This is a genomic window from Pantoea sp. App145, from assembly GCF_047947045.1.
In the GTDB taxonomy this organism is placed as follows: domain Bacteria; phylum Pseudomonadota; class Gammaproteobacteria; order Enterobacterales; family Enterobacteriaceae; genus Pantoea.
The window spans coordinates 2,074,195-2,131,865 of sequence record NZ_CP133290.1 but is presented as its reverse complement, the minus strand read 5'-3'; the positions used below and the strand labels follow the sequence as shown (position 1 = coordinate 2,131,865).

Annotated in this window: 49 protein-coding genes and 1 other annotated feature (2 of these 50 only partly in view); of the genes, 28 read left to right on the top strand and 21 right to left on the bottom strand. The window is 55.9% G+C overall.

The genetic code is table 11. The features are described 5' to 3' along the window. Window positions 1-753 carry the 3' portion of a 2-hydroxyacid dehydrogenase gene (locus RCF31_RS09780; protein WP_299457581.1) on the top strand. It extends 195 nt beyond the left edge of the window, so 753 of the gene's 948 nt are visible here — the last part of the coding sequence; the start codon falls outside the window, past its left edge; the stop codon is at window positions 751-753. Here RCF31_RS09780 and deoR read toward each other — a convergent pair. The 9 genes from deoR to atzF form a co-directional block, all read right to left on the bottom strand. Beyond that, window positions 750-1,514 carry a DNA-binding transcriptional repressor DeoR gene (gene deoR / locus RCF31_RS09775; RefSeq protein ID WP_299457579.1) on the bottom strand — a complete coding sequence of 255 codons (765 nt, stop codon included), beginning with the start codon at window positions 1,512-1,514 and terminating at the stop codon, window positions 750-752. The two genes, RCF31_RS09780 and deoR, sit on opposite strands and share 4 nt — an antisense overlap. A gap of 50 nt (window positions 1,515-1,564) precedes the next feature. Beyond that, the gene (gene urtE, locus RCF31_RS09770) at window positions 1,565-2,263 is read right to left on the bottom strand and encodes an urea ABC transporter ATP-binding subunit UrtE (protein WP_416413174.1); all 699 of its coding nucleotides are present in this window, start codon (window positions 2,261-2,263) and stop codon (window positions 1,565-1,567) included. Between the two features lies 1 nt (window position 2,264). Beyond that, the gene (urtD, locus tag RCF31_RS09765) at window positions 2,265-3,056 is read right to left on the bottom strand and encodes an urea ABC transporter ATP-binding protein UrtD (RefSeq protein WP_299457575.1); all 792 of its coding nucleotides are present in this window, start codon (window positions 3,054-3,056) and stop codon (window positions 2,265-2,267) included. After that, the gene (gene urtC, locus RCF31_RS09760) at window positions 3,049-4,125 is read right to left on the bottom strand and encodes an urea ABC transporter permease subunit UrtC (RefSeq protein ID WP_208713939.1); all 1,077 of its coding nucleotides are present in this window, start codon (window positions 4,123-4,125) and stop codon (window positions 3,049-3,051) included. The genes urtD and urtC overlap by 8 nt, the downstream gene beginning before the upstream one ends. Then, complete coding sequence (urtB, locus tag RCF31_RS09755; protein ID WP_416413172.1) at window positions 4,125-5,690, bottom strand: urea ABC transporter permease subunit UrtB; 1,566 nt, start codon at window positions 5,688-5,690, stop codon at window positions 4,125-4,127. Before urtB ends, urtC begins: the two co-directional genes overlap by 1 nt. A gap of 61 nt (window positions 5,691-5,751) precedes the next feature. Continuing rightward, window positions 5,752-7,020 (bottom strand): urea ABC transporter substrate-binding protein, encoded by a 1,269-nt coding sequence (gene urtA, locus RCF31_RS09750; protein ID WP_299457570.1) that lies wholly within the window; start codon window positions 7,018-7,020, stop codon window positions 5,752-5,754. A 30-nt stretch (window positions 7,021-7,050) separates the two neighbouring features. Further along, window positions 7,051-7,752, bottom strand: a complete 702-nt coding sequence (locus tag RCF31_RS09745; RefSeq protein ID WP_416413171.1) for a GntR family transcriptional regulator — start codon at window positions 7,750-7,752, stop codon at window positions 7,051-7,053. A 9-nt stretch (window positions 7,753-7,761) separates the two neighbouring features. Then, window positions 7,762-11,382: an urea carboxylase gene (gene uca, locus RCF31_RS09740; RefSeq protein ID WP_416413169.1), complete on the bottom strand. Its 3,621-nt coding sequence runs from the start codon at window positions 11,380-11,382 to the stop codon at window positions 7,762-7,764. Between the two features lie 2 nt (window positions 11,383-11,384). Beyond that, window positions 11,385-13,181, bottom strand: coding sequence for an allophanate hydrolase (gene atzF / locus RCF31_RS09735; RefSeq protein ID WP_416413167.1), 1,797 nt, complete (start codon window positions 13,179-13,181; stop codon window positions 11,385-11,387). A gap of 258 nt (window positions 13,182-13,439) precedes the next feature. Between atzF and sltY the strand changes: the two genes are divergently transcribed. Both sltY and trpR read left to right on the top strand, forming a co-directional pair. Continuing rightward, window positions 13,440-15,359 carry a murein transglycosylase gene (sltY, locus tag RCF31_RS09730; protein WP_416413166.1) on the top strand — a complete coding sequence of 640 codons (1,920 nt, stop codon included), beginning with the start codon at window positions 13,440-13,442 and terminating at the stop codon, window positions 15,357-15,359. Between the two features lie 44 nt (window positions 15,360-15,403). Next, window positions 15,404-15,727, top strand: coding sequence for a trp operon repressor (trpR, locus tag RCF31_RS09725; RefSeq protein WP_084872518.1), 324 nt, complete (start codon window positions 15,404-15,406; stop codon window positions 15,725-15,727). On the opposite strand, the gene yjjX is transcribed toward trpR, so the two are convergent. Further along, a complete protein-coding gene (yjjX, locus tag RCF31_RS09720) occupies window positions 15,728-16,246 on the bottom strand; it encodes an inosine/xanthosine triphosphatase (protein ID WP_313683815.1) in 519 nt (172 codons plus the stop codon). It abuts the gene before it with no gap. A gap of 51 nt (window positions 16,247-16,297) precedes the next feature. On the opposite strand from yjjX, the gene gpmB reads away from it, so the two are divergent. Further along, on the top strand, window positions 16,298-16,945 hold the full coding sequence (gene gpmB, locus RCF31_RS09715) for a 2,3-diphosphoglycerate-dependent phosphoglycerate mutase GpmB (RefSeq protein WP_084872523.1): 648 nt from the start codon (window positions 16,298-16,300) through the stop codon (window positions 16,943-16,945). 42 nt (window positions 16,946-16,987) lie between these two features. On the opposite strand, the gene robA is transcribed toward gpmB, so the two are convergent. Continuing rightward, window positions 16,988-17,869 (bottom strand): MDR efflux pump AcrAB transcriptional activator RobA, encoded by an 882-nt coding sequence (gene robA, locus RCF31_RS09710; RefSeq protein ID WP_416413164.1) that lies wholly within the window; start codon window positions 17,867-17,869, stop codon window positions 16,988-16,990. A 195-nt stretch (window positions 17,870-18,064) separates the two neighbouring features. Between robA and creA the strand changes: the two genes are divergently transcribed. Then, window positions 18,065-18,538 (top strand): protein CreA, encoded by a 474-nt coding sequence (gene creA, locus RCF31_RS09705; RefSeq protein ID WP_084872528.1) that lies wholly within the window; start codon window positions 18,065-18,067, stop codon window positions 18,536-18,538. Between the two features lie 48 nt (window positions 18,539-18,586). Here creA and arcA read toward each other — a convergent pair whose 3' ends face one another. Beyond that, the gene (gene arcA / locus RCF31_RS09700) at window positions 18,587-19,303 is read right to left on the bottom strand and encodes a two-component system response regulator ArcA (protein ID WP_208713949.1); all 717 of its coding nucleotides are present in this window, start codon (window positions 19,301-19,303) and stop codon (window positions 18,587-18,589) included. Window positions 19,304-19,912: 609 nt separating this feature from the next. On the opposite strand from arcA, the gene RCF31_RS09695 reads away from it, so the two are divergent. From RCF31_RS09695 to thrC, 5 genes are all read left to right on the top strand, one after another. Beyond that, the gene (locus RCF31_RS09695) at window positions 19,913-20,617 is read left to right on the top strand and encodes a tRNA/rRNA methyltransferase (RefSeq protein ID WP_416413163.1); all 705 of its coding nucleotides are present in this window, start codon (window positions 19,913-19,915) and stop codon (window positions 20,615-20,617) included. A 185-nt stretch (window positions 20,618-20,802) separates the two neighbouring features. Next, complete coding sequence (gene thrL / locus RCF31_RS09690) at window positions 20,803-20,874, top strand: thr operon leader peptide (protein WP_084878310.1); 72 nt, start codon at window positions 20,803-20,805, stop codon at window positions 20,872-20,874. After that, window positions 20,810-20,932, top strand: a sequence feature (Thr leader region). Its footprint overlaps the gene before it by 65 nt. A gap of 26 nt (window positions 20,933-20,958) precedes the next feature. After that, window positions 20,959-23,421, top strand: coding sequence for a bifunctional aspartate kinase/homoserine dehydrogenase I (gene thrA / locus RCF31_RS09685; RefSeq protein WP_416413162.1), 2,463 nt, complete (start codon window positions 20,959-20,961; stop codon window positions 23,419-23,421). A 2-nt stretch (window positions 23,422-23,423) separates the two neighbouring features. Continuing rightward, complete coding sequence (thrB, locus tag RCF31_RS09680) at window positions 23,424-24,353, top strand: homoserine kinase (RefSeq protein ID WP_299458316.1); 930 nt, start codon at window positions 23,424-23,426, stop codon at window positions 24,351-24,353. Between the two features lie 3 nt (window positions 24,354-24,356). Next, a complete protein-coding gene (gene thrC, locus RCF31_RS09675; protein WP_416413160.1) occupies window positions 24,357-25,640 on the top strand; it encodes a threonine synthase in 1,284 nt (427 codons plus the stop codon). 56 nt (window positions 25,641-25,696) lie between these two features. Here the strand turns inward: thrC and yaaA are convergent, their stop codons facing one another. Next, window positions 25,697-26,473 carry a peroxide stress protein YaaA gene (yaaA, locus tag RCF31_RS09670; protein WP_416413159.1) on the bottom strand — a complete coding sequence of 259 codons (777 nt, stop codon included), beginning with the start codon at window positions 26,471-26,473 and terminating at the stop codon, window positions 25,697-25,699. Window positions 26,474-26,687: 214 nt separating this feature from the next. Here yaaA and tal point away from each other — a divergent pair, with 214 nt between their 5' ends. From tal to RCF31_RS09655, 3 genes are all read left to right on the top strand, one after another. Continuing rightward, window positions 26,688-27,641: a transaldolase gene (gene tal / locus RCF31_RS09665; protein ID WP_299457535.1), complete on the top strand. Its 954-nt coding sequence runs from the start codon at window positions 26,688-26,690 to the stop codon at window positions 27,639-27,641. A gap of 136 nt (window positions 27,642-27,777) precedes the next feature. Beyond that, window positions 27,778-28,365, top strand: coding sequence for a molybdopterin adenylyltransferase (mog, locus tag RCF31_RS09660; protein WP_084872546.1), 588 nt, complete (start codon window positions 27,778-27,780; stop codon window positions 28,363-28,365). Window positions 28,366-28,478: 113 nt separating this feature from the next. After that, on the top strand, window positions 28,479-29,789 hold the full coding sequence (locus RCF31_RS09655; RefSeq protein WP_416413157.1) for an MFS transporter: 1,311 nt from the start codon (window positions 28,479-28,481) through the stop codon (window positions 29,787-29,789). A 35-nt stretch (window positions 29,790-29,824) separates the two neighbouring features. Here the strand turns inward: RCF31_RS09655 and satP are convergent, their stop codons facing one another. Continuing rightward, entirely contained in the window at window positions 29,825-30,391 is a 567-nt protein-coding gene (gene satP / locus RCF31_RS09650; RefSeq protein WP_208713956.1) for an acetate uptake transporter, read from the bottom strand. A gap of 276 nt (window positions 30,392-30,667) precedes the next feature. Here satP and dnaK point away from each other — a divergent pair, with 276 nt between their 5' ends. The 4 genes from dnaK (at window position 30,668) to nhaR (ending at window position 36,089) form a co-directional block, all read left to right on the top strand. Further along, a complete protein-coding gene (dnaK, locus tag RCF31_RS09645) occupies window positions 30,668-32,578 on the top strand; it encodes a molecular chaperone DnaK (RefSeq protein WP_299457525.1) in 1,911 nt (636 codons plus the stop codon). 100 nt (window positions 32,579-32,678) lie between these two features. Further along, on the top strand, window positions 32,679-33,824 hold the full coding sequence (gene dnaJ / locus RCF31_RS09640) for a molecular chaperone DnaJ (protein WP_084872557.1): 1,146 nt from the start codon (window positions 32,679-32,681) through the stop codon (window positions 33,822-33,824). Between the two features lie 177 nt (window positions 33,825-34,001). Next, window positions 34,002-35,174 carry a Na+/H+ antiporter NhaA gene (gene nhaA, locus RCF31_RS09635; RefSeq protein WP_299457522.1) on the top strand — a complete coding sequence of 391 codons (1,173 nt, stop codon included), beginning with the start codon at window positions 34,002-34,004 and terminating at the stop codon, window positions 35,172-35,174. Between the two features lie 21 nt (window positions 35,175-35,195). Then, entirely contained in the window at window positions 35,196-36,089 is an 894-nt protein-coding gene (gene nhaR / locus RCF31_RS09630) for a transcriptional activator NhaR (RefSeq protein WP_084872563.1), read from the top strand. Window positions 36,090-36,149: 60 nt separating this feature from the next. Here the strand turns inward: nhaR and rpsT are convergent, their stop codons facing one another. Continuing rightward, a complete protein-coding gene (gene rpsT / locus RCF31_RS09625; RefSeq protein WP_208713961.1) occupies window positions 36,150-36,413 on the bottom strand; it encodes a 30S ribosomal protein S20 in 264 nt (87 codons plus the stop codon). Window positions 36,414-36,731: 318 nt separating this feature from the next. Here rpsT and ribF point away from each other — a divergent pair, with 318 nt between their 5' ends. The 10 genes from ribF (at window position 36,732) to folA (ending at window position 50,491) form a co-directional block, all read left to right on the top strand. After that, window positions 36,732-37,673, top strand: a complete 942-nt coding sequence (gene ribF, locus RCF31_RS09620; protein ID WP_299457516.1) for a bifunctional riboflavin kinase/FAD synthetase — start codon at window positions 36,732-36,734, stop codon at window positions 37,671-37,673. Window positions 37,674-37,730: 57 nt separating this feature from the next. Continuing rightward, on the top strand, window positions 37,731-40,550 hold the full coding sequence (ileS, locus tag RCF31_RS09615; RefSeq protein WP_416413156.1) for an isoleucine--tRNA ligase: 2,820 nt from the start codon (window positions 37,731-37,733) through the stop codon (window positions 40,548-40,550). Next, a complete protein-coding gene (gene lspA / locus RCF31_RS09610; protein ID WP_416413155.1) occupies window positions 40,550-41,050 on the top strand; it encodes a signal peptidase II in 501 nt (166 codons plus the stop codon). The genes ileS and lspA overlap by 1 nt, the downstream gene beginning before the upstream one ends. 9 nt (window positions 41,051-41,059) lie before the next feature. Further along, the gene (gene fkpB, locus RCF31_RS09605) at window positions 41,060-41,530 is read left to right on the top strand and encodes an FKBP-type peptidyl-prolyl cis-trans isomerase (protein ID WP_084872576.1); all 471 of its coding nucleotides are present in this window, start codon (window positions 41,060-41,062) and stop codon (window positions 41,528-41,530) included. Beyond that, on the top strand, window positions 41,511-42,464 hold the full coding sequence (ispH, locus tag RCF31_RS09600) for a 4-hydroxy-3-methylbut-2-enyl diphosphate reductase (protein ID WP_416413154.1): 954 nt from the start codon (window positions 41,511-41,513) through the stop codon (window positions 42,462-42,464). The genes fkpB and ispH overlap by 20 nt, the downstream gene beginning before the upstream one ends. 205 nt (window positions 42,465-42,669) lie before the next feature. Then, window positions 42,670-43,485, top strand: a complete 816-nt coding sequence (gene dapB, locus RCF31_RS09595; protein ID WP_299457508.1) for a 4-hydroxy-tetrahydrodipicolinate reductase — start codon at window positions 42,670-42,672, stop codon at window positions 43,483-43,485. A gap of 469 nt (window positions 43,486-43,954) precedes the next feature. After that, window positions 43,955-45,103 carry a glutamine-hydrolyzing carbamoyl-phosphate synthase small subunit gene (gene carA, locus RCF31_RS09590; RefSeq protein WP_416413153.1) on the top strand — a complete coding sequence of 383 codons (1,149 nt, stop codon included), beginning with the start codon at window positions 43,955-43,957 and terminating at the stop codon, window positions 45,101-45,103. A 13-nt stretch (window positions 45,104-45,116) separates the two neighbouring features. Continuing rightward, the gene (gene carB, locus RCF31_RS09585) at window positions 45,117-48,341 is read left to right on the top strand and encodes a carbamoyl-phosphate synthase large subunit (protein ID WP_299457504.1); all 3,225 of its coding nucleotides are present in this window, start codon (window positions 45,117-45,119) and stop codon (window positions 48,339-48,341) included. A 236-nt stretch (window positions 48,342-48,577) separates the two neighbouring features. Beyond that, on the top strand, window positions 48,578-49,720 hold the full coding sequence (locus tag RCF31_RS09580; RefSeq protein ID WP_416413152.1) for a porin: 1,143 nt from the start codon (window positions 48,578-48,580) through the stop codon (window positions 49,718-49,720). Window positions 49,721-50,008: 288 nt separating this feature from the next. Then, window positions 50,009-50,491, top strand: a complete 483-nt coding sequence (folA, locus tag RCF31_RS09575) for a type 3 dihydrofolate reductase (protein ID WP_299457502.1) — start codon at window positions 50,009-50,011, stop codon at window positions 50,489-50,491. Between the two features lie 57 nt (window positions 50,492-50,548). Here folA and apaH read toward each other — a convergent pair whose 3' ends face one another. From apaH to lptD, 6 genes are read right to left on the bottom strand one after another with little or no spacing between them, the layout of a single operon-like run. Beyond that, a complete protein-coding gene (gene apaH / locus RCF31_RS09570; RefSeq protein WP_299457501.1) occupies window positions 50,549-51,400 on the bottom strand; it encodes a bis(5'-nucleosyl)-tetraphosphatase (symmetrical) ApaH in 852 nt (283 codons plus the stop codon). Window positions 51,401-51,451: 51 nt separating this feature from the next. After that, on the bottom strand, window positions 51,452-51,829 hold the full coding sequence (gene apaG / locus RCF31_RS09565) for a Co2+/Mg2+ efflux protein ApaG (protein ID WP_084872598.1): 378 nt from the start codon (window positions 51,827-51,829) through the stop codon (window positions 51,452-51,454). 4 nt (window positions 51,830-51,833) lie between these two features. After that, a complete protein-coding gene (rsmA, locus tag RCF31_RS09560) occupies window positions 51,834-52,658 on the bottom strand; it encodes a 16S rRNA (adenine(1518)-N(6)/adenine(1519)-N(6))-dimethyltransferase RsmA (protein WP_084872600.1) in 825 nt (274 codons plus the stop codon). After that, window positions 52,651-53,643, bottom strand: coding sequence for a 4-hydroxythreonine-4-phosphate dehydrogenase PdxA (gene pdxA / locus RCF31_RS09555; RefSeq protein ID WP_299457497.1), 993 nt, complete (start codon window positions 53,641-53,643; stop codon window positions 52,651-52,653). Before pdxA ends, rsmA begins: the two co-directional genes overlap by 8 nt. Beyond that, complete coding sequence (surA, locus tag RCF31_RS09550) at window positions 53,633-54,928, bottom strand: peptidylprolyl isomerase SurA (protein WP_299457494.1); 1,296 nt, start codon at window positions 54,926-54,928, stop codon at window positions 53,633-53,635. Before surA ends, pdxA begins: the two co-directional genes overlap by 11 nt. 54 nt (window positions 54,929-54,982) lie before the next feature. Next, the gene (gene lptD / locus RCF31_RS09545; protein ID WP_416413151.1) at window positions 54,983-57,358 is read right to left on the bottom strand and encodes an LPS assembly protein LptD; all 2,376 of its coding nucleotides are present in this window, start codon (window positions 57,356-57,358) and stop codon (window positions 54,983-54,985) included. Window positions 57,359-57,540: 182 nt separating this feature from the next. Between lptD and djlA the strand changes: the two genes are divergently transcribed. Further along, a protein-coding gene (gene djlA, locus RCF31_RS09540; protein ID WP_084872607.1) for a co-chaperone DjlA crosses the window boundary here: on the top strand, window positions 57,541-57,671 show its 5' end (the start). The gene runs 685 nt beyond the window's last position; only the first 131 of its 816 coding nucleotides appear in the window; its start codon is at window positions 57,541-57,543; its stop codon lies off the right edge, out of view.

Sequence of the window (57,671 nt, the reverse complement as noted above, 5' to 3'; positions counted from 1 at the left end):
ATCCAGCAGGCGGGTGTCGGGCTGGAAGGCGTCGATATCGATGCGGCAAAGAAGGCTGGCATTATGGTGGCGAACGTCCCCTCCGACCATTCCGGCAATGCTGATTCAGTGGCGGAGCTGGGCATCTGGATGATGATTGGTCTGGCGCGTCGCCAGCAGGAAATCGCCCAGTGTCTGGCACAGCAGCGCCTTGGACAACCGATTGGCATGGGGCTGATGGGCAAAACCGTGGGGCTGGTGGGCCTGGGCGGCATCGGTAAAGCGCTGGCGAAGCGTCTCGCGCCCTTTGGTATGCGTATGATTGGCGTGAAACGTGAAGCCGATGAGGCCTTTGCGCGTCAGCATCAGCTCGACTGGGCGGGCGGTATCGGCCAGTTGCCGCAGCTGCTGGCAGAGTCCGATTTTGTGGTGCTGAGTCTGCCGGATAGCGCCGAGACGCACCACATCATCGACGCCGCCGCGTTGGCGCAGATGAAGCCAGACAGCTTCCTGGTAAACCTTGGACGTGGCGGCCTGATCGACAAAGCGGCGTTTCTGGCGGCGCTGGAAAATAAAACCCTGGCCGGTGCCGGATTAGATGTGTTCTGGCAGGAGCCGCCGGACCCGAATGATGCGGTGTTCCGTCATAACGTGATTGCCACGCCACATATCGGTGGCGTCACCGATATCTCACTGGCGGGCAATATCAAAGGGGTGTGCGATAACCTGCGTCGTCTGCGCGATGGCGAAGCGGTAGTCGATCGCTGGGCCTAACCACAACACAGCTTCACCTCTGCCGCCTGCATCACTTTCAGTAACGCGGGCGGCGGCGGGCTGTCGCTCACCAGAATATCAAACAGCGAAAAATCGCCGATACGGGCAGGCAGTACCTTGCCATATTTGCTGCTGTCGCCCACCATGATGCGCGTCTGCGCCCGCTGTAACGCCAGATGTTTAATCGGCAACTCGTTCAGGTTGTAGCAGGTGACGCCCTGACGGATATCCATCCCGGCGGCGGAGATAAAAGCTTTGGTTGGGCAGAGCGCGTCCAGCACCGTGACCTGCTCCAGTGGGGTAAACACTGCGTTATCGGCGTGAAATTCCCCGCCCGATAAAATCACCCGACAGTTCGGTTTCTCCTTCAGCGCCAGAAAGGTATTGATAGCGCTGCAAATGGCGGTGAACGGCAGGTCATTGTCGATGGCATCCACCACCAGCGGCAGCGTGGTGCCGCAGTCGAAAAACACGGTATCGTTAGGCTCAATCAGCGCAGCTGCATACTGGGCCAGCTGCTGCTTTTTGCTTACGTTGAGGTTCTGTTGGTCGCTGACAAAGTAATGCGCGATGTGCTGGCGTGGGTCGCGCATGATATAGCCACCCAGCAACACCACGCCGTTTGCCGCAGCGGGCAGATCGCGGCGAATGGTCATTTCAGACACGCCCAGCAACTGGGCGGCTTCTTTCAGATGCAGTTTGTCGGTGCGCTTCAGCGCCTGAGCCAGGCGGGTGATGCGGTCATCGCGGCGGGTTTCCATCTCTCGGTTTTTCCTGGCAAAAACATAGGTCATGTTAACCAGAAATCACCTCAAATCGCCACCAGTCCGCGTACACCATCGGCTTCCATCGCATTGCCCCGTCCACGTTGCACGATTTCGCCGCGCGACATCACCAGATAGCTGTCTGCCAGCTCGGCGGCAAAGTCGTAAAACTGCTCCACCAGCAGGATCGCCATATCGCCGCGCTGGGCGAGCTGGCGGATCACCGCGCCGATCTCTTTGATCACCGATGGCTGGATCCCTTCGGTGGGTTCATCGAGGATCAACAGCTGCGGTTTGCAGGCCAGCGCGCGACCAATCGCCAGCTGCTGCTGCTGACCACCGGAAAGATCGCCGCCGCGGCGTGCCTTCATTTCGCGCAGTACCGGGAACAGCTGATAAATCTCCTCCGGTACCGCTTTGGCCTGCGCCCCTGAAAAGCGCGCCAGCCCCATCAGCAGATTCTCTTCCACCGTCAGACGCGGGAAGATCTCCCGCCCCTGTGGCACGTAAGCAATCCCGGACTGCACGCGCTGATGCGGTTTGCGGCTGTTGATCACTTTATCCTGCCAGCGGATTTCACCGGATTTTGCCGGAATCAGCCCCATCAGACACTTCAGCAGCGTGGTTTTCCCCACGCCATTGCGTCCCAGCAGGCAGGTGATTTCACCGGGTTTAGCGTCGAACGACAGGCCGCGCAGAATATGGCTGCCGCCGTAATATTGATTCAGTTCCGATACCTGTAACATCTCAGCGCCCCAGATAAACGTCGATAACCCGATCGTCGGCCTGTACTTCGCGCAACGATCCCTCGGCCAGCACCTGCCCCTGATGCAGCACCGTCACATGATCGGCGATGGTCTCGACAAACCCCATGTCGTGTTCCACCACCATCAGCGAATGCTTACCGGCGAGGCTGCGGAACAGCTCGGCGGTGTACTCGGTTTCCGCATCGGTCATACCCGCCGCCGGTTCATCCAGCAGCAACAGATGCGGGTCCTGCACCAGCAACATGCCGATCTCAAGAAACTGTTTTTGCCCGTGCGACAGCAAACCCGCTTTGCGCTGCCGTTCAGCGCCGAGCCGCAGCAGTTTCAGCACCTCGTCGATGCGATCCTGCTGTTCGCCGCTGAGGCGGGCGCGCAAACTGGCCCATACCGATTTGTCATTTTTCAGCGCGATTTCGAGGTTTTCGAACACCGTCAGCGCTTCAAAAACCGTGGGTTTCTGGAACTTGCGGCCAATGCCAGCGCGCGCGATCTCGACCGAAGACAGGCGGGTGAGATCGGTATCCTGGTCATAGATCACCCGGCCATTATCGGGACGGGTTTTGCCGGTGATCACATCCATCAGTGTGGTTTTGCCCGCGCCGTTAGGGCCGATGACGCAACGCAACTCGCCGACGCCAATCTGCAACGACAGGTCGGTCAGCGCACGGAAGCCATCGAACGAGACGTTAATGTTTTCCAGCAGCAGCACCGGATCGCTTTGATCTCGATGGCGATCCGCCGGATGGGGTTGGGTAAACAGGGGTTCAGTCATCTCGCCTCCGGCGCAGCAGGCCAATCACGCCACGCGGCAGGAACAGCGTGACGAGGATAAACATCAGGCCAAGGAAGAACAGCCAGTATTCCGGGAACGCCACGGTGAACCAGCTTTTGGCACCGTTAACAATTGCCGCGCCGAGCAGTGGACCGATCAGCGTGCCGCGTCCACCCAGCGCTACCCAGATTGCGGCTTCGATCGAGTTGGTCGGGGACATTTCGCTCGGGTTGATGATGCCCACCTGCGGCACATACAGCGCGCCTGCCAGGCCGCACAGCACGGCGGAGAGCGTCCAGACAAACAGCTTAAAGCCGCGTGGATCGTAACCGATGAACATCAGGCGGTTTTCCGCATCACGCACCGCGGTCAGCACCCGGCCAAACTTGCTGCGCGCCAGGGCAAAACCGATGCCGAGGCTGACCAGCAACAACAGAACGGTGGCGACAAACAGGCCGATACGCGTGCTGGTGGCGGTGACGTTGAAACCGAGCAGGGTGGTGAAGCCGGTAAAACCGTTGTTGCCGCCAAAGCCGGTTTCGTTGCGGAAAAACAGCAGCATCCCGGCGTAGGTCAGCGCCTGAGTCATGATCGAGAAGTAGACGCCTTTGATCTTCGAGCGGAAGGCAAAGAAGCCAAACACCAGCGCCAGCAGGCCGGGTACCAGCACGATTAGGCACAGCGCCCAGGCAAAATGCTGGGTACCGGCCCAGAACCACGGCAGCTGATTCCACGACAGAAACGACATAAAGGCGGGCAGGCCATCACCCGATGCCTGACGCATCAGGTACATCCCCATACCGTAGCCGCCGAGGGCGAAAAACAGGCCGTGGCCGAGGGAGAGCAGCCCGGCATAGCCCCACACCAGATCAAGCGCCACCGCGACGATGGCGTAGCACAGGATTTTGCCCACCAGCGTCAGGGTGTAGGTGGAAAGTGCCAGCGGGTGGCTGGCGGGCAGCAGCGCAAAGAACGGCATGATCAGCAGCAGCAGGGCGATGATCACGCCGAGGCTGAGGGTCAGGCGCGGCGCTTTGCGCGCGGCGGTTAAGGTTAGCGGCTGGCTCATCAGTCAATCACCCTCCCTTTAAAGGCAAACAGGCCTTGTGGTCGTTTCTGAATAAACAGCACGATCAACACCAGGATAAGGATTTTGCCCAGCACCGCACCAATCTGCGGTTCCAGCACCTTATTAAGAATGCCGAGGCCGAAAGCGGCCACCACGGTGCCCGCCAGCTGCCCGACACCGCCGAGCACCACCACGAGGAAGGAGTCGATGATGTAGCCCTGGCCGAGTTCCGGGCCGACGTTGCCCAGCTGGGACAGGGCGACCCCACCCAGTCCGGCGATGCCGGAACCGAGGCCAAACGCCAGCATATCAATGCGTCCGGTGGGAACACCGCAGCAATCCGCCATCGCACGGTTTTGCGTGACTGCGCGCACGCTGAGGCCGAGACGGGTTTTATTCAGCAGCAGCCAGGTCAGCCCCAGTACCGCAAACACAAACAGGATCACCGCAATACGGTTGTAAGGCAGCACCAGGTTCGGCAGCACCTGCATGCCACCCGAGAGCCAGTCCGGGTTGGAAACCTCAAGGTTCTGCGCGCCAAACAGCATCCGCACCAGCTGGATCAGCATCAGGCTGATGCCCCAGGTGGCGAGCAGGGTTTCCAGCGGGCGACCGTACAGATGACGGATAATGGTACGTTCCAGCACCATGCCCATCACCGCAGTGACAAGGAAGGCGACCGGTAGCGCCAGCAGCGGATACCACGCCAGCCACTGCGGTGCGAACTGCTGGAACAGGCTCTGCACCAGCCAGGTAGCGTACGCGCCCAGCATCAGCATCTCGCCGTGCGCCATGTTGATCACCCCCAGCAGGCCATAGGTGATCGCCAGCCCGAGTGCCGCCAGCAGCAGGATCGATCCCAGCGACAGGCCGGTAAACGCCTGGCCGAGCAGATCCCCCCACATCAGGCGATGTTTGATTTGTTGCAGGCTGGCGCTGGCAGCGGCACGGACCTGGGCGTCAGGTTCGTTCGCCGGTTGTGTCAGGTTTAGCAGGCTGGCCTGCATATTGGGATCGCTCGATTCCCCCAGCAGCTGCACCGCTTTCAGCCGCACCTGCGCATCCGGGCTGGCGAGTTGCAGGTTGGCGGCAGCCATCGCCAGCGTAGCATGGACCTTGCTGTCTTTTTCGCTGGCAAGGCGTTGTTCAATCAGCGGTAGCTGATCGGCCGCGCCATCATTTTGCAGCTGCTGCGCGGCGCGCAGGCGGATGTATGGATCATCGCTCACCAGCTGGTGTGCAGCGAGCGCGCTGGCGATCAGCACGCGCAGCCGGTTGTTCATAAAGAGTTTTTTGGCGTCGCCGGTCGGCTGCTGTGCGCTGTCGAGCGGCTGGAATTTGTCGTCCTGTTTACTGAACGGTTGTTTGTTTTCATCAATGACCACGGTTTCATTGTGCAACGCCTCCAGCAGTGGCAGGCGGCTGGCCTGTGGCGCGGCGGCCCATTGCTGGAGCAGCGTGGCCTGTTGAGTACGACTGGCGGCAGCGAAATCTGCGCCATCGCCCGCCTGGGCCAGCCAGGGCAGGAGCAACAGCAGACAGCAGAGAAAGCGGCGAATTGTCATGGTTCTGGCCCTGTGGTTGCGGGTTAATGATCACGGTCGCCATCAATGGCGACCGTCAACATTACTGGGTGGATTTCACTGGGTGATCCGGCTTCTTATCGTTACCGGCGATATACGGGCTCCACGGCTGGGCGCGTACCGGTTTATCGGTCTGCCACACCACGTTGAACTGACCGTTTTCTTCCACTTCACCAATCATCACCGGCTTATGCAGGTGGTGGTTGGTTTTGTCCATGGTCAGGGTGAAACCGTCTGGTGCTTTGAAGGTTTGTCCGGCCATCGCCGCACGGACTTTGTCCACGTCGGTGGTGCCCGCTTTCTCTACCGCCTGCGCCCACATATGGATGCCGACATAAGTCGCTTCCATCGGATCGTTGGTCACCACGGTGTTGGCGTTCGGCAGGTTATGCGCTTTGGCGTAGGCACGGTAATCGGCGACAAACTTTTTGTTGGTTGGGTTATCAACGGACTCAAAGTAGTTCCAGGCTGCTAACTGACCCACCAGCGGTTTGGTGTCGATACCGCGCAGTTCTTCCTCGCCCACCGAGAAGGCAATCACCGGAATATCGGTCGCTTTGATGCCCTGGTTTGCCAGTTCTTTGTAGAACGGCACGTTGGAGTCACCGTTGATGGTGGAGATCACCGCAGTTTTACCGCCAGCCGAGAATTTCTTGATGTTAGAAACGATGGTCTGGTAATCGCTGTAACCAAACGGCGTATACACTTCCTGGATATCTTTATCCTGAACCCCTTTCGAATGCAGGAAGGCGCGCAGAATCTTGTTGGTAGTGCGCGGATAAACGTAGTCGGTGCCCAGCAGGAAGAAGCGTTTCGCACTGCCGCCATCTTCGCTCATCAGGTATTCCACCGCCGGAATCGCCTGCTGGTTCGGGGCTGCGCCGGTGTAAAATACGTTCGGTGACATCTCTTCACCTTCATATTGCACCGGATAGAACAGCAGGCCGTTCAGCTCCTCAAACACCGGCAGTACCGATTTACGCGATACGGAAGTCCAGCAGCCAAACACCACCGCCACTTTGTCCTGAGTCAGCAGCTGGCGGGCTTTCTCGGCAAACAGCGGCCAGTTGGACGCCGGGTCAACCACCACCGGTTCGAGCTTTTTGCCCAGCACGCCGCCCTTGGCGTTAATTTCATCAATCGTCATCAGCGCAACATCTTTCAGCGGCGTCTCCGAAATGGCCATGGTGCCGGAGAGCGAATGCATAATCCCCACTTTGATGGTATCGGCAGCCTGAGCACCAAAGGCAAAACCCATGCTGACGACGGTAGCGGAGAGAGCGAAAGCCTTAAGCAACGAACGTCTTTTCATCGTTTAAACCCCTAAATGTGTAATGTGTTGTTATTCAATGGGTTGAAGCCGGGCCTGCTGTAACATGTGTAAAGTGATTTTCCTGACCTCGGCCTTACTGACGGCGATATGGTCGGTCAGAATGCGCTGTGCCTCCTCGGTGTGTTGCTGAAAAATCGCCCGTAAGATCAGAGCGTGCTCGCGGTACGTGGCATCGACCCGGTCGTCTCGCGTGAAGTCGAGACGGCGGATGATGCGAATCTTTTCAGTCAGTTCGGCGTGCACCCGTGCCATCTCGCGGTTGCCGGTGGCGCTGACCAGCGCCATATGAAACGCTTCGTCATGCAGCGACACGGCTTTGCCATCCTCCAGTCGTGCATTGTCGATCCAGAAGGTCTTCAGTTCAGTCAGGGTTTCCGCGCACTGCAACGGGGGCAGGGCGCAGAGCCGGCGCACCGCTTCCCGTTCCAGCACGGTGCGGAAGTCGTACAGTTCTTCGAAGTATTCGAAGTTGAACGGTTTGATCTGCCAGCCGCTGCGGAACCACACCTCGACATAACCCTCACGCTCCAGCCAGAACAACGCCTGACGTACCGGCGTGCGGCTGACCTCCATCCGTTCAGCGATTTCGCTCTCGCTGAAGCGGTCGCCGGGCATCAGGCGAAACTCGAAAATATCGTTCTTCAGCGCCTGGTAGACTTTCTCTGCCAGCGCTTCCGGACGGCCTTTGCCGCGTTGCGGGTGAGTGCTCATAACCCTTCCTTATTCCAGCCACAGCAGGGTGTCGCCCGGACTCACCGGACGGCCCGCCTGGCAGGCGATACGTTTCACGCGACCCGCCTGTGGGGCAGTGATCGCCAGTTCCATCTTCATCGCTTCCACGATGATCAGCGTCTGACCGGCTTCGACCTCGTCACCCGGCTGCACCAGCACTTTCCAGATGTTGCCGTTCATATCGGCACATACTGCCAGTGCGCTGTCATCCTGTTCGTCGCTCACCACCAGCGTCTCTTCGCTGGTCAGCGGCGCATTCTGTTCTTCCTGCGCCCACAGCGTCACTTCCTGCTCAAACGCGGCAGCCTGGCGGCTACGGAACTCGTCGATAGAGGCGGCATGTTCGGCGAGGAATTGCTGATGCGCGGCGAAATCAAACACCGTCTCCTCGATGCGGATACGCGCCCGGCCTTCGCGGAAGTCGTCACGCAGTTGGGTCAGTTCGTCTTCGCTCACCGGGTAGAAACGTACCTGGTCGAAGAAGTGCAACAGCCAGGGCTCGTCGGCGGCGAATTGATCGTTTTTCAGGAATTTGTTCCAGATCGGTAGCGTACGGCCAACCAGCTGGTAGCCACCGGGGGAGTCCATGCCGTAGATACACATGTACATGCCGCCGATACCTACCGTGCCTTCGGCGGTAAAGGTACGCGCCGGGCTGTATTTCGAGCTGAGCAGACGATGACGCGGATCGACCGGCACCGCGCAGGGCGCGCCGAGATACACATCGCCCAGACCGAGGATCAGGTAGCTGGCATCGAAAATGGTGTCGCGCACCGCTTCGCGACTCGCCAGGCCGTTAATACGCTGGATAAAGTCAACGTTGTTCGGCAGCCACGGCGCAGTGGCGCGCACCGTTTCTTTGTAGCGTTCCACCGCACCGAGTGTGGCGCTGTCTTCAAACGCCATCGGCATCCAGACGATACGCGACGGCACTTTCAGCTGGCTGACATCACCCAGCCCGGCTTCCAGTTCCAGCAGCAACGCCATCAGGCGCGGCTGGCTGAGGATCAGGCTGTCGTAGCGAATTTGCAGTGAGCGTACGCCGGGGGATAATTCTTCCACGCCGGGCACCGCACGTTCGCGCAGGGCATTCATCAGCAGATGCACGCGCAGACGCAGCGCCAGATCCAGCACGTTGTCGCCGTATTCAATCAGCACGTATTTATCCCCCGCCTGGCGATAGGCCACCGCCGGAGTACGGGTAGTGGCGGGCAGGGCGGCCAGCAGGGTAGCGGAACCGAGGTCGCTATCGGCTAGCGACGGCACTTCGAAGGCGGGCGCATGGGTCGGACGCAACGTCTCGACGCTGTGTGCCTGGGCTTTTTCCAGCGCCACCGCTTCGTCAGCGCTAATTGGATGGAAACGGATGCTATCGCCCGGTTTGACCTGGCCGACTTTCCACAACTCTGCTTTGGCGATAGTGACCGGGCAGACGAAGCCACCGAGGCTTGGGCCGTCATGAGTCAGGATCACCGGGAAGTCGCCGGTGAAGTTAACGGCACCGATAGCGTATTCGCAATCGTGCACGTTGGAGGGATGCAGCCCGGCCTCGCCGCCGTTGGCGCGCGTCCAGCTTGGTTTCGGCCCTACCAGGCGCACGCCCAGACGGTTGGAGTTGTAGTGCACCTGCCAGTCGCTGGCAAAAAATTCGTCAATGGCGGCCTGGGTGAAGAAATCCGGTGCGCCATGCGGTCCGTACAGCACGCCGATGCGCCATTCGCTGCCGTAGTGCGGCACCAGAGCATGATCCAGCGGCTGCGGCTCGCTGACCGGAGCTGGCGTGGTACAGGCGGCCAGCTGCGGCTGGGAGATCGGCAGCATATCGGCGACGCGCAGGGTGCGTCCGGCATGACCACCAAACTGGCCGAGGGAGAAGGTGGCGCGGCTGCCAAGATATTCCGGCACATCAAAGCCGTTGCGTACCGCCAGATAGGTGCGACAGCCGCTGTGCGCACGGCCCAGCGTCAGGGTCTGTCCGGCACGGACGTTGACCGGCTGCCAGTAGCTGATTGCTTCACCATCGAGATCTGCCGGGCAATCCGCGCCGGTCAGGGCAATCACCGCATCGCTGTGAAAACGCAGCGTCGGTCCCTGCAAGGTGAATTCCAGCCCGGCAGCGGCTTCATGGTTGCCGACAATACGGTTGGCGAGGCGGAAGGCGAAATCATCCATCGGGCCGGACGGCGGCACGCCGATGTCCCAGTAGCCGAGGCGGCCCGGGAAATCCTGGATGGTGCTGAAGGTGCCGGGTTGCAGCACTTCAATTACGCTGGCTGACGGGGTGAAGCTATCAAGGAAACGCGTCCAGACGGTGCCGCTGCGGAACGCTTCGGTGGCGACGATCTGGCGCAGATAATCCAGGTTGCTGGCAATGCCGTGCAGCTGGGTCGCGCCCAGCGCCTGCTGCATTTTAGCCAGCGCGGCGTCACGGGTCGCGGCATGCACGATCAGTTTGGCGACCATCGGGTCGTAATATGCTGAGACTTCGGTACCGGTATCGATCCAGCCATCGACGCGAACATCGTCCGGGAAGCTGACGCCAGTCAGTACGCCAGGGCTGGGCTGGAAGTTTTTCAACGGGTCTTCCGCATACAAACGCACTTCAATCGACGCGCCCTGTGGTGCCTGCTGCATCCGCGCCCAGTCGAGGCTGTCGCCCGCTGCCACTTTCAGCATGCATTCCACCAGGTCGAGGCCGGTGACGCACTCGGTCACCGGATGCTCCACCTGCAAACGGGTGTTCACTTCGAGGAAATAAAACGCATCCTGTTCGGCGTCGTAGATATATTCCACGGTACCGGCGCTGCGGTAGCTCACCAGCTCGCCAAGGCGTACCGCTGAAGCCAGCAACGCTTCGCGCGTCGCCTGCGGCAGATTGGGGGCCGGGGTTTCCTCCACCACTTTCTGATTGCGACGTTGCAGCGAGCAGTCGCGCTCGCCAAGGGCGATGACCTTGCCGTTGCCGTCACCAAAGATCTGTACTTCGACATGACGGGCGCGATCGATGCAGCGCTCAAGAAACACACCGGCATCGCTAAAGAATTGTTCGCCGAGACGGCGCACGCTCTCCCACGCGTTGCGCAGGGCATCCGCATCGGCGCAGCGCGTCAGGCCGATGCCGCCGCCACCGGCGGTACTTTTCAGCATCACCGGATAACCGATGTCATCGGCGGCGCTCAGCGCCTCGTCCAGCGAGCTCAGCAGCGGGGTGCCCGGCGTCATGGGGACTCCGGCGCTGGCCGCCAGTTCACGCGCACGGTGTTTCAGGCCGAATTCGCCGATTTGCCGGGCGGTAGGGCCGACAAACGCGATGCCCGCTTCTTCACAGGCGGCCGCAAACGGCAGGCTTTCCGACAGGAAGCCGTAGCCCGGCCAGATGGCTTCAGCACCGGTTTCTTTTGCGGCAGCGAGGATTTTGTCGATCTTCAGGTAGCTGTCGCTGGCTTTATCGCCGCCCAGCGCAATGGCAACATCGGCTTCTTTAACGTGACGCGCGTTGCGGTCGGCGTCGGAATAAACCGCCACGCTTTTCACGCCAAGGCGCTTCAGGGTGCGGATGGCACGACAGGCGATTTCGCCACGGTTAGCAATCAGAACGGTGCTGAACATGATTATTTACTCCCCTGAGTCGCCAGCCAGTTGCGCCAGCCGCCGAATTCGGTGATCTCCAGTGCCTGTTTCAGCACCGCCGGTTCACAGATAAAACCTTTCACGACGCGGCCATCAGCCAGCGTCAGTGAGCCAATGCCCAGCGGCGGCGGGATTTCCGCCACGAATTCGCCAAAGCGCGCCAGCGGGATGTCCCACAGTTCAACGGTAATCGCCGCGCCCTGCTCATCGCGCAGCAGGCCGGGTTTTTTGATTGGTCCATCAAGCAGGGCAAACAGCCGGTAATTGCTGGCGGTGGTGGTTTCTTCCACCAGAACCGCCTGGCGGGTGGTGAGCTGGAAATTCAGTGGCATACCGGTCAGATGCGCACCGACTACCGCGACACGCACATGGTCGGCTGAAGGAGGCAAGGCGGTGTGCTGCGTCGGTTGCGCTTTGCCGGTGGCACCGAGTGGCAATGCCAGCTGTTGTTGCCAGCGCAGGCCAAACTCCACCAGCGCACGATCGTGCCAGGCGGGGGCGATCAGGGTGATGCCCGCAGGCAGGCCATCGGCACGGAACGGGGCTGGCAGCGCCAGCGCGCTGAGATCGGCCAGGTTGGTGAAATTGGTGTAAGTGCCGAACTGCGAGTTGTAGTGCACCGGCTCCTGTTGCATCTCTTCCAGCGTGTGGATAGTTGGCGAGGTGGGTACCACCACGGCATCAAACTGCGCCAGGGTTTGCTGGATCTGACGCGTCAGTTCGGCGCGCAGGTATTCGGCCTGATAAGCCTCCACGGCGCTGTACTTCAGACCGCTGCTGACGATGCCGTACACCACCGGATCCATCTCTTCCGGGCGGTTGATCATCTCGCCCACCGCCACGGTGCGTTCGGCAACCCACGGGCCGTAGTACAGCTGCTCTGCCAGCTGATGGAATGGGGTAAAGTCGATCGGATGCAGCGTGGCACCGCTGGCCAGCAGGCGCTCCAGCGCATTATCCCAGGCAGCTTCGGCTTGTTTGTCATCAAAGAATTCCGGGTTGGCCGGAATGGCAAAGTCCGGATGGGCCTTGATGCTGGCGGGCGCAGTATGCGGGTTGCTGCGTGAGTAGGCATCGTCCGCATCATAACCACCGGCGGCGCTGGCGACGGTGAAGGCATCTTCCACCGTCAGTGCAAACACGGAAACGGTGTCATTCAGGCGACAGGCGGGCAGTAAGCCACTGGCGGAGAACCAGCCTTTGGTGGGTTTCAGGCCGACAATGTTGTTAAACCCGGCCGGTACGCGACCAGAACCAGCGGTATCGGTGCCGAGAGAGAAGCCGACCAGACCGCGTGCCAGTACCGAGGCGGAGCCTGAACTGGAGCCGCCGCTGACGTAGTCCGGGTTAAAAGTATTGCTGACCGCACCGAACGGTGAGCGGGTGCCGACCAGGCCGGTAGCGTATTGGTCAAGATTAGTTTTACCGATTAGCACTGCACCCGCGGCTTTCAGTTGTGCCACGACGAAGGCATCGGCGGTGGCGGTGTAGGTCAGCGCCGGACAGGCAGCAGTGGTCGGCCAGCCCGCGACATCGATATTGTCTTTAACCGCAAAGGGGACGCCGAAAAGTGGCAGCGCAGCCGGGTTGCTCAGGTAGCTGGCGAGCAGTGGCTCAATTTGCGCCTGCAATTGTGCCGGGGTGGCGAGGTAAAGCCAGGCGTTGTCCTGAGGATCAATGGCGTTGAGGTGCGCAGTCAGCAGGGCAGTAATCTGCTGCGGTTCCTGTTGATAGCGCTGTTGCCAATCCTGAATTGTGAGACCAAAAGTCGATGCCATGGGTGAATTCCAACTGGTATACAAGATGGAATTCAACAGAGCAAAGGGCGTGCCATTTTTGTAACAGAATGATTAGGCGCAATTAATGCTTTTACGATAAGTTTTTGTGATGAATAAATGCACAATGGCAGCGCGTCGGGTGGTCGATGACGGTGCGTGAGCGTAAATTTTGTGAAGAACATGGCAAGAGGCCGTGGGCCTGGTTAGCATGAATGAAGTCCGGCATGAGCTGGATCGCAGCACAAAGAGGAGATCGTAGTGGAGAAGTGGCGTAACTGGATGATAGGGATCTGTCTGGTCAGCGCGGCCAGCAGCGTATGGGCCGATTCGCTTGATCAACAACGACAGCGCTATGCCCAGATAAAACAAGCCTGGGATAGCAACCAGATGGATACCGTGGCGCAGCTGATGCCAACGCTACAGGATTACCCGCTTTATCCTTATCTGCAATATCGGATGCTGGCGCAGGATCTCGATCAGGAAACACCGCTGGCGGTGAAAAATTTTATTCAGCAATATCCCACGTTGCCGCCTGCGCGATCGCTGGCGACGCGTTTCGTCAACGTGCTGGCACACCGTCAGGATTGGCAGGAGTTGCTGAGTTTCAGCCCGGAAGAACCCAAGCCGGTGCAGGCGCGCTGTAACTGGTACTACGCCAAATGGGCGACTGGCCAGCAGCAGGCGGCGTTTGACGGGGCGAAATCCATCTGGCTGCGCGGCACCGCGCTGCCCAATGATTGCGACCAACTGTTCTCGGTGTGGCAATCCAGTGGACAACTGTCGCCGATCACCATCCTCGAACGCATTCGCCTGGCGATGAAAGAAGGCAACGATAGCTTGGTGAATTACCTGGCGAAGATGCTGCCTGCGGATTACCAGACCACGGCGAACGCGGTGATGACGTTACAGCAGAACCCGCTCACCATCACCAGCTTTGCCAGCAGCGTCGGACCGACCGATTTTACCCGTCAGGCCACCACTTACGCCTTTGCCCGCGTGGCGCGTCAGGATGTGGAGAATGCCAGGCTGATGATTCCGATTCTGGTGCAATCACAGAAGATGGGGCCGGAAGAGGACCAGGCGCTGAAAGAGATCGTGGCCTGGCGACTGATGGATAATGATGTCACCTCGGATCAGGCGCGCTGGCGCGATAACGTGGTGATGAACAGTGAATCCACCACCTTGATTGAGCGTCGTGTGCGGCTGGCGCTGGCGAATAACGATCGTCGCGGACTGAACACCTGGATTGCCCGTTTGCCGGTAGAAGCCAAAGAGAAGGATGAGTGGCAATACTGGCAGGCCGATCTGCTGATCTCCCAGGGGCGTAAAGAAGAAGCCGACGAAATTCTGCGTAAGCTGATGCAGGCGCGCGGCTTCTATCCGATGGTGGCGGCGCAGCGGCTGGGGGTGGATTATCCGATACAGGTTGATAAGGCCCCGGCACCGGACAATAACCTGGTGCAGGGCGCGGAGCTGGCTCGGGTGCGTGAGCTGATGTACTGGGGGCTGGATAACCTGGCGCGCAGCGAGTGGGCCAATCTGATCGCCAGCAAAACCCGCGATCAGCAGCAGATGCTGGCGCGCTATGCCAACGAGCAGGATTGGTGGGACCTCAGCGTGCAGGCGACCATCACCGCTAAAATGTGGGACAGCCTGAAAGAGCGCTTCCCGCTGGCATGGCAGAACCTGTATCAGCAATACACCGGCGGCAAAGGCATTCCGCAGAGCTATGCGATGGCGATTTCGCGCCAGGAAAGCGCGTGGAACCCGAAAGCGCGTTCGCCGGTGGGGGCGAGCGGCCTGATGCAAATCATGCCTGCCACCGCGACCCATACCGTGAAGATGTATAGCATCCCTGGTTATGTGAACAGCAGCCAGCTGCTTGATCCACAAACCAATATTCAGATCGGTACGCAGTATCTGGAATATGTTTATCAGCAGTTTGATCAGAACCGTATCTTTGCCTCGGCGGCCTATAACGCCGGACCCGGGCGGGTGCGCAGCTGGCTGAATAACAGCGGCGGACGTCTCGATGCTGTCGCCTTTATCGAGACCATTCCGTTCTCGGAAACCCGTGGCTACGTGAAGAACGTGCTGGCCTATGATGCCTACTATCGTTACTTCATGGGCAAGCCAGATAAGATTCTGGCTGATGGCGAGTGGAATCGCCGCTACTGACTGTGCTATGCTTCCGTACTCGTTAATGAGTACGGAAGCCCTTCATGAGCCAACCCCTTTCTTCCCAGCCGGAATCGGCACAGCCTGTTGAAGATAACTGGCTGCGTTTTGTCGAACTGATGCAAAACGCCTACGCCGATGGCGTGGCACTGCCGTTGCTGCATCTGATGATGACCCCGGATGAGCGGGAATCTTACGGTACGCGTCTGCGGATTATTGAAGAGTTGATGAACGGTGAAATGAGCCAGCGCGAACTGAAAAACGAGCTGGGCGTCGGTATCGCCACTATCACCCGTGGCTCCAACAGCCTGAAAGAAGCGCCGCCGGAGCTGAAACGCTGGCTGGAAGCGCGTCTGGGACGCGCCTGATTACTGCTGATATAGCGGATGGGTGAACGGGCAGAGCGCCAGAATCAACGCCTGATGATACACGCTGGAGCGGGTCAGCAGGCCGTGCGTAAAGGCACCAATCGCCCCCCCTTTGTGTTTGATATTCTCCACACCGGTTAAGCGCGCCATTTCATCACCCAGCTCGTTACCTGCGGCCAGGCCGCGCATCACTACCGGTGGCAGCGTAAAGCTGGCAGAACGCGATTCACCGCGCTGCTGTGCATTCTCCACCACCATCCAGGCGAAGGCGCTATCGCCCTCAATGCCAGCTTCTATCGCCACCCAAAAATCGGCATCGGCTTTTTTTGCACGCGCATTGACGACGCGCTGACGTGCGCCAGTTCGCGTTTCTACATCACTCAGCGGCTGGGCAGCAACGCCACTCTCGACCTCGACCCCTTCAATATGGCAGGATCCTTCGCCGAAAACGTCGTTGAACGCCTGTGCAATCGCGCGGATTTTTGCCGGGTTGATGGTGGCTGCGACAACATGGTACATAATTGTTTGAACCCTCAAGGCAAATTTGTCGCAGTATAACGGAAATTAAGCATGCTACAGGTCTATCTTGTTCGTCACGGTGAAACGGTATGGAATGCGGCCCGACGCATTCAGGGGCAGTCCGACAGTCCGCTGACGGAAACAGGTGAACAGCAGGCCCATCAGGTGGGCGAGCGCGTTAAATCGCTGGGCATTACCCACGTGATTGCCAGCGATTTAGGACGTACCCGGCGCACCGCAGAAATTATCGCGGATGCCTGCGGTTGCACTGTCACTGTCGATGCGCGTCTGCGCGAACTGAATATGGGCGTGTTAGAGAAGCGCCCCCTCGACGGCCTGACGCCGGAAGAGGAAAGCTGGCGTAAAACGCTGGTGGATGGCACCGAAGGTGGCCGTATCCCGGGCGGAGAGTCAATGGCGGAAATGGCGACGCGTATGCACGCAGCGCTGAATGCCTGTCTTGACTTACCGGCGGGTAGCCGTCCGCTGATTGTCAGCCACGGTATGGCGCTGGGTGTGCTGGTGAGCACCATTCTTGGCTTACCGGCCCATGCGGAGCGTCGTCTGCGTCTGCGTAACTGCTCAATCTCACGCGTTGATCATCAGCAGAGCGCCTGGCTGGCAGCGGGTTGGGTGGTGGAAACGGCGGGCGATGTGTCGCATCTCGATGCACCCGCGCTGGATGAATTGCAGCGCTGACATCGAACGAAAACAATGCCGTCATTATGACGGCATTGTTGTTTAGAGCGCCTGCGCCGGTCGAATCGGAATCAGGTATTCGCAGCGGATTTCCGTTGGCGGCTCGCTACGCTTTTTACCACCGTGAGTAAAGAAGCGCTCGATATCCTGCCCCTGACGACGCACCAGACCCAGCGTTGGCATACAGGTGCCGTACAGCAGCAGAATAAACTCCTGCAACGCAGTGCGCGGCCCGGTGTAGGTGAACTGCACATAATCACCCGCTTCCAGAATTACACTCTGGTTGGACTGCATGCTTTTCCCTAACTGATCGGCTGTCACCGCAGTGGTGTAGAGAATTTCCTGCTCATCATCTTTCTCGTGGCTGGCACGTACCTGATGCAGGCCGTATAGCACCGGCGGCACGGTGTCGGTTTCCAACAGGAACTGCTTCCAGAAATGCACGCGCATTTCGTCACGATAGCTGGAGATCTGTTCCAGCGTGCAGCTGTAAATCTGCGTCTGACCCACCAGCACCGTTTCCGGCAGGGTGACATACTGCGGCTCAGGCAGGTAATTATCGTCCAGACGGATCGGGGGACGGATACCGAAGGAGTTCCAGTCTGACGAACGACGATACCAGGCGGGCGTTTGGTTAAACTGCTTTTTGAACGCACGGGTAAAGGTCTGCTGGGAATCGAAACGGTATTGCAGGGCGATGTCGAGAATCGGGCGGCTGGTCAGGCGTAATGCGACCGCTGCCTTCGACAGCCGGCGTGCGCGGATATACGCGCCGATCGCGTGGCCTGTCACGTCCTTAAACATGCGCTGCAGGTGCCATTTGGAGTAACCCGCTTTCAGGGCGACATTATCCAGTGAAAGGGGTTGATCCAGATGGCTCTCCAGCCAGACAAGCAAATCGCGAATGATACCGGCTTGGTCCATAAAACATCCTCATAATTCTCTGGTGGCGCAACTTATGAAGTCGTCGAATAATAGCACGAAATGCAAAAAGGCGAGAGGGCGGTTTTGTAAGTCGACTGTGCTACATCAATGCGGGTTGTTACCCATTTGGTTTGGTTCTGTTACCAATTGCCAGTACATTACATTCTCATCTATTCCGTTTGCAATGGTAACTCAATGACAGTAACTCGCCTTCTTATAGTCACCCTGGCAACTTTCGCCTTCTCTGGTCCCCTCTTTGCCGAGGAGATCGGCTCTGTTGACACGGTGTTCAAGATGTTTGGCCCCGATCATAAGATCGTGGTGGAAGCCTTCGATGACCCCGATGTAAAAAATGTAACCTGTTATATCAGCCGGGCAAAAACCGGTGGGATCAAGGGCGGATTAGGCCTGGCGGAGGATACTTCCGACGCGGCGATTTCCTGCCAGCAGGTTGGACCGGTAACGCTTAGCGATAAAATTGCACAGGGTAAGGCGCAGGGGGATGTGGTGTTCCAGAAACGCACATCACTGGTTTTTAAGAAGTTGCAGGTTGTACGCTTTTATGACCAAAAGCGCAATGCTTTGGTGTACCTGGCTTATTCCGACAAAGTGGTCGAAGGCTCACCGAAGAACGCGCTTAGCGCGGTGCCGATCATGCCGTGGCACTGATCATCGCCCATAAAAAAACGCCCTGACGGGCGTTTTTTTGCGGATAACTCAGTCCTGCAGCTCGCCGCAGAAGCGGTAACCTTCGCCGTGAATGGTGGCGATGATTTCTGGCGTATCCGGTGTGGACTCGAAATGCTTACGGATGCGGCGGATGGTGACATCCACGGTACGGTCATGCGGCTTCAGCTCGCGACCGGTCATCTTCTTCAGCAGATCAGCACGGGTCTGAATTTTGCCTGGGTTCTCGCAGAAGTGCAGCATGGCGCGGAATTCACTGCGCGGCAGTTTGTACTGCTCGCCGTTCGGGCTGATCAGTGAGCGGCTATTGATATCCAGCTCCCAGCCGTTGAAACGGTAGCTTTCCACCTGACGACGTTCTTCATTCGGCATCGCCAGATTCATGGTGCGTGACAACAGGTTGCGCGCACGGATGGTCAGCTCACGCGGGTTGAATGGTTTGGTGATGTAATCATCCGCACCAATTTCCAGACCAAGAATTTTGTCCACTTCATTATCACGGCCGGTCAGGAACATCAGTGCGACGTTCGCCTGCTCACGCAGTTCACGTGCCAGCAACAAGCCGTTTTTCCCGGGCAGGTTGATGTCCATGATCACCAGATTGACGTCGTTATCCGTCAGGACCTGATGCATTTCGGCGCCGTCGGTGGCTTCATAGACCACATAACCTTCCGCCTCAAAGATACTTTTGAGGGTGTTACGCGTGACCAGTTCGTCTTCAACGATAAGAATGTGCGGGGTCTGCATGTTTCGCTACCTAAAATTTGCCAACAAATCGAAAACAGGGCGTACGGCGGTTGAACTTACTGTGAGTAATAACAGCATGCCGTTCACAACCGGTGTACGAAATAATCTTCGGAATACACCATCCATCTACGTCAACTTCAGTGTTAGCTCAGCCAGTCAGGATGAATATTTGCGTGCCCCGTGGGTATCGGACTGGCGCTTATCCTAACCGTATTAACAGCAACCTAACAGCACCAACAACAACCGATAAGCATAAAAACAACGCTTCGTTGACTTATATCAAATGCAAGTGTAGCACGTTAACACTTTTATGAAAAACTTCTCCAGGAATGCCAGCTTAGCTCACAAAAAGCAGCATTTTTGCTACATTTCAGCTGCATAATAGCAAAACCAAAACCTGCCGGAAATTATATTTCAATAAGATGATATCTAATGCTTTTATATTAAAATGGTCCGGAAATTTAGCTTTAATACGTTAATTTATGCTCCCCATCGGTTTTATTCGCTTTTAACATCCTTAACATCTTATTTTCTTATAGCGCTATGGTTGGTATTTTGCGGTCTGCATGCCAACATAGGCCGCGTTGTTAACAGTTCGATGGAAAAATCATGCATTTCCCCCTCATTCTTGTCTCTCCCGCCCGACCAGAAAATATCGGTGCGGCAGCCCGTGCGATGAAAACCATGGGATTTAGTGAGTTGCGTATTGTTGCCAGTGATGCCTGGCAGGACCCGGCAGCCAGGCGTGTGGCACATGGCGCGGGCGAGATCCTTGATAGCGTAAAAACTTATGACACGCTGAGCACGGCATTGCAGGATGTGGACTTCTCTGTCGCGACCACCGCCCGCAGCCGGGCGAAGTTTCGTTACTACGCCACGCCCGCTCAGGTGGAAACCATTTTGCAGGAGAAACGCCAGTGGCTGAGCCGCATTGCACTGGTCTTTGGTCGTGAAGATAGCGGGTTAACTAACGAGGAACTGGACCAGGTGGATCTGCTGACCGGGATCCCGATGGCCAATGATTATCCCTCGCTGAATCTCGGCCAGGCGGTGATGGTGTACTGCTATCAGCTTGCGGCGTTGAATCAGGTGGTGGCTCCAGCGGCAGAGCGGGCAGACGCTCAGCAATTGCAGGCATTACGCGCGCGTTTCCAGCAATTACTGGTGCGCCTTGAGGTCAGCGACGATGCCAAGATGGCTGACTGGATCGATCAACGTATCGGTTTACTTGAACAGCGCGACAGCGCCATGCTGCACCGTCTGCTGCATGATGTAGAAAAAAAACTTATAGATAATAACTCGGGTAAATCCTGATTTTATAGTGACAGATCGGGACTTGTGGCTATTTGCTGAACGATCCCGATAGCATTTTCCGGGCAAAGCGTAGCACTGCGTAGTGGCGAAAAATCCAGCAAAGGACAAATTCGTTGACTTAACCGGCACTTTGCTTTAATTCTGGAAGGCAGACGGACAATCAAGACAGACAGAAAAAAATCTCAATGCGTACAATCAGCCTGAACACCACAATTATTATTACCACCACCATTACCACAGGTAACGGTGCGGGCTGACGCATACAGGAAAAACAAAAAAAGAAGCCCGCACCTAAACAGTGCGGGCTTTTTTTTCGGCAAAAATTCAGGAGAGCTTCAACCATGCGAGTGCTGAAATTCGGCGGGACCTCAGTAGCCAATGCGGAACGTTTTCTCCGCGTGGCAGACATTCTGGAAAGCAATGCGCAACAGGGACAGGTCGCCACCGTACTCTCTGCGCCAGCGAAAATTACCAATCATCTGGTCGCGATGATTGAGAAAACCATTAGCGGGCAGGATGCGTTGCCGAATATCAGCGATGCCGAACGTATTTTTGCCGACCTGTTGCAGGGACTGGCCGATGCTCAGCCTGGCTTCGATTTTGATGGCTTAAAAACCCGTGTTGATCTCGAATTTGCTCAGCTGAAACAAGTGCTGCATGGCATCAGCCTGCTGGGACAGTGCCCGGATGCGGTGAATGCTGCCATTATCTGTCGGGGTGAGAAGCTGTCGATTGCCATCATGGAAGCGCTGTTACAGGCGCGTGGTCACAAGGTCACGGTGATCGATCCGGTAGAAAAACTGCTGGCGGTGGGGCATTACCTGGAATCGACAGTCGATATCGCGGAATCCACCCGCCGTATCGCTGCCAGCCAGATTCCTGCGGATCATATGATCCTGATGGCCGGTTTCACCGCCGGTAACGAGCGTGGTGAGCTGGTGGTGCTGGGCCGTAACGGTTCTGACTACTCGGCAGCGGTGCTGGCGGCCTGCTTGCGCGCGGATTGCTGTGAGATCTGGACTGACGTGGATGGCGTTTATACTTGTGATCCGCGCCAGGTGCCGGATGCGCGTCTGCTGAAATCCATGTCCTACCAGGAAGCGATGGAGCTGTCGTACTTTGGTGCCAAAGTTCTGCATCCCCGCACCATCGCCCCGATTGCCCAGTTCCAGATTCCCTGCCTGATCAAAAACACCGCCAATCCGCAAGCACCGGGCACCTTAATCGGTGGCGAAGGCGAGCATGATGAGAATCCGGTAAAAGGCATCACCAACCTGAACAACATGGCGATGTTCAACGTCTCCGGTCCGGGGATGAAAGGCATGGTGGGTATGGCCGCACGCGTGTTTGCGGCGATGTCCCGTACCGGTATCTCGGTGGTGTTGATCACCCAATCTTCTTCTGAATACAGCATCAGCTTCTGCGTACCGCAGAACGAGCTGGCGCGTGCGCGCCGCGTGCTGGAAGATGAATTCTATCTGGAACTGAAAGATGGCCTGCTGGATCCGCTCGAAGTGGTTGAGCAGCTGGCGATCATTTCCGTGGTCGGGGATGGCATGCGCACGCTGCGCGGCATCTCTGCCAAGTTCTTCTCCGCACTGGCGCGCGCCAATATCAACATCGTGGCGATTGCGCAGGGGTCGTCTGAGCGCTCCATCTCCGCCGTGGTCAGCAACGATGAAGTCACCACCGGAGTGCGCGTCGTTCACCAGATGCTGTTCGCCACCGATCAGGTGATCGAAGTGTTTGTGGTCGGCGTGGGTGGCGTGGGTGCTGCGCTGCTGGAGCAGCTGCATCGCCAGCAGGCCTGGCTGAAGCAGAAGCATATTGATTTGCGTGTGTGCGGCATCGCTAACTCACGCGCCTTGTTGACCAACGTCCACGGTATCGATCTCAGCAACTGGGAGTCGGCGCTGGCGGAAGCCAAAGAGCCGTTCAACCTCGGTCGCCTGATTCGTCTGGTGAAGGAATATCATCTGCTGAACCCGGTGATCGTCGATTGTACTTCCAGCCAGGCAGTGGCCGATCAATACGCCGATTTCCTTGCTGATGGTTTCCACGTGGTGGCGCCGAATAAAAAGGCCAACACCTCATCGTGGAATTACTACCAGCAGATGCGCGCCGCCGCAGAGAAATCACGCCGTAAATTCCTATATGACACCAACGTGGGTGCCGGTCTGCCGGTGATCGAAAACCTGCAAAATCTGTTGAATGCCGGTGATGAGCTGATCAAATTCTCCGGTATTCTCTCTGGCTCGCTGTCGTTTATTTTCGGCAAACTGGATGAGGGCGTGTCACTGTCGGCAGCGACCAACATGGCACGCGAACTGGGCTTTACCGAGCCGGACCCGCGCGATGATCTCTCTGGCACCGATGTGGCGCGCAAGCTGCTGATTCTGGCGCGTGAAGCGGGACACCAGCTGGAACTGAGCGATATCGAGATCGAGCCGCTGCTGCCTGCCAGCCTGACGGAGATTGCCGATGTTGAGCAATTTATGCAGCGTTTACCGGAACTGGATAACGCCTTTGCGGCGCGCGTTGCCAAAGCACGCGATGAAGGTAAAGTGTTACGCTTCGTCGGTGCCATCGAAGAGGGTGGTGCCTGCAAGGTGAAAATTGATGCGGTGGATAGCAATGATCCGCTGTTTAAAGTCAAAAATGGCGAAAACGCGCTGGCCTTCTACAGCCGTTATTATCAGCCGATCCCGCTGGTTCTGCGTGGATACGGTGCCGGGAATGATGTGACAGCCGCTGGCGTATTTGCCGATCTGCTGCGCACTCTGTCGTGGAAGTTGGGAGTTTGATGATGGTAAAAATTTATGCACCGGCCTCGATAGGTAACGTCAGCGTCGGCTTTGATGTGCTGGGCGCGGCGGTTTCGCCGGTGGATGGCACCCTGCTGGGTGATTGTGTGTCGGTCGCAGCGGCCGACAGCTTCAGCCTGGTGAACGAAGGGCGCTTTGTCAGCAAACTGCCGACTAATCCCCAGGAAAACATTGTTTACCAGTGCTGGCAGCGTTTTTGTGAAGCGATTGGCAAAGAAGTCCCGGTGGCGATGACGCTGGAAAAAAACATGCCGATCGGTTCGGGTCTTGGCTCCAGCGCCTGCTCCGTGGTGGCGGGACTGATGGCGATGAACGAATTCTGCGGCAAGCCGCTGAACGACACCGAACTGCTGGCGCTGATGGGCGAACTGGAAGGGCGCATTTCCGGCAGCGTGCATTACGACAACGTAGCGCCTTGTTTCCTCGGCGGCGTACAGCTGATGATTGAAGAGGATGGCATCATCAGCCAGCCAGTACCGTCGTTTGATGAGTGGCTGTGGGTGATGGCCTATCCGGGCATCAAAGTCTCCACCGCCGAAGCGCGCGCCATTCTGCCCGCGCAATATCGTAAGCAGGACATTATCAAGCATGGCCGTCTGCTCGGCGGTTTTATCCACGCCTGTCACACCGGTCAGCCCGCGCTTGCGGCTAAACTGATGCAGGATGTGGTGGCCGAGCCGTATCGCACCAAACTGCTGCCGGGCTTTGCCGAAGCGCGTAAAGCCGCTGCCGATATCGGTGCACTGGCTTGCGGTATTTCGGGGTCCGGCCCGACGCTTTTCGCCGTTTGCAACGAGATGGCAACGGCACAGCGGATGGCAGACTGGCTGAGCCAGCACTATCTGCAGAATGAAGAAGGTTTCGTCCACATCTGCCGTCTTGATACGGCTGGCGCACGTAAATTGGGATAACGCATGAAACTCTATAACCTTAAGGATCATAACGAGCAGGTGAGCTTCGCTCAGGCAGTGAAGCAGGGCCTCGGCTCACAGCAGGGGCTGTTTTTCCCGCTTGAACTGCCGGAATTTGAACTGACCGATATCGACGCGATGCTGGAGATGGATTTTGTCACTCGCAGCAGCAAAATCCTCTCGGCTTTTATCGGTGATGAAATTGCCGCCCATCAGCTGGCTGAACGTGTCAAAGCCGCGTTTGCCTTCCCGGCACCGGTGGCAAAAGTCAGTGACGATGTGGCCTGTCTGGAACTGTTCCACGGCCCGACGCTGGCGTTTAAAGATTTCGGCGGCCGCTTTATGGCGCAGATGCTTTCCTACGTGAGTGGTGCCGATGAGAAGATCACCATTCTGACTGCCACCTCAGGCGACACCGGTGCTGCGGTCGCGCATGCGTTTTACGGCATGGAAAACGTGCGTGTCGTGATCCTCTATCCGCAGGGCAAAATCAGCCCGTTGCAGGAAAAACTGTTCTGTACCCTGGGCGGCAACATCGAAACCATCGCCATTGATGGCGACTTTGATGCCTGTCAGGCACTGGTGAAGCAGGCATTTGATGATGAAGAGCTGAAAAAGGCCATTGGCCTGAACTCAGCTAACTCCATCAATATCAGTCGCCTGCTGGCGCAGATTTGCTACTACTTTGAAGCGGTAGCCCAGCTGCCACAGGAAAAACGCAATCAGCTGGTAGTGTCGGTGCCGAGCGGCAACTTTGGCGATCTGACAGCAGGCCTGCTGGCAAAATCACTCGGCCTGCCGATCAAGCGTTTTATCGCGGCCACCAACGCCAACGATACCGTACCGCGCTTCCTTGCTAACGGTGAGTGGACACCGCATGCCACCGTGGCAACGCTGTCCAACGCGATGGATGTGAGCCAGCCGAACAACTGGCCGCGCGTGGAAGAGTTGTTCCGCCGCAAAACCTGGCGTCTGGGCGATCTGGCCTACGGCGCGGTGAGTGACGAGACCACCAAAGCCACCATGCGTGAGCTGGCGGCAATCGGTTATCTCTCTGAACCGCATGCGGCGATTGCTTATCGTCTGCTACGCGATCAGTTACAGGAAGGTGAGTACGGCCTGTTCCTCGGCACTGCGCATCCGACGAAGTTTAAGGAGAGCGTGGAAGCGATTCTGGAACAGACGCTGCCGTTGCCGGAAGCCCTGGCCGAGCGTGCTGACCTGCCGCTGCTGTCACATGATATGCAAGCAGACTTCGCCCCGTTGCGTGCGTTTTTGATGAAATAACGTAAAAAATGGCTGGCGCTTGCCAGCCATTTTTTTCATCCAGTGTAACGGCGCGATTATTTCTGTTCGTGACGCTTAAACACTAACTCGTTTTCGCTGCTCTCTGCCGCCGCAAAGAAATACCCATCCACATCGAACGTCTTCAGTTGTTCCGGCTTGCTCAGGCGATGCTGGATGACATAACGGCTCATCAGGCCACGCGCTTTCTTGGCATAGAAACTGATGACCTTAAATTTGCCGTTCTTCTCATCGAGGAAGACGGGTTTGATCAGACGTCCGGCCAGTTTCTTCGGTTTGATGGCTTTGAAATATTCGTCTGAGGCGAGGTTAATCAGCACATCATCACCTTGCTCCGCCAACGCTGCATTCAGCTTCTCAGTCAGCAAATCTCCCCAGAAGCCGTACAAATCTTTCGCGGCGGGGTTCGCCAGTTTGATCCCCATCTCCAGCCGGTACGGCTGCATCAGATCAAGCGGACGCAGCAAACCATACAAACCTGACAGCATGCGCAGATGCTGCTGAGCGAAGGTAAAATCTTTATCGCTGAAGGTCTCCGCCTGTAAACCGGTATAAACATCACCTTTGAATGCCAGAATCGCCTGACGCGCATTCTCCAGCGTGAAAGGCGGTTGCCAGTCATTAAAACGGTCAGCATTAAGGTGCGCCAGTTTGTCGCTGATGCCCATCAGCGAGGCGATTTGTGCCGGTGACAGGTCGCGGGCGACATCAATCAGCTGTTGTGACTTTTCTAACAGCGCCGGTTGAGTGAATTGTTGTGTCGCAAGCGGGCTTTCAAAATCCAGTGTCTTGGCTGGCGAGATTACCATCAGCATTATTGTGTCCTCGATTGACCCGCAGATTTATCAGGGTATTAACGGAAAATGAGTTCGGGCGAGTGTAGCAAAAAAGCGGCACGGATCGGCAAATCGCTCCCATTTGCGAATGCTTATTAAAGGGCACGCCACGACCTTGCACCGTGGTTACCGCGTGATATTATCGCAACAGCCTTTTTACACCCTGACAGTCAACCTAAGAGAAAAGAGAACCATGACGGACAAACTTACTTCCTTGCGTCAGCTGACTACTGTGGTAGCCGACACCGGTGATATCGCGGCGATGAAACTTTATCAACCGCAGGATGCAACCACCAACCCTTCTTTAATCCTCAATGCCGCTCAAATTCCTGAATACCGTAAACTGATTGACGAAGCCATTAGCTGGGCGCGTCAGCAGAGCAGCAACAAAGAAGAACAATTGCAGCTGGTTTCTGACAAGCTGGCCGTCAACATTGGTCTGGAAATTCTCAAACTGATCCCGGGTCGTATTTCGACTGAAGTGGATGCACGCCTGTCATACGACACCGAAGCGAGCATCGCCAAAGCCCGTAGCCTGATCAAACTGTATAACGATGCCGGCATCAGCAACGATCGCATCCTGATCAAACTGGCTTCTACCTGGCAGGGCATCCGCGCTGCGGAGCAGCTGGAGAAAGAAGGCATCAACTGTAACCTGACCCTGCTGTTCTCCTTCGCTCAGGCGCGTGCCTGTGCAGAAGCGGGCGTGTTCCTGATCTCTCCGTTCGTTGGCCGTATTCTTGACTGGTACAAAGCTAACACCGACAAGAAAGAGTACGCTGCGCACGAAGATCCGGGCGTGGTTTCTGTTTCTGAGATCTACGATTACTACAAACAGCACGGTTACGAAACCGTGGTGATGGGCGCGAGCTTCCGTAACGTCGGCGAAATCATCGAGCTGGCCGGTTGCGACCGTCTGACTATCTCCCCGAACCTGCTGAAAGAGCTGGCTGAGAGCGAAGGTACCGTTGAGCGTAAACTGAGCTACAGCGGCGAAGTGAAAGCGCGTCCGGCAAAAATGACCGAATCCGAGTTCCTGTGGCAGCATAACCAGGATCCGATGGCGGTGACCAAACTGGCTGAAGGCATCCGTAACTTTGCCATCGACCAGGGCAAACTTGAGAAGATGATTGCCGAACTGCTGTAAGTGATGATCCCGTGGCGGCAACACACCACCGTCCGCCACGGTTTTAAACTTTCTTCTCCCTTTCGCTTTGTATTATCCTTCTTTAAATCCCCCTTATATATTTATGCCGCATGCGGTAAACCACAGCGATAACTCTATGGATACATTACGTATTGGATTAATTTCCGTTTCCGATCGCGCTGCGAACGGCATTTATCAGGATCAGGGCATTCCGGCACTGGAGAGCTGGCTCGGCAGCGCGCTGACCACGCCGTTTGAAATCGAAACCCGCCTGGTGCCGGATGAACAGCCGATGATCGAGCAGGCGATTTGTGAACTGGTTGATGAGCTTTTTTGCCATCTGGTGTTAACCACGGGCGGTACCGGACCGGCGCGCCGTGATGTGACACCGGATGCCACCCTGGCGGTGGCCGACCGTGAGATGCCGGGCTTTGGCGAGCAGATGCGCCAAATCAGCCTGCAATTTGTGCCGACGGCGATCCTGTCGCGCCAGGTAGGGGTGATCCGCAAACAATCGTTGATCCTCAACTTGCCCGGGCAGCCGAAATCAATCAAAGAAACGCTGGAAGGGCTCAAAGCGGAAGATGGCAGCGTAAAAGTACCTGGCATCTTTGCAGCTGTACCGTATTGTTTACAGCTGCTGGAGGGGCCATATGTCGAAACAAACCCGCAGGTGGTAGCAGCATTTCGGCCAAAAAGCGCCCGTAGGGAAACAAACGTCTGAAAATCGCCATTTTCAGGCATAAAATTCAGTCTTACTGGTGTGGCAAAAAATTGACGGTATAGTAAGTATAACTTTACAACTACACTAATTTTGCCTCTGGATACCGGTACGTTATGGATTCGCACTCAACGCGTCGCCTCAATCGACAGAATTACAAAACTCTGGCGCTGGCTGCCCTTGGCGGGGCACTGGAATTTTACGACTTCATCATCTTTGTGTTTTTCGCTGCGGTCATCGGTGAACTCTTCTTCCCGGCCGATATACCGGAATGGCTGCGTCAGGTGCAGACCTTTGCCATCTTTGCGGCGGGTTATCTGGCGCGTCCGCTGGGCGGCATCATCATGGCGCATTTTGGTGACAAGGTTGGCCGTAAAAAGATGTTCAGCCTGAGTATCTTGCTGATGGCCTTACCGACGCTGGCGATGGGCGCGTTGCCGACCTACGCCAGCATCGGGATTGCGGCTCCGTTATTGATGCTGCTGCTGCGTGTATTGCAGGGGGCCGCCATCGGTGGCGAAGTGCCCGGCGCATGGGTGTTTGTGGCTGAGCACGTACCCGAAAAACGCGTCGGTTTTGCCTGCGGTACCTTAACGGCGGGCTTAACTGCCGGCATTCTGCTCGGTTCGCTGGTGGCAACCATTATCAATACCTCATTGACCCCGGCGGCGATTGCCGATCATGGCTGGCGTATTCCGTTCTTCCTCGGCGGGGTGTTTGGTCTGCTGGCGATGTATCTGCGTCGCTGGTTACATGAAACACCGGTGTTTCAGCAGATGCAGCAGCGTAAAGCGCTGGCCGATGCCCTGCCGCTGCAAACTATCCTGGCCCATCATAAACGTAGCATCGTGATTTCCATGCTGCTCACCTGGCTGCTCTCCGCCTGCATTGTGGTGGTGATTCTGATGGCGCCAACCCTGATGCAAAAACAGCACGCGATTCCGGCTGCGCTCAGTTTGCAGGCCAACAGTTTTGCCACAGTGATGCTGCTGTTTGGCTGTGTCATTGCGGGCTGGGTGGTGGATCGCTTCGGTGCGGCGCGCACGCTGGTGGTGGGGTCATTGTTGCTGGCTATCGCCAGCTGGAATTTCTTCCATCAACTCGACGGAGCGCCAGAGATGTTGTTTGTCTGGTATGGCCTGGCGGGACTGTGCGTCGGTGTTGTGGGGGTGGTGCCTTTTGTGATGGTACGCGCCTTCCCGGCAGCGGTGCGTTTCACCGGCATCTCCTTCTCCTATAACGTCGCCTACGCCATCTTTGGTGGACTGACTCCAATTAGCGTCACGCTGATGATGCGTGTGACGCCGATGGCCCCCGCCTGGTATGTACTGGCGCTGGCGGGTATTGGCTTCGTCGTTGGTATCTGGCTGTTGCGCGATAATCGGCAGGAAAGTGTGCAGCTTGAGGGACCCATCCACACCTCATGAATGATCACGCGGAGCCAGCAGGCTCCGCGTGGCTATCAGCGGGTGGCGCCAATCGGCAGGATGGTCCGTCCCCATTGTTCATTCAGCACTTCACCCATCGCCAGATAGATGGCGCTGGCACCGCACACCAGGCCGATCCACCCCCCTATGCGTACCAGCAGGGTGTTATCGATCAAATGCCCAATTGCCAGCATGGCAAACAGCACAGTCAAACTGGCAAACACAAATTGCAGCATCAATGGGCCGGTCAGAGTGCCGAAGAACAAAAACAGCGTGAATACGCCCCATAAGCCGAGATAAGCGCCGAGGAAATGGCTATCGGCGGCTTCTGCCAGCCCCATTTTGGGCAGCAGCAGAATCGCGACCAGCGTCAGCCAGAAGCTACCGTAAGAGGCAAACGCTGTCAGACCAAAGGTGTTACCTTTTTTAAACTCCAGCAGGCCCGCAAAGATTTGCGCCAGGCCGCCATAAAAGATGCCCATCGCCAGAATGATGGTGTCCATCGCGAAGAGTCCGGTGTTGTGCAGGTTGAGCAGAATGGTGGTCATACCGAAACCCATTAAGCCCAGCGGCGCAGGATTCGCCAGAGAGATGTTGCGCATAGTTCCTCAGAGGTAATGTTGTGTAGACCCCTCGGTGTGGGGGTGCTGCATAATAATCAGCCACCACAAGGGCATCTTTGATCTGAAAGGGGGGAGATAATTAAAATTTTTTTAGTTTTAACCCTTGATGCGCTTCGAAGCGGCCCCATCTAGTTGTCATCGAGTGTTGTGGAGCAGGAAAAAAAAGCCTGCTCAGGCAGTTGAAAGCGGCAAGATTTGCCCGCATCTCTGCTTCACAACCCAATTTGGCACAGAATTTAAGTGGGAGACGTTTAGATGGGTAAGATTATTGGTATTGACCTGGGTACAACCAACTCTTGTGTTGCGATTATGGACGGCACTAAAGCACGCGTGCTGGAAAATGCCGAGGGCGATCGTACCACGCCTTCAATTATTGCTTATACACAGGATGGCGAAACTCTGGTCGGTCAACCGGCTAAACGTCAGGCGGTGACTAACCCGCAGAACACTCTGTTCGCGATTAAGCGCCTGATTGGCCGTCGTTTTCAGGACGAAGAAGTGCAGCGTGATATCAAAATCATGCCGTACAAAATCACCGCAGCAGATAACGGTGATGCATGGCTGGAAGTGAAAGGCCAGAAAATGGCTCCGCCGCAGATCTCTGCGGAAGTGCTGAAAAAAATGAAGAAAACCGCGGAAGACTTCCTCGGTGAGCCAGTGACTGAAGCGGTGATTACCGTTCCGGCTTACTTCAACGACGCACAGCGTCAGGCAACCAAAGATGCCGGTCGTATCGCGGGCCTGGAAGTAAAACGTATTATTAACGAACCGACTGCTGCGGCGCTGGCTTACGGCCTCGACAAAGGTCAGGGCAACCGCACCATCGCGGTCTATGACCTGGGCGGCGGTACGTTCGATATCTCCATCATCGAAATCGACGAAGTTGATGGCGAAAAAACCTTTGAAGTGCTGGCAACCAACGGTGATACCCATCTGGGTGGTGAAGACTTCGACAGCCGTCTGATCAACTACCTCGTTGCTGAGTTCAAGAAAGATCAGGGCATCGATCTGCACAACGATCCGCTGGCGATGCAGCGTCTGAAAGAAGCCGCAGAGAAAGCGAAAATCGAACTGTCTTCTGCCCAGCAGACTGACGTGAACCTGCCGTACATCACTGCGGATGCGACCGGTCCTAAGCACCTGAACATCAAAGTGACCCGTGCGAAACTGGAATCACTGGTAGAAGACCTGGTTGCGCGTTCTATTGAGCCGCTGAAAGTGGCACTGCAGGATGCTGGTCTGTCAGTTTCTGACATCAACGATGTCATCCTGGTGGGCGGTCAGACGCGTATGCCGCTGGTTCAGGCCAAAGTTACCGAGTTCTTTGGTAAAGAACCACGTAAAGACGTGAACCCGGACGAAGCGGTTGCCGTAGGTGCTGCGGTACAGGGTGGTGTGCTGGGCGGCGACGTGAAAGACGTACTGCTGCTGGACGTAACCCCGCTGTCACTGGGTATTGAAACCATGGGTAGTGTGATGACTTCGCTGATCAGCAAGAACACCACCATCCCGACCAAACACAGCCAGGTGTTCTCGACTGCTGAAGATAACCAGTCTGCCGTGACCATTCACGTGCTGCAGGGTGAGCGTAAACGCGCCAGCGATAACAAATCACTGGGCCAGTTTAACCTCGACGGTATCCAGGCTGCACCGCGCGGTATGCCGCAGATCGAAGTGACCTTCGACATCGATGCGGATGGTATCCTGCATGTGTCTGCAAAAGACAAAAACAGCGGTAAAGAGCAGAAGATCACCATTAAAGCTTCTTCTGGTCTGAACGAAGAAGAGATCGAAAAAATGGTACGTGACGCGGAAGCGAATGCTGAAGCTGACCGTAAATTCGAAGAGCTGGTGCAGACGCGTAACCAGGGCGACCAGATTGCGCACAGCACCCGTAAGCAGCTGGATGAAGCCGGTGACAAGCTTTCTGCCGATGACAAAGCACCGATTGAATCTGCGCTGAACGATCTGAACACCGCGCTGAAAGGCGAAGACAAAGCCGAAATTGAAGCGAAGATGCAGGCTCTGATGCAGGTTTCCAGCAAACTGATGGAAATGGCACAGCAGCAGGGTCAGGCAGGCGCGGCAGATGCTGGCGACGCTTCCGCGAAGAAAGATGACGACGTAGTCGACGCTGAATTCGAAGAAGTTAAAGATAAAAAATAATTGCCCCTGACCGGGCGCGACGGCTGGCCTGACAGCCGTTGAAACCAGCACGGGCGTAGGAGATCTCTCCACGCCCGTGCGATCATGTTAAGGGCAGAAGATGGCGAAGAGTGATTTTTACGAGATCTTAGGCGTCTCTAAATCGGCTGATGAGCGCGAAATCAAAAAGGCTTATAAGCGCCTGGCGATGAAGTACCACCCGGACCGTAACCCGGGCGATAAAGAAGCCGAAGCGAAATTCAAAGAGGTTAAGGAAGCCTACGAAATTCTGACCGATGCGCAGAAGCGCGCGGCCTACGACCAGTACGGTCATGCGGCGTTTGAACAAGGTGGCATGGGCGGCGGTGGATTTGGTGGCGGCGGCTTCGGCGGCGGCGGTGCTGATTTCAGCGATATCTTTGGCGACGTATTTGGCGATATTTTTGGTGGTGGCCGCCGTCAGCGTGCTGCCCGTGGCGCCGATTTACGCTACAACATGGACCTGACGCTGGAAGAAGCGGTGCGCGGCGTGACCAAAGAGATCCGCATTCCAACCCTGGAAGAGTGTGAGGTCTGCCACGGCAGCGGCGCGAAGGCGGGTACGCAACCCCAAACCTGTCCGACCTGTCATGGTGCTGGTCAGGTGCAGATGCGCCAGGGCTTTTTCACTGTGCAGCAGGCGTGTCCGACCTGTCATGGTCGCGGCTCGGTGATTAAAGATCCGTGCAACGCCTGTCATGGTCACGGTCGTGTTGAGCGCTCGAAAACCCTGTCGGTGAAAATCCCGGCTGGCGTTGATACCGGTGACCGTATCCGTCTCAGCGGAGAAGGGGAAGCGGGTGAGCATGGCGCACCGGCTGGCGATCTTTATGTTCAGGTGTCAGTGAAAAAACACCCGATCTTCGAACGTGAAGATAACAACCTGTACTGTGAAGTGCCGATCAACTTCGCGATGGCAGCCCTGGGCGGCGAGATTGAAGTACCGACCCTGGATGGCCGTGTGAAGCTGAAAGTACCGTCAGAAACGCAGACCGGTAAATTGTTCCGCATGCGCGGTAAAGGCGTGAAATCAGTACGAGGTGGTGCGGTGGGTGACCTGCTGTGCCGCGTGGTGGTGGAAACCCCGGTCAGCCTGAACGACAAACAGAAAGCGCTGCTGCGTGAACTGGAGGAGAGTTTTGGCGGCCCGACCGGTGAGAAAAACAGCCCTCGTTCCAAGAGCTTCTTTGACGGCGTGAAGAAGTTTTTTGACGACTTAACCCGCTAAGTTTTTCTGCGTCATCCTGAAAGCCAGCGCTACGCCGCTGGCTTTTTTATTGCCTGCTTTTCCGCAATCATTCGGTTTTTTCGAACCTGGCCTAATAAATAATCTGTTTTTTTCGAGTTAATATTGTCGTTAAGCTAATCGCCTTTTTACTATTCGCTTACAACAAGGAATCTGGACGTGAATATCCGTTTGAAAAAATTGCTTAACAGCGACGCCAGCAGCGGCGTCGTGCTGATTATTGCCGCGGCCATTGCCATGCTGCTGGCTAACAACGTCAACACCCACCAAGGTTATCTCGACCTGCTTAACATTCCGGTGGAGTTCCGTTTTGGTGCGCTGGACATCAGCAAAAATTTGCTGCTGTGGATCAACGATGCGCTGATGGCGGTGTTCTTCCTGATGGTTGGCCTGGAGGTGAAGCGGGAAATGGTGATGGGGGCGCTGGCCCGACGCGATCAGGCGATTTTCCCACTGATTGCGGCGCTTGGCGGTATGGTGGTACCCGGCTTAGTGTTCCTGCTCTTTAACGTCGGTGATGCAGCCACCCGCAGCGGCTGGGCCATTCCCACCGCAACTGATATCGCTTTCGCGCTGGGTATCCTGGCACTGCTGGGTAGCCGGGTTCCGCCTGCGCTGAAGATCTTCCTGATGGCGCTGGCGATCATTGACGATTTGGGCGCTATCGTGATTATCGCGCTGTTCTATACCAGCGATCTTTCTTTAATGTCGTTAGGTGTGGCCGCTGGCGCGATTGTGGTGCTGGGCATCATGAACCTGCTGAATGTGCGTAACACCGGTTTGTATTTGCTGGTGGGGCTGGTGCTGTGGACCGCAGTGTTGAAATCCGGCGTGCATGCCACGCTGGCTGGCGTGGTGGTGGGTTTCCTGATCCCGCTGAAGAAGAAAGAGGGCCATTCCCCGGCCATCCATCTGGAGCACGCGCTGCATCCATGGGTACGTTGGCTGATTCTGCCGCTGTTTGCCTTCGCCAATGCAGGCGTTTCGCTGGCGGGAGTGACACCAGGCAGCCTGTTCTCGCTGCTGCCGCTCGGCATCATGCTGGGGCTGTTTATCGGCAAACCCCTTGGCATCACGCTGTTTTGCTGGCTTGGCGTAAAAACCGGGGTAGCGAAATTGCCGGATAATACCTCGTTACGCGATATCGCTGCCGTCGGCGTGTTGTGCGGCATCGGCTTTACCATGTCGATTTTTATTGCCTCGCTGGCGTATGGCGAAGCCGATCCCCAGCTGATCACGCTGGCGAAACTGGGTATTTTGCTGGGGTCGGTCATCTCGGCCATCGTCGGCTATTTCCTGCTGTGGCGACGTCTGCCGCGCCAGGTGGCATAAGCTGACGCAGGGAGAGCGCAGATGTCACATATCAACTACAACCATCTGTATTACTTCTGGCATGTCTGCCGTGAGGGTTCGATTGTCGGTGCGGCGGAGGCGCTATTCCTCACGCCGCAAACCATCACCGGGCAAATTAAGGCGCTGGAAGACCGTCTGCAAGGCAAACTGTTTCGCCGTCAGGGACGCGGGCTGGTCCCAACCGAGCTGGGGCAGCTGGTGTTTCGCTATGCCGATCGCATGTTTATGCTGAGCCAGGAAATGCTCGACATCGTCAACTACCGCAAAGAGTCCCATCTGCTGTTTGATGTCGGCATTGCCGATGCGCTGTCCAAGCAACTCGTCAGTAAGGTGCTGGAGGCGGCGGTAGTGGCCGATGAGAAGATACATCTGCGCTGCTTTGAATCGACGCATGAGCTGCTGCTGGAGCAACTGAGTCAGCATAAGCTGGATATGATTGTCTCCGACTGCCCGATTGATTCGACGCAGCAGGAGGGGCTGTTTTCGGTCAAATTGGGTGAGTGTCCGGTCAGCTTCTGGTGTAGCGCGCCCTGGCCGGAACAGGCTTTCCCGGCCTGCCTGGAACAGCGGCGTTTGCTGATTCCAGGCCGTCGTTCCATGCTGGGGCGTAAGCTGCTGAACTGGATCCACAGCCAGGGATTACAGGTTGAGATTCTTGGCGAGTTTGATGATGCGGCATTAATGAAGGCGTTTGGTGCGCAGCATAACGCGATTTTTGTCGCCCCTACGCTCTACGGTGATGCCATTTATCGCGATGATACGATTCAGGAGATGGGGCGTCTGGACGCGGTGATGGAGGAGTATCACGTGATTTTTGCCGAGCGTATGATTCAGCATCCGGCGGTGCAGCGCATCTGTCATGGTGACTTCAGCACGTTGTTCAGCGGCAAATAACAGGCAGAAAAAAACCGGCTTAGCGCCGGTTCTTTCACAAAGCGATTAACAGACGGGCGATTAAGCCAGTTTGTTGATCTGTGCAGTCAGGTTTGACTTATGACGTGCAGCTTTGTTTTTGTGGATCAGACCTTTAGCAGCCTGACGGTCCACGATTGGTTGCATTTCGTTGAATGCGTTCTGCGCAGCAGCTTTGTCGCCTGTTGCGATAGCCGCGTATACTTTCTTGATGAAAGTACGCATCATAGAACGGTTGCTCGCGTTATGCTTGCGACGTTTCTCAGATGTTACGGCGCGTTTCTTAGCTGATTTGATATTAGCCAAGGTCCAACTCCCAAATGTGTTCTATATGGACAAATCAAAGGCCGAGGACTATGCCTTTTGTGCCTTCTTTTGTCAATGGATTTGTGCAAATAAGCGTCGTTTTACAAACGACACCCGGTTACGTAATTGATGGCGCAAGATTCTACCAGCATCACCTCGTTGAATACAGTATTTCGCAATAAAATTCTCAAGATCGCACCTAAGCCCCTGCCTGCACGCGGATTAAGCTGCAACAGAAGCAGGAAAGGCACGCATACGGGTTAACCTGAACGCTATTCAAGGGTATAATCCGCCGATTTCCACCGGTTTGAGTCAGCCATGAAGTTTATCCGCGGTATTTACAATCTCAATGAGCAGCATCGCGGCTGCGTCCTGACCATTGGTAATTTTGACGGTTTCCATCGTGGCCATCAGGCATTGATGGCAGAACTGATTGAAGAAGGCCGCAGGCGCCAGCTACCGGTGATAGTGATGCTGTTCGAACCACAGCCGCTGGAGCTGTTTGCCGGTGATAAAGCGCCGGCACGCCTGACGCGTCTGCGTGAAAAGCTGAAGTATTTACAGCAGGCAGGTGTGGATGAGGTGTTGTGTGTGCGCTTCGATCGCCGCTTCGCTGCCCATTCGGCACAAAGCTTTATCGCTGAACTGTTGGTGGAAAAGCTGAACGTCAAATTCCTCGCAGTCGGCGATGATTTCCGCTTTGGTGCTGGTCGCCAGGGCGATTTCCTGTTATTACAGAAAGCCGGTACGGAATATGGCTTTGATGTTATCAGCACCCAGACTTTTTGTGATGGTGTTGGTATACGCATCAGCAGTACCGCGGTGCGGCAGGCGTTGGCGCAGGATGACTTTGCTCAGGCGCAGGCATTGCTGGGCCATCCCTTCAGCATTTCAGGCCGCGTGGTGCACGGTGATGCACTGGGGCGCACCATTGGTTTTCCCACCGCGAATCTCCCTTTACGCCGCACGGTAACGCCGGTGAAAGGCGTATTTGCGGTTGAAGTGCTGGGTCTGGGTGACGAACCTATCCCTGGCGTTGCCAACATTGGTACGCGCCCGACGGTAAAAGGTCTGCGTCAGCAGCTTGAAGTTCACCTGCTCGACACAAATATGAATCTTTATGGGCGTCACATTGAAGTGGTGCTGAGGCATAAGATTCGCAGCGAACAGCGTTTCGCCTCGCTGGACGCCCTGAAAGAACAAATAGCGAAAGATGTGGTGACGGCCCGACAATTTTTTGGGCTATACCCTGCAACCTGAAGTATGGCGGGTATAAAAACACCGGTTTAATGACCGAAATATGGAACCGAGAATCTGATGAGTGACTATAAATCTACCCTGAATTTGCCGGAAACGGGGTTCCCGATGCGTGGCGATCTGGCTAAACGCGAACCGGGAATGCTGCAACGTTGGTATGATGACAACCTGTACGGCATCATCCGCGAAGCCAAAAAAGGGAAAAAAACCTTTATTCTGCATGATGGCCCTCCCTACGCGAACGGCAGCATTCATATTGGTCACTCCGTTAACAAGATTCTGAAAGACATTATCGTTAAGTCGAAAGGCATGGCGGGCTTTGATTCGCCTTATGTACCGGGCTGGGACTGCCACGGTCTGCCGATCGAACACAAAGTTGAGCAGATGATTGGTAAGCCGGGCGAGAAAGTCAGCGCGGCGGAATTCCGTGAAGCCTGTCGTAAATACGCGGCGGAGCAGGTGGAAGGACAGAAAAAAGACTTTATCCGTCTTGGTGTGCTGGGTGACTGGGATCATCCGTACCTGACCATGAACTTCCAGACTGAAGCCAACATCATCCGTGCGCTGGGCAAAATCATCGGCAATGGTCACCTGCATAAAGGCGCGAAGCCAGTGCACTGGTGTCTGGATTGCCGCTCGGCGCTGGCTGAAGCGGAAGTCGAGTACTACGACAAAACGTCTCCATCTATCGACGTGATGTTCAACGCACTGGATGCTGATGCGGTACGCGCCAAATTTGGCGTCACTGCGTCTGAAGGCCCGGTTTCTCTGGTTATCTGGACCACCACCCCGTGGACCATGCCAGCCAACCGCGGTATCTCTCTGCATCCGGAATTTGAATACCAGCTGGTGCAAATCGAAGGCCGTAGCCTGATCCTCGCCAAAGACCTGGTAGAAAGCGTGATGAAGCGCGCAGGTATCAGCGAGTGGCGCGTGCTGGGTGAGTGCAAAGGCGCGGCGCTGGAGCTGCAACTGTTCCAGCATCCTTTCCTGGAAAACATCCAGTCGAAAGTGGTGCTGGGCGAACACGTCACCCTTGAAGCCGGTACCGGTGCGGTGCATACCGCTCCGGGTCACGGTCCTGATGACTACGTGATTGGTCAGAAATACGGTCTGGAAACTGCTAACCCGGTTGGACCGGATGGCGCGTATCTGCCGGGCACCTACCCGACGCTGGACGGCGTTAACGTATTTAAAGCCAACGATATGATCGTTGAGCTGCTAAAGGAAAAAGGCGCGCTATTGCATGTGGAAAAACTGCTGCACAGTTATCCACACTGCTGGCGTCATAAAACGCCGATCATCTTCCGTGCGACGCCGCAGTGGTTTATCAGCATGGATCAGAAAGGCCTGCGTGCGCAGTCGCTGAAAGAGATCAAAGGCGTGCAGTGGATCCCGGACTGGGGCCAGGCGCGTATCGAAGCGATGGTGGCCAACCGTCCGGACTGGTGTATCTCCCGCCAGCGCACCTGGGGTGTGCCGATGGCGTTGTTCGTCCATAACGAGACCGAGCAGCTGCACCCGGATACGCTGGAGCTGATGGAGAAAGTGGCTCAGCGTGTGGAACAGGATGGTATTCAGGCGTGGTGGGATCTCGATCCGCGCGATCTGATGGGCGACGACGCTGACAACTACACCAAGGTGCCGGATACGCTGGATGTGTGGTTCGATTCCGGATCAACCAGCTATGCCGTGGTTGATGCCCGCCCGGAATTTGAAGGCCATAGCCCGGATATGTATCTGGAAGGCTCGGATCAGCATCGCGGCTGGTTTATGTCTTCACTGATGATTTCGACCGCGATGAAAGGCAAAGCGCCGTATCGCCAGGTACTGACGCACGGTTTTACCGTGGATGGTCAGGGCCGCAAAATGTCGAAATCCATCGGCAACACCGTTGCACCGCAGGATGTGATGGACAAGCTGGGCGCAGACATTTTGCGTCTGTGGGTGGCTTCAACCGACTATTCCGGTGAGATGGCGGTCTCCGATGAGATCCTGAAGCGTTCAGCGGATGCCTATCGTCGTATCCGTAACACCGCACGTTTCCTGCTGGCTAACCTGAGCGGCTTCAATCCGGCGACCGATAAAGTCAGCCCGGAAGAGATGGTGGTACTGGATCGCTGGGCCGTAGGCCGTGCACAGGCTGCGCAGGCGGATATCGTGGAATCCTACGCTAACTATGATTTCCATGAAGTTATCCAGCGTCTGATGCAGTTCTGCTCGATTGAGATGGGGTCGTTCTACCTCGACATCATCAAAGACCGTCAGTACACCGCGAAGGGCGATAGCCTGGCGCGTCGCAGCTGCCAGACCGCGCTGTGGCACATCGTGGAAGCGCTGGTTCGCTGGATGGCACCGATCATGTCCTTCACTGCAGATGAAATCTGGGGTTACCTGCCGGGCGATCGTGCGCAATACGTGTTTACCGAAGAATGGTACGACGGCCTGTTTGGTCTGGCGGCAGACGAAGCGCTGAATGATGCGTACTGGGCTGAACTGCTGAAAGTACGCGGTGAAGTGAACAAGGTGATTGAACAGGCGCGTGGCGATAAACGTATCGGTGGCTCGCTGGAAGCAACGGTTACGTTGTACGCGGATGCTGAACTGGCGACCAAACTGCAGGCGCTGGGCAATGAGCTGCGCTTTGTATTGCTGACCTCCGGTGCCACCGTGGCGGATTACGTTACGGCGAGCGACGAAGCACAGCAGAGCGAATTGCTGAAAGGTCTGAAAATCGCGTTGCATAAAGCAGAAGGCGAGAAATGTCCACGCTGCTGGCATTACACTACCGACGTTGGTCAGAACCCGGAGCACGCGGCGGTCTGCGGACGTTGTTACACCAACGTGGCCGGTAACGGCGAAGAGCGTAAGTTTGCCTGATGAGTAAAGCTATTTTCTCAACCGGATTGCGCTGGCTGTGGCTGGTGCTGGTGGTGATTGTTGTCGACTTCGCCAGTAAGCTGTGGGTCATGAATAACATGATGCTGCACGAAACGCGGTCGCTGATGCCGTTCCTGAACCTGTTCTACGCGCACAACTATGGCGCGGCGTTCAGCTTCCTGGCAGACAAAGGCGGCTGGCAGCGCTGGTTCTTTGCTGGGATCGCGATCGCCATTGTGGTTGCGTTACTGGTGATGATGTATCGCAATCCTGCCCGCAACAAGTTAACCAATATTGCTTACGCGCTGATCATCGGCGGGGCATTAGGTAACCTGTTTGATCGTGCTTACCACGGGTTCGTGGTCGATTTTATCGACTTCTATATCGGTGACTGGCACTTCGCGACCTTCAACATTGCCGACTGCGGGATCTGCATCGGCGCGGCGCTGGTGGTGCTGGAGGGCTTCTTTAGCCCGAAAGGCAAACAGGTTAAAGATTAAGGGTAAATGATGACAGACACTGTACAGCGCGATAGCGCCCTGCTGGTGCATTTTACGCTGAAGCTGGAAGATGGCTCGACAGCGGAATCAACGCGCGCCAACGGCAAACCCGCGCTGTTTCGTCTGGGCGATGGTAGCCTGTCGGCAGCGCTGGAGCAGGAACTGCTGGGGCGTAAAGTCGGCGACAAGCACGGCTTTACCCTGGCGCCGGAGGATGCCTTTGGTGGCATCAGCCCGGACCTGATCCAATACTTCTCCCGTCGTGATTTTATCGATGCGGGAGAGCCGGAAGTCGGTGCCATTATGCTGTTCAGCGGCATGGGTGGCAGCGAGATGCCGGGGGTGATCCGTGAAATCTCTGGTGATTCGATCACTGTGGATTTCAACCATCCGCTGGCGGGGCAGCGCATTCAGTTTGAGATTGAAGTGCTGGAGATCGATCCGGTGCTGGAGGCCAGCGATGCAAATCCTGTTAGCTAACCCACGCGGTTTCTGTGCAGGCGTGGATCGCGCCATTAGTATCGTGGAGCGCGCGCTGGAAATGTACGGCGCGCCTATCTATGTTCGCCATGAAGTGGTGCATAACCGCTATGTGGTGAGCAGCCTGCGCGAGCGCGGTGCTATCTTTATCGAAGAAATCAGTGAAGTGCCGGATGATGCCATTCTCATCTTCTCTGCCCATGGCGTGTCGCAGGCGGTTCGTGCCGAAGCGAAGGCGCGTAACCTGACCATGCTGTTTGACGCCACCTGTCCGCTGGTGACCAAAGTGCATATGGAAGTGGCGCGCGCCAGCCGTAAAGGCGTTGAAGCCATCCTGATTGGCCATGCGGGGCATCCGGAAGTGGAAGGCACCATGGGGCAGTACAACAACCCCAACGGTGGCATGTATCTGGTGGAATCACCGGAAGACGTGTTTAAACTGCATGTCAAAGATGAAAGCAACCTGTGCTTTATGACCCAGACCACACTGTCGGTGGATGATACCTCCGACGTGATTGACGCGCTGCGTCAGCGTTTCCCGGCGATCATCGGTCCACGTAAAGATGATATCTGCTACGCCACCACGAATCGCCAGGAAGCGGTGCGTGTGCTGGCTCGCGACGCTGAAGTGGTGCTGGTCGTCGGGTCGAAAAACTCCTCCAACTCCAACCGTCTGGCCGAACTGGCGCAGCGTGCCGGTAAACTGGCAAAGCTGATCGATTCTGCCGACGATATTCAGGAAGAGTGGGTAAAAGGCGTGACCACCATTGGCGTGACGGCGGGTGCTTCTGCGCCGGATATTCTGGTGCAGCAGGTGATTCAGCGTCTGCGCGAGTTAGGCGGTGAAGCGGCGATCGAGCTGATTGGCCGTGAAGAAAACATCGTGTTTGAAGTGCCGAAAGAGTTGCGCGTCGACGTGCGCAACGTGCAGTAACCCCTTCCTGGTAACGGCGCGATAAATCGCGCCGTTACATCATCCGCTCAGACCTATTTCCACCTGGTGAGATTGCTTTTACTGATAATCTGACGCGGCTGGCATAAAATTCTTATTATCCCTTTTTTATTGTGGCGTGACTGTTATCTCACCGTTAACCTGTTTGCGCTTTGCATGCATAGTTTTGTATCAGGAATGAATAAATATGAGTGAAATCCGCATTGCTATTGTTGGTGCGCCGGGTCGTATGGGACGCAATTTGATTCAGGCTGCGCAGCAGGCGGAAGGCGTAGTATTAGGTGCCGCGCTGGCACGCAGCGGTTCATCGCTGATCGGCAGCGACGCCGGTGAACTGGCGGGCATCGGTAAAACCGGGGTGTTGGTCACCGCCGATTTACAGCAGGTCGTAGATGATTTTGACGTGCTGATCGACTTCACCCGCCCGGAAGGCACGCTGGAGTACCTGGCCTTCTGCCGTCAGCATCAGAAAGCGATGGTGATTGGCACCACCGGTTTTGATGAAGCCGGTAAAGCAGCGATTCGCGCGGCGGCGGAAGAGATTGGCATCGTGTTCGCCGCAAACTTCAGCGTGGGCGTAAACCTGGTGCTGGAGCTGCTGAAACAAGCGGCGAAAGTGATGGGCGATTACGCTGATATTGAAATCGTTGAAGCGCATCACCGTCACAAAGTTGATGCACCATCAGGGACGGCGCTGGCAATGGGTGAAGCGATTGCCGAAGCGATGGACTGGAAACTGGACGAGCACGCGGTCTACGCGCGTGAAGGCCATACCGGTGAGCGCAAAGCGCAGACCATCGGTTTCGCTACCGTCCGTGCAGGCGATATCGTCGGCGAGCATACCGCGATGTTTGCAGATATTGGCGAACGCGTAGAGATTACCCACAAGGCTTCCAGCCGCATGACCTTTGCAAATGGAGCTGTTAAAGCTGCTTTCTGGCTTAAAGACAAGAAATCTGGCCTTTATGATATGCGTGATGTGCTGGATTTATCGATGTTGTGAGTGTTGTGAACCATCGTGATGTGGTTATTTCAATCGGTAAGACATTGATTGAATAGGGCAATATTATTATTGCCCTTTATTTTATCTTTAAATGACGATTATGCATCTGTTTCGGTTTGAAGTGTGTTTTTTACTGTGTTTGTGATCGTTTTTCATCCTGTAAATCATCATTTTTGACCATTTGGTCAAAAATTTTCTCCCGCTAGCACCCTTTTAAGATTATTTCCGCCTCGCAACCGTTTATTTTTCCCAGTTGTCTCGCTCTTTTGTCGCTTATTGTGGATTTTAACATTCAGTTGCCCGAAAAAAGCAAAAAAATACCGTCTCAGGGTAGACAAGGTGCAGGTCGATCATTAGAATGCGCGCAATTTGCCAAAAATCGACCAGTCAGGCGGTTTTTGCATTGATTCAGGACAGTATTTTGAATTAATATGCAAATATTGTGACTGTTTATTCCCTGGAGGATGTTTTGATTAAGTCAGCGCTCTTGGTTCTGGAAGACGGAACCCAATTCCACGGTCGGGCCATCGGGGCAACGGGATCGGCAGTGGGGGAGGTCGTTTTCAACACGTCAATGACCGGTTATCAAGAAATCCTCACTGATCCCTCCTATTCCCGCCAGATCGTCACCCTCACTTATCCCCATATCGGCAATGTTGGCGCTAACGCCGCCGACGAAGAATCCAGCCAAATTCATGCTCAGGGCCTCGTTATTCGCGATCTGCCGCTGATTACCAGCAACTTCCGTAGTGAAGAAAGCCTGTCAGCCTATTTGCAGCGCAACAACATCGTCGCCATTGCCGATATCGATACCCGCAAGCTGACGCGTCTGCTACGTGAAAAAGGGGCACAGAACGGCTGCATCATCGCCGGTGACAATCCGGATGCCGCGCTGGCGTTACAAAAAGCGCAGGCGTTCCCGGGTCTGAAAGGTATGGACCTGGCAAAAGAAGTGACGACGGCTGAAACCTATGCCTGGCAGCAGGGGAGCTGGACGCTGCAGGGCGACCTGCCGGAGCAAAAATCCGCAGAAGAATTACCGTTACACGTTGTCGCCTACGATTTTGGCGCCAAGCGCAACATTCTGCGTATGCTGGTGGATCGCGGCTGCCGCCTGACGGTGGTTCCGGCGCAAACTTCGGCGGAAGAGGTACTGAAGCTGAATCCGGACGGCATTTTCCTCTCCAATGGCCCGGGTGACCCGGAGCCGTGTGACTACGCTATCAACGCGATTCAGGCTTTCCTGAATACCGACATTCCGGTATTCGGCATCTGCCTCGGCCATCAGCTGCTGGCGCTGGCGAGCGGTGCGAAGACCGTCAAAATGAAGCTGGGCCATCATGGTGGTAACCATCCGGTCAAAGATCTCGACAACAATACCGTGATGATCACCGCACAGAACCACGGTTTCGCCGTTGATGAAAGCAACTTACCGGCAAATCTGCGTGTGACCCATGTGTCACTGTTCGACCAGACCGTGCAGGGCATTCACCGTACCGATAAACCGGCCTTTAGCTTCCAGGGGCACCCGGAAGCCAGCCCAGGCCCGCACGATGCAGCACCGCTGTTCGATCACTTTATCGAACTGATCGAAGCCTACCGTTCTAACGCGAAGTAATCAGGAGCTAACGATGCCAAAACGTACAGACATAAAATCCATCCTGATCCTTGGCGCAGGTCCGATCGTTATCGGCCAGGCATGTGAATTTGACTACTCCGGTGCGCAGGCGTGTAAAGCGCTGCGTGAAGAGGGCTACCGCGTCATTCTGGTGAACTCTAACCCGGCAACCATTATGACCGACCCGGAAATGGCCGATGCTACCTATATCGAGCCGATTCACTGGGAAGTGGTACGCAAAATCATTGAAAAAGAGCGCCCGGATGCGGTGCTGCCGACCATGGGTGGCCAGACAGCGCTGAACTGTGCGCTGGAGCTGGAACGTCAGGGCGTGCTGGCAGAGTTCGGTGTGACCATGATTGGTGCCACCGCCGACGCCATTGATAAAGCCGAAGACCGCCGTCGTTTTGACGTGGCGATGAAAAGCATCGGTCTGGATACCGCGCGTTCGGGTATCGCGCACACCATGGAAGAAGCGCTGGCCGTGGCCGAAGACGTTGGCTTCCCGTGCATTATCCGTCCTTCTTTCACCATGGGCGGCACCGGTGGCGGTATCGCGTATAACCGTGAAGAATTTGAAGAGATTTGCGAACGCGGTCTGGATCTGTCGCCGACCAATGAGCTGCTGATTGACGAGTCGCTGATTGGCTGGAAAGAGTACGAGATGGAAGTGGTGCGTGATAAAAACGACAACTGCATCATCGTCTGCTCCATCGAAAACTTCGATGCGATGGGGATCCACACCGGTGACTCCATCACCGTGGCCCCGGCCCAAACCCTGACCGACAAAGAGTATCAAATCATGCGTAACGCCTCGCTGGCAGTACTGCGTGAAATCGGCGTTGAAACGGGCGGTTCCAACGTGCAGTTCTCGGTTAACCCGAAAGATGGTCGCCTGATCGTCATCGAAATGAACCCGCGTGTGTCACGTTCTTCGGCGCTGGCCTCCAAAGCAACCGGCTTCCCGATTGCTAAAGTGGCAGCGAAACTGGCGGTGGGCTTCACCCTCGACGAACTGATGAACGACATCACCGGTGGTCGTACCCCGGCCTCGTTTGAGCCGTCCATCGACTACGTTGTCACCAAGATTCCTCGTTTCAACTTCGAGAAGTTCGCGGGTGCCAACGATCGCCTGACTACCCAGATGAAATCTGTCGGTGAAGTGATGGCGATTGGCCGTACTTTCCAGGAATCGATGCAGAAAGCGCTGCGCGGTCTGGAAGTGGGTGCCAACGGTTTCGACCCGAAAGTGAACCTGGACGATGCCGAAGCACTGACCCGTATCCGTCGCGAGCTGAAGGATGCCGGTTCCGACCGTATCTGGTACATCGCGGATGCGTTCCGTGCGGGCATGTCCGTTGATGGCGTCTTCAACCTGACCAATATCGACCGCTGGTTCTTGGTGCAGATTGAAGAACTGGTTCGTCTTGAAGAGCAGGTGGCGCGTGAAGGTGTGCAGGCGTTGGACTTTGCCTTCCTGCGTGCACTGAAGCGTAAAGGTTTTGCCGACGCGCGTCTGGCAGCGTTGGCTGGCGTTGCAGAAGGTGAAATCCGTAAACTGCGTCAGCAGTTCAATCTGCACCCGGTTTATAAGCGTGTCGATACCTGTGCAGCAGAGTTCGCCACTGACACTGCTTATATGTACTCGACTTATGAAGAAGAGTGCGAAGCCAATCCGAACCAGGATCGCGACAAAATCATGGTGCTGGGCGGCGGTCCGAACCGTATCGGCCAGGGCATTGAGTTTGACTACTGCTGTGTCCATGCGGCGCTGGCGCTGCGTGAAGATGGTTTTGAGACCATCATGGTTAACTGTAACCCGGAAACTGTCTCAACTGACTACGACACCTCTGACCGTCTCTACTTCGAGCCGGTAACGCTGGAAGACGTACTCGAAATCGTGCGTATCGAGCAGCCTAAAGGCGTGATCGTGCAGTACGGTGGTCAGACTCCGCTGAAACTGGCGCGCGCGCTGGAAGCGGCAGGTGTGCCGGTTATCGGCACCAGCCCGGATGCGATTGACCGTGCGGAAGACCGTGAGCGTTTCCAGCAGGCAGTTGAGCGTCTGAACCTGAAACAACCGGCCAACGCCACCGTCAGCACGCTGGAGCAGGCGGTAGAGAAAGCGGTCGGCATCGGCTATCCGCTGGTGGTTCGCCCATCCTACGTACTGGGTGGCCGGGCGATGGAAATTGTTTACGACGAAATTGACCTGAAGCGCTACTTCCAGACGGCGGTATCAGTTTCTAATGATGCACCAGTACTGCTGGACCGTTTCCTCGACGACGCGGTAGAAGTGGATGTGGATGCGATTTGCGACGGTGAGCGTGTGCTGATTGGCGGCATCATGGAACACATCGAGCAGGCAGGCGTGCACTCCGGTGACTCAGCCTGTTCACTGCCGGCTTACACCCTGAATGCTGATATCCAGAACGTGATGCGTCAGCAGGTGGAAAAACTGGCGTTCGAACTGAACGTGCGTGGTCTGATGAACGTGCAGTTCGCGGTGAAGGACAACGAGGTTTACCTGATTGAAGTGAACCCGCGTGCGGCACGTACCGTACCGTTCGTCTCTAAAGCGACCGGTGTCCCACTGGCGAAAGTGGCAGCGCGTGTGATGGCCGGTAAAACGCTGGCTGAGCAGGGCGTCACCAAAGAGGTGATTCCGCCGTACTACTCCGTGAAAGAAGTGGTGCTGCCGTTCAATAAATTCCAGGGCGTTGACCCGATCCTCGGCCCGGAAATGCGTTCTACCGGTGAGGTGATGGGTGTTGGTCGTACCTTCGCTGAAGCCTTCGCTAAAGCGATGCTGGGTGCGCAGAGCAACATGAAGAAATCAGGCCGTGCATTGCTGTCGGTACGTGAAGGCGATAAGAAGCGTATCGTTGACCTCGCTGCGAAACTGCTGAAGTTTGGTTTCGAGCTGGACGCGACGCATGGAACGGCAGTGGTGCTGGGTGAAGCCGGGATTAACCCGCGCCTGGTGAACAAGGTGCACGAGGGCCGTCCGCATATTCAGGATCGCCTGAAGAACGGTGAGTACACCTATATCGTTAACACCACCGCAGGTCGTCAGGCGATTGAAGATTCCAAACTGATTCGCCGCAGTGCGCTGCAATACAAAGTTCACTACGACACTACCCTGAACGGCGGTTTTGCCACCGCGATGGCGCTGAACGCAGATCCAACCGAGAAGGTGATTTCGGTGCAGGAAATGCATGCGCAAATCAATGGTTGATCTCTGAACGTTTGTTACAAATAACGGCTCCGAAAGGGGCCGTTTTTTTCGCTATTGTTAATCGGTGCATAACATTAGTTTATGACAATATTATGATTTTAAGAATTTTTAGCGCCTGATGCTCTTTATATTGCCTACACATTTATTAGCACGAATTTATAAATAGAAAGCGATACCGCTAGCCTTAGTATTCCAGTCGCTCATCTTTTCGAGCTTAACTGGGATCGATATAAAAAATGAAAATGCGTGCTTTCACTCTCACCGCCATTGCTGCGCTGGTCGCAGCGGCGCCACTCGCCAGCCAGGCTGAAGTTACTCTTCTGAAGGCGGATCCGCAGGCTAACGATCCGCTTAGCCGTCTTACCTTCCAGGTCGGCGGCAGTATTCGTCCGCAGTTCCAGCATCAAGCCGGCGTAAGCGACCAATCTTACAAGCGTAATGGCTATGACGGCGGTTCCCGTTTCCGTTTCACCGCCAATTACTACCTGTTTGATGATGTAAGTTGGGTAGGTTACTACGAGCTGGGCGTTAACTTCCCGGCGTGGTGGGGCTGGGATAATCACTATGCCGACGGTGCGAACAACACCACCCGCCGTCAACTGTATACCGGCTTCAAGAGTGCCACCTGGGGTCAGCTGACTTTCGGTCAGCAGAACAGCGTCTACTATGATGTGGTCGGTGTGAAAACCGATATCTGGGACTACGATATGCTGGCCCAGGCACCGGGTAATGGTGTCAACGGTGACTACGACGGCTCCTACCGTGCGCGTAAACAGCTGAAATACAAAAACACCTTTGGCAAGGTTGATGTTTATGCATCATACCTGTTCAGTGACGATGATCTGTTGCGTGGCAACTACCTGCGTTACAAACGTAAAGGCGGCGGCTCGCTGGGTGCGGATTACCACATCACCAAAGACCTGACCTGGGGTACTGCGTGGAACTACACGCGTGCTGAAATGCGTAACACTTCAACGGGTGATGACAAAAATTACAACCAGAACATCTACGGTACGGCGCTGAGCTGGACACCGGACAACTGGACGCTGTCTGCTGGCGTTGGTTACTATCAGAACTTCCTGACCACACATAAATCAACGGTTCATAACTACTTCGCCGGTGATGCATGGGGCGTGGAATACTTTGCGGGTTATAAATTCCCGATTGGTCAGTATGCGGTCAAATCCATTCAGCCGTACTTTATGGGTGACCGTCTGCAATACGTTAATGACCGTGACTACCAGCGTATCGACAATGGTGTAGGTGTCTCGTTCCAGCTCGACTACGGCTTCCGTGTTGACTATGAATATGTGATCACTTCCAGCACTGACAAATCACTGGGTAACATGAATCTGGTGCGTCTGCGCTACGATTTCTAACCCTGTTAAAACGGCTCCCGCGGGAGCCGTTTTCAATTGTCGCACGCAGTGCGCATTTCTTTACACGCCTGTACACGCCAGATCGTCTTTTCACGCTGCCTTGTGCCGTTTCACCACCCATTTATGGCGCCTCTTTCGGAAAATGGTGAGAAAAGCGGTGTAAAACTCTGTCCAATAACAAAAATGCGGTGGCAAAGGAGCTTTACGTAAATAGCGACTTCACCCTATCGACGAAAGTTTCGCCTTTACGTATGATGGCGCCAATTTTTTTCCTGTAGGTCTTTTAACATGATTAGTCTGATCGCGGCACTGGCAGCGGATCGCATCATCGGTATGGAAAATGCCATGCCCTGGAACCTGGCGGCTGATTTGGCCTGGTTCAAACGTAACACCCTGAATAAGCCCGTGATTATGGGGCGTCTGACTTTTGAATCTATTGGCCGTCCGTTACCGGGACGTCTGAATATTGTGGTCAGCAGCCAGCCGGGCACCCATGATGGCGTGACCTGGGTGACGTCACTGGAAGATGCGGTCAATGCCGCGGGTGATGCTGAAGAGGTGATGGTGATTGGTGGTGGGCGTATTTATGAGCAGATGCTGCCGCGCGCCGATCGTCTCTATCTCACCCACATTGACGCTGAAGTGGAAGGCGACACGCAATTCCCGGACTACGAACCGGATGAATGGCAGTCAACCTTCAGTGAATTCCATGATGCCGACGCCCAGAACTCACACAGTTACTGCTTCGAAATTCTGGAACGCCGCCGTTAATTAACGGCAGGTCGGTTTATCGCGCGGATTACACAAGACGCGCGATAAATCGCGCCGCTACGGATGCGGATGGGTTGCGCTCTGCGCCATCGCCTGTTCGCGGTTGGAGTGCTGGACGTAATATTGCTGCGTTTCCCAGTGCAACAACGTTAGCGTGCCACCCCAGCAGCAGCCGGTATCAAGACCGATAATCCCTTCCGGTGTACCTTTGCCTTCCAGCGATGCCCAGTGACCAAACACCACGGTGTAATCCTGTGCTACCGGACTTGGGATCTTAAACCAGGGCTTGAGCGGGGGTGGGGCAGATTCCGGCGTATCTTTGCAGATCATATCCAGCTGGCCATTCGGGAAGCAGAAACGCATACGCGTCAGCGCGTTGGTGCTGAAACGCAGGCGCGACAGCCCACTCAGTTCTGGCGTCCAGTTATTCGGCATATCGCCATACATGGCGTCGAGGAACAGCGGATAACTGTCGCTGGAGAGCACCGCTTCAACTTCGCGCGCGCACATTTTTGCCGTCGCCAGATCCCACTGCGGCGTGATACCCGCATGTGCCATCACCAGCTTTTTCTCTTCATCCACCTGCAACAATGGCTGGCGACGCAGCCAGTTGATCAACTCATCGGCATCATCAGCTTCCAGCAGGGGAGTCAGGCGATCTTTTGGTTTATTGCGGCTGATACCGGCGAACACCGCCAGCAGATGCAGGTCGTGGTTGCCCAGCACCAGCCGCACGCAATCCCCCAGCGATTTCACATAGCGCAGTACGTCGAGAGAGCCGGGGCCGCGGGCCACCAGGTCACCGGTCAGCCACAGGGTATCCTGTTGCGGATCGAAATCAACCTGTGCCAAAAGGGCACGAAGCTCGTCGTAACAGCCGTGAATATCGCCAATCAGGTATGTACTCATTACGTCAGTCCGGTTAAAACGCGCCGCCCGGATGGACCGGGCGGAGAAGGATTAGTGGATGTGGGTTTGTACCGCAAGCCGGAATACCGGGATCTCGACAAAGAACTCTTCACCTTCCTCGTCGATCATCACGTAGTGGCCTTGCATGGTGCCCATCGGCGTTTCAAGGATCGCGCCGCTGGTATATTGAAATTCGTTGCCCGGGGCGATATGAGGCTGCTCGCCAACCACACCTTCGCCCTGAACTTCCGTCTGACGGCCATTACCGTTGGTGATCAACCAGTATCGGCCGCGCAGCTGGACGCTGTTGCGTCCCAGATTGCGGATGGTGATGGTGTAGGCAAACACGTAGCGCTCCTCGTCAGGTGACGATTGCGACTCCACATACAGGCTTTGTACCTGGATACAGACGCGGGCCAGTTCACTCATGCACTCAGTTCTCCGGGGTTGCTGCCTGATGATTGCCAAGCCAGTTGGCCAGTTGACAATACTGCGCCACCGAGACGTTTTCTGCACGCAGGGTCGCATCAATATTCAGTGCATCCAGCGCACCCGCAGTAAACAGGTGACTCAGGCTATTGCGCAGCGTTTTACGGCGCTGACCAAAGGCTTCAGTCGTAATGCGGCTGAGCAGACGCACATCACTGACCGGATGTTGCGGCTGGGTAAAAGGCACCAGGCGTACCACCGCAGAGTCCACTTTGGGCGGTGGTGTGAAAGATTGTGGCGGCACTTCCAGCACCGGAATCACCTGACAATAATACTGCGCCATCACGCTGAGTCGACCATAGGCTTTGCTGCCCGGTCCGGCCACCAGACGATTGACCACTTCTTTCTGCAGCATGAAGTGCATGTCTTTAATCGAACCAGTATAGCTGAAAAGGTGGAACATCAGCGGGGTGGAAATGTTGTACGGCAGGTTGCCAAAAACACGCAACGGCTGGCCTTTCTCCTGCGCCAGCGCAGAGAAATCAAAGGTCATCGCATCCTGCTGGAAGATGGTCAGTTTAGGACCGAGGAACGGATGCGTTTGCAAACGTGCGGCAAGGTCGCGGTCCAGTTCCACCACGGTCAGTGCATCCAGACGCTCGCCCACCGGCTCAGTCAATGCGCCAAGGCCAGGGCCTATCTCCACCAGGGCTTCACCTTTTTGCGGATGAATGGCGGAGACGATGCTGTCGATAATGTACTGATCGTTCAGGAAGTTTTGCCCGAAACGTTTACGGGCGTAATGCCCCTGATGGACGCGATTATTCATTACTGCTCTTGATCATAGTGATGGCGAGGTTAAGCGCCGTAATAAAGCTGCCCGGTTCCGCCTGGCCCAGTCCGGCCAGTTCCAGCGCGGTACCGTGGTCAACGGAGGTACGGATAAAGGGCAGGCCCAGCGTGATATTCACCGCACGGCCAAACCCCTGAAATTTTAGCACTGGCAGGCCCTGATCGTGATACATCGCCAGTACCGCATCCGCATGTTGCAGATATTTGGGCTGGAACAGGGTGTCAGCGGGGAGCGGGCCGGTCAACTGGATGCCTTGCTGGCGTAATTCGTCCAGCGCCGGAATGAGGGTATCGATCTCTTCGCGGCCCATATGGCCGCCTTCGCCCGCGTGCGGATTCAGGCCGCAGACGAAAATATGCGGATTCGGCAGACCGAATTTCTGCTGCATATCGCGATGCAAAATGGTGATCACTTCATGCAGGCTGTCACGGGTGATGGCTGCCGAGACATCTTTGAGCGGCAAATGGGTGGTCGCCAGCGCTACCCGAAGCTCTTCGGTCGCCAGCATCATCACCACGCGATCACCGCCAGCGCGATCGGCAAAAAACTCGGTATGCCCGGTAAAGGGGATACCGGCATCGTTGATCACACCTTTGTGCACCGGACCGGTAATCAGGGCGGCAAATTCGCCATTCAGACAACCGTCACAGGCGCGCGCCAGGGTTTCCAGCACGTAGTGGCTGTTGGCGACCGTCAACTCACCGGGGGTGACAGGCTGGGCGGTATCGACCTGTAACAGCGTCAGCGAACCGGCCTGCTGCGGCTGGGGCGCGACACCGGGCTGGTAATCGCGCAGCGTCAGCGGTAAACCCAGCTGTGCCGCGCGGCGACGCAACAGCTCGCCGTCGGCACACACCACCAGTTCAACTGGCCAGTCACGCTGGGCCAGTTGCACGGTTAAATCAGGACCAATCCCGGCAGGCTCGCCGGGAGTGATCACCACACGATAATTACTGACCATTGTTATCCAGAATCTTCACGTAAGCACTGGCGCGCTGTTCCTGCATCCAGGTTTGCGCTTCTTCCGTGAATTTACGGTTAAACAGCATACGATAGGCACGTTCTTTCTGCGCGGCGTCAGTTTTATCAACCTGACGGGTATCCAGCAGCTGAATCAGGTGCCAGCCAAACGACGAGTGAACCGGCTGGCTGGTCTGGCCTTTCTGCAGACGCATTAACGCATCGCGGAATGCCGGATCAAACGCTTCCGGAGAGGTCCAGCCCAGATCGCCACCCTGGTTCGCTGAACCCGGGTCGTCCGAATATTGTTTGGCTGCCGCTGCGAAAGTGGTCTTACCGCTGCGAATATCAGCGGCGATCTCTTCCAGCTTAGCGCGTGCCTGGTCGTCAGTCAGGATCGGTGACGGTTTCAGCAGGATATGACGCGCATGCACCTCGGTGACGGAGATGTTTTTGCTCTCACCGCGCAGATCGTTCACTTTCAGGATATGGAAGCCAACGCCTGAGCGGATAGGACCGACCACATCACCTTTCTTCGCGGTTGCCAGTGCCTGAGAGAACAGGGTCGGCAGCTCTTCAATTTTGGCCCAACCCATATTGCCGCCTTTCAGCGCCTGCGGATCAGCAGAATAGGTCACCGCCAGCTTGCCGAAGTCAGCGCCTTTTTTCAGTTCACCCACCAGCTGATGAGCCAGTGCTTCCTGATCATCAACCTGTTTCTGCGTGGGGTTTTCCGGCAGCGGCAGCAGGATCTGGCTCACGTTCAACTCAGTACCCTGGGTGTTCTGTGAACCCACCTGCTTCGCCAGCGTATCCACTTCCTGCGGCAGAATGGTGACGCGACGACGGACTTCATTGTTACGTACTTCAGAGATCATCATCTCTTTACGGATCTGCGCACGGTACTCGTTGTAGTTAATACCGTCGTAGGCGATGCGGCTGCGCAGTTGATCAAGGGTCATATGGTTCTGCGCGGCGATGTTCTGGATCGCTTCATCCAGCTGCTGATCGCTGATCTGCAGGCCCGCTTTTTCACCCATTTGCAGAATGATGCTATCCATGATCTGGCGTTCAAGGATCTGATGACGCAGGGTGTTGTCATCCGGCAGTTGCTGATGGGCCTGCTGTGCCTGTGCTTTCACTGTGCGCAGCATACTATCAACATCACTCTCCAGCACCACGCCGTTATTCACCACGGCGGCAACTTTGTCTACCATTTGCGGGGCTGCGAACGCGGTGTTAGCGACAACCGCCACACCAAGAATCAGCATTCTCCAGTTCTTCATACTTTATCCATTGTTGTTTCCGCACTGCGGGATAGCCTGTCAAACATCACAACATCAGAAACCCTGCTGGTAAGGGATAATGCCCTGACGCAGCATTTGATGGGTGCCTAAGCCATAGTCGGAGCTAAGGCCACGTAGCTCAATGTTGAATGAGATTTGGTTGTCATACTTACTTTCGTTGTTTTCCCAACCGTTGATTTTGCGCTCGTAGCCAAGACGGATCGCGTAGCAGCAGGAGCTATACTGCAGGCCCAGCAACTGATCAGCCGGTTTGCTGTTGCGGGTGTCGTAGTAATACGCACCCACCAGCGACCAGGCATCAGCAATCGGCCAGCTGGCAGTAGCACCCACCTGGGATATCCCGTTTTTATAGATCGGGTTAGTCAGCAGACTTGAATCATTCAGCGCCTGCGCCACGTATTCCGGGCTGCTGTAGCGGTAGCTCAGCTGCACCATACGGTCGGCGTCCTGACGATACTCCAGCACCGCATTGCCCTGCGCTACGTTATCAAGGCGGGTATCGTATTGCAGCCCGCCACGCACGGCCCAGCGATCGCTTACTTTCCAGTAAGTGTCACCGGCCCAGATCAGGCTGCCGGTGTCATCTTCATCACTGGTCTGGTTAACACCAGTCCGCGATGGGGTAAACGAGTAGATTTGACCTACAGAAACGTTAAAACGTTCAACCAGATCGTTATCATAAATTCGGGTGGTGACACCGGTTGCCACCTGATTGGCTGAAGCGATGCGATCGAGGCCACTGTAGGTGCGATCGCGGAACAGACCGGTGTAGTCGGTTTGCAGCAGCGTTGAGTCATACGGGTAGATACTGCTCTGGTCACGGTACGGAATATAGAGGTACTGTACGCGCGGTTCCAGCGTCTGGGTGTAGCCCTCAGCCCAGTCCATATCGCGGTCAAACACCAAACGCCCGTCCACTTTAAACTGTGGCAGCGTGCGGTTGACGGAATCTTTCAGCAAACCGCTGGCGGTGCGATCGTATGATGCGCTGTTGTAATAATCGAGGCCGTCCTGCTGGTAATGCGTGGCGAGGAATTTGGCTTCGGTATCCAGACTGGCCCAGCCATTCGACAACGGCAGATCCAGCGTCGGTTCGATATGCAGACGCGTCGCTTCTGGCATCCGGCTATTGACGTTGGTGAATTTCACCGCCTGCGCATAAATACGTCCATCAAACGGCCCGATATCGTTCTGATAGAAATTCAGATCGAGCTGCGGCATCGCGCGGTAAACGTTGCTGGTACTGGTGCTGCCAAAGACCTGGAAGTCTTTGGTAGAAAGTGTTGCGTCCCAGTTAGTATCCGCATAGCCTACGCTGAATTTCTGCGTCGCATAGCCATCAGTGGAGCTGTAGTACTTCGACGTGAGATCGGTGAAGTAGTAAGGATCGCTGACTTTGGTGTAGTCGGCGTTGAAGCGCCAGTGTTGATCGTAAACACCCGCGTGACGCCAGTAGAACAGCCAGCGATCGGAGCTGGCATCCTGCGAAATGCCGCGCACCGCTTTATCGTTATCGTACTGTTTGTCTGATGGCAGATAATCGAATTCCATCAAACCGCCACCGAAGTCGCTCAGATAACGGAATTCGTTCTGCAACTGCATGCCGCGCTTACTCATGTAGTGCGGCGTAATGGTGGCATCCGCCTGCGGCGCAATGTTCCAGTAATACGGCAGCATGAACTCGAAGCCATTAGTGCTGCTGTATTTTGCGTTAGGGATCAGGAAACCGGAACGACGACGATCGCCAATCGGCAGCTGCATATATGGGCTGTAGAACACCGGCACATTGCCCAGTTTGAAGCGCGCGTTCCAGATCTCCGCCACTTCTTCCTGGCGGTCCTGAATCACTTCAGAACCGACCACGCTCCAGCTATTGGAGCCAGGCAGGCACGAGGTAAAGCTGCCGTTTTCGAGGATGGTATAACGATTGTCGCCGCGCAGTTTCATCTGGTCAGCATCACCACGCCCCTGACGACCCACCATTTGATAGGTGCCGTTCCAGACGTTGGTGTCTTTGGTGTTCAGATTTGACCAGGCTTTCGGACCTTTCAGGATGACCTGATTGTCGTCGTAGTGCACATTACCCAACGCATCAACAGTACGCACCGGCGTCGTTTCCCCATCCTGCTGGCGCTGATGCAGCTGAACTTCGTCGGCATTCAGGCGGCTGTTACCCTGCTGTACATCGACATTGCCGGTGAACACCGCGTCGTTGGGATAGTTCCCTTTAGAGGTGTCAGAATGAATCGTGACGGGCAGCGAGTTCGTGTCTTTACTCTCCACCAACGGGCGGTTAAAGCTCGGCACGCCCAGCATACACTGCGACATTAAGTCGTCGGCCAGTGAATACTGACTGTATAACGCTGCACCAATCATGGTAGCCAGCACGGTAGGTATACGTTTTTTCATACGCGGTTTCGATAATTCCATGAAAACTGGCATCATGCCGACAATCCGGTCAGAGACTAACTTACTGCCCGGCGTTGCGCCAGTGTTAATCCTTGTCTGTCCGCGTTGCCGTTAGGCGCTGAGATAAATGACAGGTATGATAATGCAATTTTCAGCCGCAAGCATGGCGAATTGAGGAGTTTATGCGCTACTGGGGAAAAGTAATTGGTCTGGCTTTGGGCTTGCTATCCGGGCTGGGCTTTTGGGGCATCGTACTGGGTCTCATCATTGGCCATATGTTTGATAAAGTGCGCAGCGTTAAAGGGCAAGGCTA

Bases quoted from the DNA above. Each gene is read 5' to 3' on its own strand.
- deoR (WP_299457579.1), bottom strand. From the start codon at position 1,514: ATGGAAACCCGCCGCGATGACCGCATCACCCGCCTGGCTCAGGCGCTG.
- urtE (WP_416413174.1), bottom strand. From the start codon at position 2,263: ATGTTACAGGTATCGGAACTGAATCAATATTACGGCGGCAGCCATATT.
- urtD (WP_299457575.1), bottom strand. From the start codon at position 3,056: ATGACTGAACCCCTGTTTACCCAACCCCATCCGGCGGATCGCCATCGA.
- urtC (WP_208713939.1), bottom strand. From the start codon at position 4,125: ATGAGCCAGCCGCTAACCTTAACCGCCGCGCGCAAAGCGCCGCGCCTG.
- urtB (WP_416413172.1), bottom strand. From the start codon at position 5,690: ATGACAATTCGCCGCTTTCTCTGCTGTCTGCTGTTGCTCCTGCCCTGG.
- urtA (WP_299457570.1), bottom strand. From the start codon at position 7,020: ATGAAAAGACGTTCGTTGCTTAAGGCTTTCGCTCTCTCCGCTACCGTC.
- RCF31_RS09745 (WP_416413171.1), bottom strand. From the start codon at position 7,752: ATGAGCACTCACCCGCAACGCGGCAAAGGCCGTCCGGAAGCGCTGGCA.
- uca (WP_416413169.1), bottom strand. From the start codon at position 11,382: ATGTTCAGCACCGTTCTGATTGCTAACCGTGGCGAAATCGCCTGTCGT.
- atzF (WP_416413167.1), bottom strand. From the start codon at position 13,181: ATGGCATCGACTTTTGGTCTCACAATTCAGGATTGGCAACAGCGCTAT.
- trpR (WP_084872518.1), top strand. From the start codon at position 15,404: ATGAGCCAACCCCTTTCTTCCCAGCCGGAATCGGCACAGCCTGTTGAA.
- yjjX (WP_313683815.1), bottom strand. From the start codon at position 16,246: ATGTACCATGTTGTCGCAGCCACCATCAACCCGGCAAAAATCCGCGCG.
- gpmB (WP_084872523.1), top strand. From the start codon at position 16,298: ATGCTACAGGTCTATCTTGTTCGTCACGGTGAAACGGTATGGAATGCG.
- robA (WP_416413164.1), bottom strand. From the start codon at position 17,869: ATGGACCAAGCCGGTATCATTCGCGATTTGCTTGTCTGGCTGGAGAGC.
- creA (WP_084872528.1), top strand. From the start codon at position 18,065: ATGACAGTAACTCGCCTTCTTATAGTCACCCTGGCAACTTTCGCCTTC.
- arcA (WP_208713949.1), bottom strand. From the start codon at position 19,303: ATGCAGACCCCGCACATTCTTATCGTTGAAGACGAACTGGTCACGCGT.
- RCF31_RS09695 (WP_416413163.1), top strand. From the start codon at position 19,913: ATGCATTTCCCCCTCATTCTTGTCTCTCCCGCCCGACCAGAAAATATC.
- thrA (WP_416413162.1), top strand. From the start codon at position 20,959: ATGCGAGTGCTGAAATTCGGCGGGACCTCAGTAGCCAATGCGGAACGT.
- thrB (WP_299458316.1), top strand. From the start codon at position 23,424: ATGGTAAAAATTTATGCACCGGCCTCGATAGGTAACGTCAGCGTCGGC.
- thrC (WP_416413160.1), top strand. From the start codon at position 24,357: ATGAAACTCTATAACCTTAAGGATCATAACGAGCAGGTGAGCTTCGCT.
- yaaA (WP_416413159.1), bottom strand. From the start codon at position 26,473: ATGCTGATGGTAATCTCGCCAGCCAAGACACTGGATTTTGAAAGCCCG.
- tal (WP_299457535.1), top strand. From the start codon at position 26,688: ATGACGGACAAACTTACTTCCTTGCGTCAGCTGACTACTGTGGTAGCC.
- mog (WP_084872546.1), top strand. From the start codon at position 27,778: ATGGATACATTACGTATTGGATTAATTTCCGTTTCCGATCGCGCTGCG.
- RCF31_RS09655 (WP_416413157.1), top strand. From the start codon at position 28,479: ATGGATTCGCACTCAACGCGTCGCCTCAATCGACAGAATTACAAAACT.
- satP (WP_208713956.1), bottom strand. From the start codon at position 30,391: ATGCGCAACATCTCTCTGGCGAATCCTGCGCCGCTGGGCTTAATGGGT.
- dnaK (WP_299457525.1), top strand. From the start codon at position 30,668: ATGGGTAAGATTATTGGTATTGACCTGGGTACAACCAACTCTTGTGTT.
- dnaJ (WP_084872557.1), top strand. From the start codon at position 32,679: ATGGCGAAGAGTGATTTTTACGAGATCTTAGGCGTCTCTAAATCGGCT.
- nhaR (WP_084872563.1), top strand. From the start codon at position 35,196: ATGTCACATATCAACTACAACCATCTGTATTACTTCTGGCATGTCTGC.
- ribF (WP_299457516.1), top strand. From the start codon at position 36,732: ATGAAGTTTATCCGCGGTATTTACAATCTCAATGAGCAGCATCGCGGC.
- ileS (WP_416413156.1), top strand. From the start codon at position 37,731: ATGAGTGACTATAAATCTACCCTGAATTTGCCGGAAACGGGGTTCCCG.
- lspA (WP_416413155.1), top strand. From the start codon at position 40,550: ATGAGTAAAGCTATTTTCTCAACCGGATTGCGCTGGCTGTGGCTGGTG.
- fkpB (WP_084872576.1), top strand. From the start codon at position 41,060: ATGACAGACACTGTACAGCGCGATAGCGCCCTGCTGGTGCATTTTACG.
- ispH (WP_416413154.1), top strand. From the start codon at position 41,511: ATGCAAATCCTGTTAGCTAACCCACGCGGTTTCTGTGCAGGCGTGGAT.
- dapB (WP_299457508.1), top strand. From the start codon at position 42,670: ATGAGTGAAATCCGCATTGCTATTGTTGGTGCGCCGGGTCGTATGGGA.
- carB (WP_299457504.1), top strand. From the start codon at position 45,117: ATGCCAAAACGTACAGACATAAAATCCATCCTGATCCTTGGCGCAGGT.
- RCF31_RS09580 (WP_416413152.1), top strand. From the start codon at position 48,578: ATGAAAATGCGTGCTTTCACTCTCACCGCCATTGCTGCGCTGGTCGCA.
- folA (WP_299457502.1), top strand. From the start codon at position 50,009: ATGATTAGTCTGATCGCGGCACTGGCAGCGGATCGCATCATCGGTATG.
- apaH (WP_299457501.1), bottom strand. From the start codon at position 51,400: ATGAGTACATACCTGATTGGCGATATTCACGGCTGTTACGACGAGCTT.
- apaG (WP_084872598.1), bottom strand. From the start codon at position 51,829: ATGAGTGAACTGGCCCGCGTCTGTATCCAGGTACAAAGCCTGTATGTG.
- rsmA (WP_084872600.1), bottom strand. From the start codon at position 52,658: ATGAATAATCGCGTCCATCAGGGGCATTACGCCCGTAAACGTTTCGGG.
- pdxA (WP_299457497.1), bottom strand. From the start codon at position 53,643: ATGGTCAGTAATTATCGTGTGGTGATCACTCCCGGCGAGCCTGCCGGG.
- surA (WP_299457494.1), bottom strand. From the start codon at position 54,928: ATGAAGAACTGGAGAATGCTGATTCTTGGTGTGGCGGTTGTCGCTAAC.
- lptD (WP_416413151.1), bottom strand. From the start codon at position 57,358: ATGAAAAAACGTATACCTACCGTGCTGGCTACCATGATTGGTGCAGCG.